The 55943-nt window shown below is 68.5% G+C and carries 58 protein-coding genes (2 of these 58 only partly in view); 21 read left to right on the top strand and 37 right to left on the bottom strand.

What is annotated here, in order from left to right; all coding sequences use genetic code 11:
* Positions 1-114, top strand: partial view of a GNAT family N-acetyltransferase gene (locus ACLJO0_RS03030; protein ID WP_410576449.1) — the end only. The gene continues 645 nt to the left of window position 1, outside the view; the window shows 114 of its 759 coding nt (coding positions 646-759); its start codon lies beyond the left edge, outside the window; its stop codon occupies positions 112-114.
* Here the strand turns inward: ACLJO0_RS03030 and arfB are convergent.
* The 6 genes from arfB to ACLJO0_RS03000 all read right to left on the bottom strand — a co-directional run bounded on the left by arfB (position 103) and on the right by ACLJO0_RS03000 (position 5261).
* The gene (gene arfB, locus ACLJO0_RS03025; protein ID WP_125791569.1) at positions 103-522 is read right to left on the bottom strand and encodes an alternative ribosome rescue aminoacyl-tRNA hydrolase ArfB; all 420 of its coding nucleotides are present in this window, start codon (positions 520-522) and stop codon (positions 103-105) included. The two genes, ACLJO0_RS03030 and arfB, sit on opposite strands and share 12 nt — an antisense overlap.
* A gap of 45 nt (positions 523-567) precedes the next feature.
* On the bottom strand, positions 568-1638 hold the full coding sequence (gene purM, locus ACLJO0_RS03020; RefSeq protein ID WP_410576448.1) for a phosphoribosylformylglycinamidine cyclo-ligase: 1071 nt from the start codon (positions 1636-1638) through the stop codon (positions 568-570).
* 37 nt (positions 1639-1675) lie between these two features.
* Entirely contained in the window at positions 1676-3214 is a 1539-nt protein-coding gene (purF, locus tag ACLJO0_RS03015) for an amidophosphoribosyltransferase (protein ID WP_396554094.1), read from the bottom strand.
* A gap of 258 nt (positions 3215-3472) precedes the next feature.
* Positions 3473-3874 (bottom strand): hypothetical protein, encoded by a 402-nt coding sequence (locus tag ACLJO0_RS03010; RefSeq protein ID WP_410576447.1) that lies wholly within the window; start codon positions 3872-3874, stop codon positions 3473-3475.
* Complete coding sequence (locus ACLJO0_RS03005) at positions 3858-4097, bottom strand: DUF397 domain-containing protein (RefSeq protein WP_005152616.1); 240 nt, start codon at positions 4095-4097, stop codon at positions 3858-3860. Before ACLJO0_RS03005 ends, ACLJO0_RS03010 begins: the two co-directional genes overlap by 17 nt.
* Before the next feature lie 285 nt (positions 4098-4382).
* Entirely contained in the window at positions 4383-5261 is an 879-nt protein-coding gene (locus ACLJO0_RS03000; protein WP_125790998.1) for a helix-turn-helix domain-containing protein, read from the bottom strand.
* A gap of 202 nt (positions 5262-5463) precedes the next feature.
* On the opposite strand from ACLJO0_RS03000, the gene ACLJO0_RS02995 reads away from it, so the two are divergent.
* Positions 5464-6261 carry an SAM-dependent methyltransferase gene (locus tag ACLJO0_RS02995; protein WP_410576957.1) on the top strand — a complete coding sequence of 266 codons (798 nt, stop codon included), beginning with the start codon at positions 5464-5466 and terminating at the stop codon, positions 6259-6261.
* A 78-nt stretch (positions 6262-6339) separates the two neighbouring features.
* Here the strand turns inward: ACLJO0_RS02995 and ACLJO0_RS02990 are convergent, their stop codons facing one another.
* Positions 6340-6720, bottom strand: a complete 381-nt coding sequence (locus ACLJO0_RS02990; RefSeq protein WP_410576446.1) for a sterol carrier family protein — start codon at positions 6718-6720, stop codon at positions 6340-6342.
* Positions 6721-6773: 53 nt separating this feature from the next.
* On the opposite strand from ACLJO0_RS02990, the gene ACLJO0_RS02985 reads away from it, so the two are divergent.
* The 6 genes from ACLJO0_RS02985 to ACLJO0_RS02960 all read left to right on the top strand — a co-directional run bounded on the left by ACLJO0_RS02985 (position 6774) and on the right by ACLJO0_RS02960 (position 12266).
* Positions 6774-7400, top strand: a complete 627-nt coding sequence (locus ACLJO0_RS02985; protein ID WP_125791568.1) for a type VII secretion system-associated protein — start codon at positions 6774-6776, stop codon at positions 7398-7400.
* Between the two features lie 104 nt (positions 7401-7504).
* Entirely contained in the window at positions 7505-8320 is an 816-nt protein-coding gene (locus ACLJO0_RS02980) for a lysozyme (RefSeq protein ID WP_410576956.1), read from the top strand.
* Between the two features lie 191 nt (positions 8321-8511).
* Positions 8512-9357, top strand: a complete 846-nt coding sequence (locus tag ACLJO0_RS02975) for a lysozyme (protein WP_125784874.1) — start codon at positions 8512-8514, stop codon at positions 9355-9357.
* Positions 9358-9535: 178 nt separating this feature from the next.
* The gene (locus ACLJO0_RS02970; RefSeq protein ID WP_410576445.1) at positions 9536-10324 is read left to right on the top strand and encodes a Twin-arginine translocation protein TatA; all 789 of its coding nucleotides are present in this window, start codon (positions 9536-9538) and stop codon (positions 10322-10324) included.
* The gene (locus ACLJO0_RS02965) at positions 10321-11433 is read left to right on the top strand and encodes a pentapeptide repeat-containing protein (protein ID WP_410576444.1); all 1113 of its coding nucleotides are present in this window, start codon (positions 10321-10323) and stop codon (positions 11431-11433) included. The genes ACLJO0_RS02970 and ACLJO0_RS02965 overlap by 4 nt, the downstream gene beginning before the upstream one ends.
* Positions 11430-12266, top strand: coding sequence for a hypothetical protein (locus ACLJO0_RS02960; protein WP_410576443.1), 837 nt, complete (start codon positions 11430-11432; stop codon positions 12264-12266). The genes ACLJO0_RS02965 and ACLJO0_RS02960 overlap by 4 nt, the downstream gene beginning before the upstream one ends.
* A gap of 430 nt (positions 12267-12696) precedes the next feature.
* Here the strand turns inward: ACLJO0_RS02960 and purL are convergent, their stop codons facing one another.
* The gene (gene purL, locus ACLJO0_RS02955) at positions 12697-14979 is read right to left on the bottom strand and encodes a phosphoribosylformylglycinamidine synthase subunit PurL (RefSeq protein WP_410576442.1); all 2283 of its coding nucleotides are present in this window, start codon (positions 14977-14979) and stop codon (positions 12697-12699) included.
* Positions 14980-15098: 119 nt separating this feature from the next.
* Between purL and ACLJO0_RS02950 the strand changes: the two genes are divergently transcribed.
* Together ACLJO0_RS02950 and ACLJO0_RS02945 are read left to right on the top strand one after the other, a co-directional pair.
* A complete protein-coding gene (locus ACLJO0_RS02950; protein WP_410576441.1) occupies positions 15099-16724 on the top strand; it encodes an ABC transporter ATP-binding protein in 1626 nt (541 codons plus the stop codon).
* Entirely contained in the window at positions 16721-18448 is a 1728-nt protein-coding gene (locus tag ACLJO0_RS02945) for an ABC transporter ATP-binding protein (RefSeq protein ID WP_410576440.1), read from the top strand. Before ACLJO0_RS02950 ends, ACLJO0_RS02945 begins: the two co-directional genes overlap by 4 nt.
* Positions 18449-18517: 69 nt before the next feature.
* Here the strand turns inward: ACLJO0_RS02945 and purQ are convergent, their stop codons facing one another.
* Both purQ and purS read right to left on the bottom strand, forming a co-directional pair.
* A complete protein-coding gene (purQ, locus tag ACLJO0_RS02940) occupies positions 18518-19195 on the bottom strand; it encodes a phosphoribosylformylglycinamidine synthase subunit PurQ (RefSeq protein ID WP_410576439.1) in 678 nt (225 codons plus the stop codon).
* Entirely contained in the window at positions 19192-19431 is a 240-nt protein-coding gene (gene purS / locus ACLJO0_RS02935; RefSeq protein WP_037320498.1) for a phosphoribosylformylglycinamidine synthase subunit PurS, read from the bottom strand. The genes purQ and purS overlap by 4 nt, the downstream gene beginning before the upstream one ends.
* Before the next feature lie 66 nt (positions 19432-19497).
* On the opposite strand from purS, the gene ACLJO0_RS02930 reads away from it, so the two are divergent.
* The gene (locus ACLJO0_RS02930) at positions 19498-20286 is read left to right on the top strand and encodes a hypothetical protein (protein ID WP_410576438.1); all 789 of its coding nucleotides are present in this window, start codon (positions 19498-19500) and stop codon (positions 20284-20286) included.
* Between the two features lie 105 nt (positions 20287-20391).
* Positions 20392-21972 (top strand): GMC family oxidoreductase, encoded by a 1581-nt coding sequence (locus ACLJO0_RS02925; protein ID WP_410576437.1) that lies wholly within the window; start codon positions 20392-20394, stop codon positions 21970-21972.
* A 103-nt stretch (positions 21973-22075) separates the two neighbouring features.
* Here ACLJO0_RS02925 and ACLJO0_RS02920 read toward each other — a convergent pair whose 3' ends face one another.
* Both ACLJO0_RS02920 and ACLJO0_RS02915 read right to left on the bottom strand, forming a co-directional pair.
* Positions 22076-23578: an aldehyde dehydrogenase family protein gene (locus ACLJO0_RS02920; protein WP_125790987.1), complete on the bottom strand. Its 1503-nt coding sequence runs from the start codon at positions 23576-23578 to the stop codon at positions 22076-22078.
* Between the two features lie 33 nt (positions 23579-23611).
* Positions 23612-24754, bottom strand: a complete 1143-nt coding sequence (locus ACLJO0_RS02915) for an MFS transporter (RefSeq protein WP_410576436.1) — start codon at positions 24752-24754, stop codon at positions 23612-23614.
* Positions 24755-24815: 61 nt separating this feature from the next.
* On the opposite strand from ACLJO0_RS02915, the gene ACLJO0_RS02910 reads away from it, so the two are divergent.
* A complete protein-coding gene (locus ACLJO0_RS02910; RefSeq protein ID WP_410576435.1) occupies positions 24816-25760 on the top strand; it encodes a DUF5937 family protein in 945 nt (314 codons plus the stop codon).
* A 33-nt stretch (positions 25761-25793) separates the two neighbouring features.
* The gene (locus tag ACLJO0_RS02905) at positions 25794-26438 is read left to right on the top strand and encodes an MBL fold metallo-hydrolase (RefSeq protein WP_410576434.1); all 645 of its coding nucleotides are present in this window, start codon (positions 25794-25796) and stop codon (positions 26436-26438) included.
* Here the strand turns inward: ACLJO0_RS02905 and ACLJO0_RS02900 are convergent.
* The 4 genes from ACLJO0_RS02900 to ACLJO0_RS02885 form a co-directional block, all read right to left on the bottom strand.
* Positions 26435-27574 (bottom strand): DUF418 domain-containing protein, encoded by a 1140-nt coding sequence (locus tag ACLJO0_RS02900; RefSeq protein WP_410576433.1) that lies wholly within the window; start codon positions 27572-27574, stop codon positions 26435-26437. The genes ACLJO0_RS02905 and ACLJO0_RS02900 overlap by 4 nt on opposite strands.
* A gap of 70 nt (positions 27575-27644) precedes the next feature.
* A complete protein-coding gene (locus ACLJO0_RS02895) occupies positions 27645-28376 on the bottom strand; it encodes a TetR/AcrR family transcriptional regulator C-terminal domain-containing protein (protein ID WP_410576432.1) in 732 nt (243 codons plus the stop codon).
* Positions 28373-29089, bottom strand: coding sequence for a DUF2334 domain-containing protein (locus ACLJO0_RS02890; RefSeq protein ID WP_410576431.1), 717 nt, complete (start codon positions 29087-29089; stop codon positions 28373-28375). The genes ACLJO0_RS02895 and ACLJO0_RS02890 overlap by 4 nt, the downstream gene beginning before the upstream one ends.
* 50 nt (positions 29090-29139) lie before the next feature.
* Entirely contained in the window at positions 29140-30021 is an 882-nt protein-coding gene (locus tag ACLJO0_RS02885) for a phosphoribosylaminoimidazolesuccinocarboxamide synthase (protein WP_410576430.1), read from the bottom strand.
* 35 nt (positions 30022-30056) lie between these two features.
* Here ACLJO0_RS02885 and ACLJO0_RS02880 point away from each other — a divergent pair, with 35 nt between their 5' ends.
* Positions 30057-30863 carry an S-adenosyl-l-methionine hydroxide adenosyltransferase family protein gene (locus ACLJO0_RS02880; protein WP_410576429.1) on the top strand — a complete coding sequence of 269 codons (807 nt, stop codon included), beginning with the start codon at positions 30057-30059 and terminating at the stop codon, positions 30861-30863.
* Here ACLJO0_RS02880 and ACLJO0_RS02875 read toward each other — a convergent pair.
* The 10 genes from ACLJO0_RS02875 to ACLJO0_RS02830 form a co-directional block, all read right to left on the bottom strand.
* The gene (locus ACLJO0_RS02875; protein WP_410576428.1) at positions 30746-31633 is read right to left on the bottom strand and encodes an MOSC domain-containing protein; all 888 of its coding nucleotides are present in this window, start codon (positions 31631-31633) and stop codon (positions 30746-30748) included. The two genes, ACLJO0_RS02880 and ACLJO0_RS02875, sit on opposite strands and share 118 nt — an antisense overlap.
* Positions 31634-31788: 155 nt before the next feature.
* Positions 31789-32529: an amino acid ABC transporter ATP-binding protein gene (locus ACLJO0_RS02870; protein ID WP_125784856.1), complete on the bottom strand. Its 741-nt coding sequence runs from the start codon at positions 32527-32529 to the stop codon at positions 31789-31791.
* Positions 32526-33284 (bottom strand): amino acid ABC transporter permease, encoded by a 759-nt coding sequence (locus tag ACLJO0_RS02865; RefSeq protein ID WP_125784855.1) that lies wholly within the window; start codon positions 33282-33284, stop codon positions 32526-32528. The genes ACLJO0_RS02870 and ACLJO0_RS02865 overlap by 4 nt, the downstream gene beginning before the upstream one ends.
* Complete coding sequence (locus ACLJO0_RS02860; protein WP_410576427.1) at positions 33285-34067, bottom strand: ABC transporter substrate-binding protein; 783 nt, start codon at positions 34065-34067, stop codon at positions 33285-33287.
* A gap of 8 nt (positions 34068-34075) precedes the next feature.
* Positions 34076-34849 carry an ABC transporter substrate-binding protein gene (locus tag ACLJO0_RS02855; protein WP_410576426.1) on the bottom strand — a complete coding sequence of 258 codons (774 nt, stop codon included), beginning with the start codon at positions 34847-34849 and terminating at the stop codon, positions 34076-34078.
* A gap of 5 nt (positions 34850-34854) precedes the next feature.
* Positions 34855-35682 (bottom strand): substrate-binding periplasmic protein, encoded by an 828-nt coding sequence (locus ACLJO0_RS02850; RefSeq protein WP_410576425.1) that lies wholly within the window; start codon positions 35680-35682, stop codon positions 34855-34857.
* A gap of 163 nt (positions 35683-35845) precedes the next feature.
* Positions 35846-37276 carry an adenylosuccinate lyase gene (gene purB / locus ACLJO0_RS02845; RefSeq protein WP_410576424.1) on the bottom strand — a complete coding sequence of 477 codons (1431 nt, stop codon included), beginning with the start codon at positions 37274-37276 and terminating at the stop codon, positions 35846-35848.
* 85 nt (positions 37277-37361) lie between these two features.
* Positions 37362-37964: a TetR/AcrR family transcriptional regulator gene (locus tag ACLJO0_RS02840; RefSeq protein WP_410576423.1), complete on the bottom strand. Its 603-nt coding sequence runs from the start codon at positions 37962-37964 to the stop codon at positions 37362-37364.
* Positions 37965-37987: 23 nt separating this feature from the next.
* The gene (locus ACLJO0_RS02835) at positions 37988-38692 is read right to left on the bottom strand and encodes a hypothetical protein (RefSeq protein WP_410576422.1); all 705 of its coding nucleotides are present in this window, start codon (positions 38690-38692) and stop codon (positions 37988-37990) included.
* Complete coding sequence (locus tag ACLJO0_RS02830) at positions 38679-39197, bottom strand: SigE family RNA polymerase sigma factor (RefSeq protein ID WP_005152531.1); 519 nt, start codon at positions 39195-39197, stop codon at positions 38679-38681. The genes ACLJO0_RS02835 and ACLJO0_RS02830 overlap by 14 nt, the downstream gene beginning before the upstream one ends.
* A 135-nt stretch (positions 39198-39332) precedes the next feature.
* Here ACLJO0_RS02830 and ACLJO0_RS02825 point away from each other — a divergent pair, with 135 nt between their 5' ends.
* The 3 genes from ACLJO0_RS02825 to ACLJO0_RS02815 all read left to right on the top strand — a co-directional run bounded on the left by ACLJO0_RS02825 (position 39333) and on the right by ACLJO0_RS02815 (position 41875).
* Complete coding sequence (locus ACLJO0_RS02825; RefSeq protein WP_410576421.1) at positions 39333-40361, top strand: threonine aldolase family protein; 1029 nt, start codon at positions 39333-39335, stop codon at positions 40359-40361.
* Positions 40362-40363: 2 nt separating this feature from the next.
* Positions 40364-40954: an HAD family hydrolase gene (locus tag ACLJO0_RS02820; RefSeq protein WP_410576420.1), complete on the top strand. Its 591-nt coding sequence runs from the start codon at positions 40364-40366 to the stop codon at positions 40952-40954.
* A gap of 93 nt (positions 40955-41047) precedes the next feature.
* Positions 41048-41875, top strand: coding sequence for an SAM-dependent methyltransferase (locus tag ACLJO0_RS02815; protein ID WP_125790969.1), 828 nt, complete (start codon positions 41048-41050; stop codon positions 41873-41875).
* Here the strand turns inward: ACLJO0_RS02815 and ACLJO0_RS02810 are convergent.
* The 9 genes from ACLJO0_RS02810 to purD form a co-directional block, all read right to left on the bottom strand.
* On the bottom strand, positions 41872-42057 hold the full coding sequence (locus ACLJO0_RS02810; protein WP_410576419.1) for a hypothetical protein: 186 nt from the start codon (positions 42055-42057) through the stop codon (positions 41872-41874). The two genes, ACLJO0_RS02815 and ACLJO0_RS02810, sit on opposite strands and share 4 nt — an antisense overlap.
* Before the next feature lie 85 nt (positions 42058-42142).
* On the bottom strand, positions 42143-43330 hold the full coding sequence (locus tag ACLJO0_RS02805; RefSeq protein WP_410576418.1) for a pyridoxal phosphate-dependent aminotransferase: 1188 nt from the start codon (positions 43328-43330) through the stop codon (positions 42143-42145).
* Between the two features lie 205 nt (positions 43331-43535).
* Entirely contained in the window at positions 43536-44657 is a 1122-nt protein-coding gene (locus ACLJO0_RS02800; protein ID WP_410576417.1) for a transglycosylase SLT domain-containing protein, read from the bottom strand.
* A 45-nt stretch (positions 44658-44702) separates the two neighbouring features.
* Positions 44703-45020: a hypothetical protein gene (locus ACLJO0_RS02795; protein WP_199746184.1), complete on the bottom strand. Its 318-nt coding sequence runs from the start codon at positions 45018-45020 to the stop codon at positions 44703-44705.
* A 167-nt stretch (positions 45021-45187) separates the two neighbouring features.
* Positions 45188-45958, bottom strand: a complete 771-nt coding sequence (locus tag ACLJO0_RS02790; protein ID WP_410576416.1) for an ESX secretion-associated protein EspG — start codon at positions 45956-45958, stop codon at positions 45188-45190.
* A gap of 4 nt (positions 45959-45962) precedes the next feature.
* Positions 45963-47609 carry a hypothetical protein gene (locus ACLJO0_RS02785; RefSeq protein ID WP_410576415.1) on the bottom strand — a complete coding sequence of 549 codons (1647 nt, stop codon included), beginning with the start codon at positions 47607-47609 and terminating at the stop codon, positions 45963-45965.
* A 10-nt stretch (positions 47610-47619) separates the two neighbouring features.
* Complete coding sequence (locus ACLJO0_RS02780; protein WP_410576414.1) at positions 47620-48261, bottom strand: DUF3558 domain-containing protein; 642 nt, start codon at positions 48259-48261, stop codon at positions 47620-47622.
* A complete protein-coding gene (locus tag ACLJO0_RS02775; protein ID WP_125784839.1) occupies positions 48212-48598 on the bottom strand; it encodes a PE domain-containing protein in 387 nt (128 codons plus the stop codon). The genes ACLJO0_RS02780 and ACLJO0_RS02775 overlap by 50 nt, the downstream gene beginning before the upstream one ends.
* Positions 48599-48734: 136 nt before the next feature.
* The gene (purD, locus tag ACLJO0_RS02770) at positions 48735-49997 is read right to left on the bottom strand and encodes a phosphoribosylamine--glycine ligase (RefSeq protein WP_125790961.1); all 1263 of its coding nucleotides are present in this window, start codon (positions 49995-49997) and stop codon (positions 48735-48737) included.
* 318 nt (positions 49998-50315) lie between these two features.
* Between purD and ACLJO0_RS02765 the strand changes: the two genes are divergently transcribed.
* A complete protein-coding gene (locus ACLJO0_RS02765; protein ID WP_410576413.1) occupies positions 50316-51434 on the top strand; it encodes a glycerophosphodiester phosphodiesterase in 1119 nt (372 codons plus the stop codon).
* Between the two features lie 315 nt (positions 51435-51749).
* Positions 51750-53288 carry an amino acid permease gene (locus tag ACLJO0_RS02760; protein ID WP_410576412.1) on the top strand — a complete coding sequence of 513 codons (1539 nt, stop codon included), beginning with the start codon at positions 51750-51752 and terminating at the stop codon, positions 53286-53288.
* Here the strand turns inward: ACLJO0_RS02760 and ACLJO0_RS02755 are convergent.
* A complete protein-coding gene (locus tag ACLJO0_RS02755; protein ID WP_410576411.1) occupies positions 53272-54495 on the bottom strand; it encodes an MFS transporter in 1224 nt (407 codons plus the stop codon). The genes ACLJO0_RS02760 and ACLJO0_RS02755 overlap by 17 nt on opposite strands.
* A gap of 88 nt (positions 54496-54583) precedes the next feature.
* The gene (locus tag ACLJO0_RS02750; protein WP_410576410.1) at positions 54584-55519 is read right to left on the bottom strand and encodes an LLM class F420-dependent oxidoreductase; all 936 of its coding nucleotides are present in this window, start codon (positions 55517-55519) and stop codon (positions 54584-54586) included.
* 122 nt (positions 55520-55641) lie between these two features.
* Here ACLJO0_RS02750 and ACLJO0_RS02745 point away from each other — a divergent pair, with 122 nt between their 5' ends.
* On the top strand, positions 55642-55943 hold the 5' portion of the coding sequence (locus ACLJO0_RS02745; protein ID WP_038521494.1) for an OsmC family protein. 193 nt of this gene lie beyond the right edge of the window; only the first 302 of its 495 coding nucleotides appear in the window; it begins with the start codon at positions 55642-55644; the stop codon falls past the right edge of the window.

The raw sequence follows: 55943 nt of genomic DNA, 5'->3' as shown, positions 1-55943 counted from the left end.
GCGCGCGGCGGCCGGTCGGTGTTCCTGACCCCGGGTGCCGGGCAGGCGGAACGCGTCTACGGCCGGGTCGGTTTCAAGACCGCGGCCGAGTGCGTGCACCTGTCAATCATCTGAGTAGCCGCCGCGGCGTGACTTCTTGACCTCGCCGCGGCGTTTCTTCGACGCCAGGCGACGTTCCTTCGAACCTCGTGAAGGTTTGGTGGGACGCCGCTTGGCGGCCGGGGGCGCCGACGCGTCCAGCAGCAGCATCATCAGCCGGGCGCGCGCGGCTTCCCGGTTCATCAGCTGGGAGCGGTGTTCGGACGCGGTGATCGTGACGACGCCGTCGACAAGGCGCGACGAAAGCCGGTCCAGCATCCGGGCCCGGAGATGGTCCGGGATCGAAGCCGAACCGGCCACGTCGAAGGACAGTTCGACCCGCGAGTCCGTGGTGTTCACGCCCTGCCCACCCGGACCCGACGACCGGGAGAACCGTTCGCTCAATTCGGCACCCGGGATCACGAACCGGGTGCCGACCACCATGTCATCAGCCACGGGTCCAGTGTTCCACCAGGACCAAGAGAATATTCAGAAGCGCGGGTGGTCACCGGAGAGCACGGCGCGGGGGCCGTCCGGGTCTTCGGCGGGCTGCACGTCGCCGAGGATCCACGCCGGCACGTGCCGCGCGGTCAGCATCGCCAGCGCCCGGTCGACGTCGTCGGCGCCGACGATCGCGACCATGCCGACGCCCATGTTGAACGTCTTCTCCAGTTCGGCGCGCTCGACCTTGCCGCGGTGGCCGATCAGCGCGAACACCGGCGCCGGGGTCCAGGTGCCGCGTTCGAGCCGCGCGACCAGGCCGCGCGGCATGACGCGGGCGAGGTTCTGCTCCAGGCCGCCGCCGGTGATGTGCGCGAACGTGCGGACATCGGCCTCGGCCGCCAGCGCGAGGCAGTCCTTCGCGTAGATCCTGGTCGGCTCCAGCATTTCCTCGCCCAGCGAGCGGCCGAACTCCTCGACGTGCCCGTCGAGCGGCATGCGCGCGATTTCCAGCAGCACGTGCCGGGCGAGCGAGTAGCCGTTGGAGTGCAGGCCGGACGAGCCGAGCGCGAGGACGACGTCACCGGGGCGGACCCGCTCCGGGCCGAGCACGTTCGACCTTTCGACGACGCCGATACCGGTGCCCGAGAGGTCGTAGTCGTGCTCGCCCATCAGGCCGGGGTGCTCCGCGGTCTCGCCGCCGAGCAGCGCGCAGCCCGCCTGGACACAGCCTTCGGCGATGCCGCCGACCAGTGCCGCGATCTTCTCCGGCACGACCTTGCCGACGGCGATGTAGTCCTGCATGAACAGCGGCTCGGCGCCGGTGACGACCAGATCGTCGACGACCATCGCGACCAGGTCGATGCCGACCGTGTCGTGCTTGTCGAGTGCCTGCGCGACGGCGATCTTGGTGCCGACCCCGTCGGTCGACGAAGCCAGCACCGGCTCTTTCCACTTGTCCAGCTTCAGGGAGAACAGCCCGGCGAAACCGCCGACCCCGCCCATCACCTCGGGCCGCGTGGCCCTCTCGGCGTGCGGTTTGAGCAACTCGACGGCTTTGTCACCGGCGTCGATGCTGACGCCGGCGGCGGCGTACGTGGCGCTCGTGGACTCGCTCACGGAAGCGGACTCCAACTCTGGAAGAAAGGAAATCGGGCTAGGGACGCCGGATGGCGTCTTCAGCACCGTACCCGGCGGGGCTGACGGGCTTCGCCGCGCCATTGACCGAGTCCAGGCTCTCCAGCAGGTGCTTCCCGATCAGCGCGTCTTCGGGGAGCGCGATCGGGTACTCGCCGGAGAAGCACGCGGTGCACAACCGCGACTTCGGCTGCTCCGAAGCCGCGACCAGCCCGTCCAGGGAGATGTAACCCAAGGTGTCCGCGCCGATGGAGCGGCGGATGCCGTCGAGATCGACCCCGTTGGCCACCAGTTCGGCGCGCGAGGCGAAGTCGATCCCGTAGAAACACGGCCAGCGGACGGGCGGCGACGCGATCCGGACGTGCACCTCGAGCGCGCCCGCCTCCCGCAGCATGCGGACCAGCGCGCGCTGGGTGTTGCCGCGGACGATGGAGTCGTCGACCACGACGAGCCGCTTGCCGCGGATGACGTCGCGCAGCGGGTTCAGCTTCAACCGGATGCCGAGCTGGCGGATGGTCTGCGACGGCTGGATGAAGGTGCGGCCGACGTAGGCGTTCTTCACCAGGCCGGTGCCGTAGGGGATGCCGGAGCCCTGCGCGTAGCCGATGGCGGCCGGGGTGCCGGATTCGGGCACCGGCATGACCAGGTCGGCGTCGGCCGGATGCTCGGCGGCGAGTTTGCGGCCGATCTCGACGCGGGTGGCGTGCACGCTGCGGCCGGCGATCGAGGTGTCGGGGCGCGCGAGGTAGACGTACTCGAAGACACAGCCCTTGGGCTCCGGGTTCGCGAACCGCGAGGAACGCAGGCCCTCCGCGTTGATCGCGATGAGCTCACCGGGCTCGACCTCGCGGACGAACGAAGCACCGCAGATGTCGAGTGCGGCCGTCTCGCTCGCGACCACCCAGCCGCGTTCGAGCCTGCCGAGCACCAGCGGGTGTACGCCGTGCGGGTCGCGCGCGGCATACAGGGTGGACTCGTCGGCGAAGACCAGGCAGAAGGCACCCTTGAGGGTGGGCAGCAGTTCCAGCGCGGCGGCTTCGATGCCCTTGTCCGCGGCGTTGGCCGCGAGCAGCCCGCACACCAGGTCGGAGTCGCTGGACGAACCGGTCAGGCCCGCGTGCGGTTTGAGCCCGGCTTCGACCGTGCGATCCCGCAGTTCGGCGGTGTTGACCAGGTTCCCGTTGTGCGCGAAGGACAGGCCGCTGCCGGTGGCGGTGGTGCGGAAGATCGGCTGCGCGTTCTCCCAGATGGTCGCGCCGGTGGTCGAGTAGCGGCAGTGGCCGACGGCGATATGTCCTTGCAGCGACTGCAGGACCTGCTCGTCGAACACCTGGCTGACCAGGCCGAGATCCTTGAAGACGACGATCTGCGAACCGTCGGAGACCGAGATGCCGGCCGCCTCCTGGCCGCGGTGCTGAAGTGCGTAGAGCCCGTAGTAGGTCAGCTTCGCGACCTCTTCTCCGGGCGCCCAGACACCGAAGACGCCGCATTCCTCGCGGGGTTCCGGATCGGGCTGGTCGGTCACGGGCTGTCCGGCGACGGACGGGTCGGAAACCACCGAGGTGCTCCCAGGGAGAAGAGGGCAGGCCACCACCAGTCTAAACGGTGAGCCGGAGATCAACGCGCCACGCGACGTGGCACTCGACACGCTTCGAGTGATGACCGTGAGTGACGAGCGGGTGTCAAGGCCCGGCACTCACGACCCCCGACCAGCCGACCGCTCCCCCTCGACAGAGGCGGTCGACTGTGCTTAGGAGCTGAAACGAACTCGACAACGCGACCGGGCTGGGGGTCCCGGGGTTGCACCCCGGAGAAATCAGCCCGCGGCGAGCCACTTGGACGTGCCGCCGCGGCCGGGGACCCAGCAGCCCTTGGCCGCGGTCTCCGGAAGGAACAGCGCGCCGGGAGTCCGCTCGTCCGGGAGCGCGAGCAGTGCCGTCAGCACCGTCGCCGCGTCGCCGGCGGACCGCCACAGCCAGACCTCGGGCTCGAGGATGTCCTCCTCGGTACCGGGCATGCGGGTCGCGACGACGTCGTCCTCGGCGTTGAGCCGGACCACGTCGACCACGTTGTCGTGGACTCGCACGCCGACCACGGCCATGACCTCGCCGTTCGCGTCGCACGGGTGCACGAACTGGTACCCGCGGTGGATCAGTTCCTGCAGGCCGCTTTCGATGTCGGTGATTTCCGCGGTGATGGTGTCACCCGAGAACGTCATCGAATTCGCCGTCCTTGGCGCCCGCGAGGAACGCGGCCATCTCGGCCTGGGTGTAGATCAGGGCCGGACCGGTCGGGAAGCGCGAATTGCGCATCGCGATCTCGCCGGACGCGAGTGGTGCCACCTCGACACAGTTGCCGATGGCGTTGCTGTAGCTGGCTTTGCGCCACTGGGCACCGGTAAGACGATCGGCCGGGATGCCGTTGTCGAACTGTTCAGCCATTGTCCCCACCTTCCCCGACAGAAGACTTCGGGCGATGCATCTGCATGTGCATTTGCCTGTGATCCCAAAGTTAGCACGTGTGACTGCAGCGGTAAATGCACGTGCAGAAGTTTTTGCAGAATTCGCATGCGGTGATGACTTAAGTCCTCAGCCGTCCCACTAAAGCGTGATGAGCACAGCCCCCGATGGGTGAACAACTACCGTTCGTGGTCGAACTTTCGGGTACAGGCAAGGAAACCCCGGTCGTCACCGCGACGGCGGGAGAACACCACAACGGTGAGTGGCTCAGATTTCGGCGCGGCGCTTCATCAACATCTGACGGCTGCGGTCCGGCGTCTCCGCGTCGACCGCGAGCATGTCCAGCGCCCGGCTGTACCGCTCGATCTCGTCGCGCTTGTCGATGTAGTGCGCGCCGGTCAGGTACTCGGTGTAGGCGATGTTCGGCAATTCCTCTTCGGCGAACCTGAGCAGCGAGAACGCGCTGTCGGCGGAGTAGCCGCTCCGGTCGTACGGGAGGACCTGCACCGAGATGTTCGGCTGCTGGATCATCTCCAGCAAGTGGTCGATCTGCGCCTTCAGCACCTCGCGGTCGCCGATCGGGCGGTAGAGCACCGACTCGTCGAGCACCAGCCACAACCGCGGCGCGTCCGGCCGGGACAGCATCTTCTGCCGCCGCATCCGCAACGCGACCCGGCGGTCGATCTGCTCGTTGACCATGTCCTTGCGGCCGTGGCTCATGATCGCCCGCGCGTAGTCCTCGGTCTGCAGCAGACCCGTGACGTACAGCGGCTCCCACACCTGGATGCGGGCCGCGGCCTCTTCGAGTCCGACGAGGTCGTTGAACCAGCTCGGCATCAGGTCGCCGTAGCGGCGCCACCAACCCGGCTCGTTCGACTCCTTGACCATGTCGAGGAACTGCTGCCGCTCACCGGGATCGGTCATCCCGTACATGGTCAGCAGATCGGCGACGTCGCGTTCCTTGAAGCCGACGCGGCCGAGCTCGAGACGGCTGATCTTCGATTCGGAACCCCGGATGCTGTAGCCGGCCTCCTGGCGCGTGATGCCCGCGTCCTCACGCATCCGCCGGAGCTGAGAGCCGAGGATCATCCGCCGCGCGGTGGGACCCAGAGACTGCTCACCGCCAGGCGGGGTGACCGCGTTCATCGACCGGGGACCTTTCGTAAGACGACACTCACAGGGGAACAAGCCGATTACTGAAAGTACACGTTTGGACCTCGACACGACAGGGACGGCTCGGTTTACCGGTCGCGTACGTGGTTCTACTCTACGTAGAGCCCGAGACTTCCGACACAGTTTTGTGAGGTTCAAGATGCCCGACGCCCCGACCCGGACGGAACGAGTGCCCGTGGGTGTCGACCCGACCCGGGCCAGCATCGCCCGGGTGTACGACGCCTTCCTGCTCGGCAAGGACAACTACGAGATCGACCGGGAGGTGCTGCGCAAGGTCCAGCAGGCGGCCCCCGAGGCGCAGGACCTGGCGACCGAGAACCGCGGCTTCCTGATCCGCGCGTGCCGGTTCCTCGCCAGCCAGACGGGCATCACCCAGTTCCTCGACCTCGGATCCGGTCTCCCGACCGCCGAGAACACGCACCAGGTCGTGCAGCGGATCAACCCGGAGATCAAGGTCGTCTACGTCGACAACGACCCGGTCGTCCTCGCCCACGGGCGCGCGCTGCTCGAAGAGAACGAGAACACGCACTTCGTGTCGGACGACATCTTCGAGCCGGAGCGGATCGTCGACAACCCGGACATCCGGCGGCACATCGACTTCACGCAGCCGATCGCGTTGCTGCAGCTCGGGACCCTGCACCACTACAACGGGCCGCACGACGAACCGGCCAAGATCATGAAGAAGTACATCGACGCGCTGCCGTCGGGTTCGTACGTGGCGATCTCGCACTTCTCCGACCCGCAGGACGAACTGTCCGAGATCGCCCGCAAGATGGAGGAGTTCTTCATCCACAGCCCGATGGGCTCCGGCACCTTCCGCACGAAGGCCGAGATCGAGGAGCTGTTCCACGACCTCGAGATGGTCGAGCCGGGCGTCCAGCTGTGCGCCGACTGGTGGCCGGACGGCCCGCGGATCAAGGAGCTGAACGTGGCTCAGCGGACGATCTCGGGCGGCATCGGCCGGAAGGCTTAAGCCCCCCGAGTGCAATGAAAGGTCCTTTCCTTGCAAATTTTGCAAGGAAAGGACCTTTCATTGCATGCCGGAGCGGGTTCAGAGGCGCACCAGCGGCAGCCAGCGAGCCAGATCGGCCCTGCTCCCGGAGGCGGTGACCCGCCCCGATTCGACGGCGTCGGCCCAGCCGAGCAGCCCGGTCGCCAGTTCCAGCCACGTGCGCGGATCCGTTTCGACGACGTTCGGCGGCGTCCCGCGCGTATGGCGCAATCCTTCGACACACTGCACAGCCGCGAACGGCGGCACCCGCACTTCGACACTCTTCCCCGGGGCGTCCCCGGCCAGCGTCCGCAGGCTCAGCCGCACCGCCGCAGCCAGCGCCGGACGGGCCGGTTCCGGACCGGATCCGCTCAACCAAGGGGAAATCGCCGCGATCGCGGCACGTAACTCAGCGGGGTCGACCGAACGCGAAGAGGCCATGGGAGAACAGTAGAGTGAGCGCGAACAAACCTTCAGGCACCCGGAACGTGGGGATGGCGATGGCGCAGCGGGACGAGGCGGATCGGTTGGCGTCGAGCCCGGCGGGCAAGCGGAAACAGGCCAAGCCGAAGATCACCGAAGAGATGCGCGCCAACGCCAGGGCCAACCCGAACAGCTGGCTTTATGTCATCGACGAGGCCTTCGATCCCGACGGCCCGGTGCCGTCCTGGGCGGTCGTCGGCGCGTACCCGGTGAACGGCGCGGGCGAGATCGTCGAGGACTTCCACCCCAACGACCGCTACCGCCCCTCACCGAAGGCGCTCGGCTTCCCGGAGCCGCGCAACGAACTCGAGCAGTTGCTCCAGCTGGTGCGCACGAACCACCGCCCGGCCGCCGATCTGCCCCGGGTCATCCTCGACTCGACGCTGTTCGTCTACGCGCTTTCCCCGGTGCAGCGCACGGTGATCGGCTTCCACAACACCGACGGCAAGGTGCTCGTGCCGGCGTACACGGCGAAGGCGCTGGTCCCGCGCGAATGGCCGCACGCCCGCGCGGTGCTGGGCCGGGACATGGTCCCGCTGCTCGCCGGGCACCCCGTGACGATCAATCCGCACGACCGGCTCACCGCGATCATCCCCTCGGAGCACCTCGACAAAGCCCTTCTGGACGAGCGTCGTTGAGGTCCGATTAACCCACTCGGCCCAATTTTTTCGGCCTGTAGGCCACTCTTTCGGGTGATGTTCGAGTCGCTGATTCTCTTTCCGAGGGGGATCGTGGCGACGTGATGAGTCGCAGAGTGTGTTCAAAAGGCTGGGGGGCCGTCCTCGCGGCGGGGGTTCTGCTGCTCGCGCAGACCCCCGCCGTCGCACATGAAAGCGGGCCCCGATACGACGGGGCGGAGGAGCACCACGCCGGTTCGCAGATCGCGCTGCACGAAGGCGTCAATGTGTCGGTGGGGCCGCTGTACGGCGGCGAAGCGCAGACGCTCGGGCACGACGTCAGCGGACATCAAGGCGAAGTCGACTGGCCCGGAGCCGCCAGGACCGGCGCGAAGTTCGTCTACGTGAAGGCGACCGAAGGCACCGGCTTCGTCAATCCGCGGTTTCCCCAGCAGTACAACGGTTCCTACGGTGTCGGCCTGATCCGCGGCGCGTACCACTTCGCCCGCCCCGACATCTCGGACGGCGCCGCGCAGGCGCACTACTTCGTCGACCACGGCGGCGGCTGGTCCGGCGACGGCAAGACGCTGCCGGGCGCGCTCGACGTCGAGTACAACCCTTACGGCGAAACGTGTTACGGCAAGACGCCGGCGCAGATGATCGCGTGGATGGCGTCGTTCGCGGAGGCCTATCTGTGGCGGACCGGGCGGCATCCGGCGATCTACACGTCGACGAGCTGGTGGAAACGCTGCACCGGCAACAGCAACGCGTTCTGGCAGAACCCGTTGTGGCTCGCGCGCTACAACACGGAGATCGGCGAGCTGCCCGCGAGCTGGAAGCACCAGACCATCTGGCAGTTCGCGGACAGGGGCAGCCTGCCCGGTGACCAGAACTGGTTCAACGGCACGGTCGACCGGGTGCGCGCGCTGGCCGTCGGCTGAGCGCTCACCCATCTGGCGTTACAAGATCACATAACCCGGCCTAGTTGGAAATGAAAATCACCCACGCGTAGTACCAATTTCACGGAAGTTAGTGACAAACCCGGCACTCATCGTCAACAATCGTGCCCGGACGGCTACCACCTGCAAGGTCGCCGTCCTCAGCGAGGGTTATCCGTGAAGGGATTGTCGTAATGCGCACTTCCCGAAGAATCACCATCGCCGTCGGCTCCGCGCTGCTCCTGCTCGGCAGCACGGTCCAGGCGTCGGCCGCCCCGTCCCCCGAGATCATGTCGATCGAACAGGATCTCCAGCAGAACGACCACACGATCGGATCGCAGATCCGGCGCGTGGAAGGCGACACCTCCACCCCGGAATCGAAGGCCAAGGCCGCGCAGCCGCAGCCAGAGGCCGGGGTGCTCGCGACCGTCGCGGGCATGGACGTGGCCAGCTATCAGAAGAACGTCGACTGGGCCTACTGGTGGGGTCAGGGCAAGCGCTTCGTGTGGACGAAGGCCACCGAAGGCACGAGCTACAAGAACCCGTACTTCGCCCAGCAGTACAACGGTTCCTACAACCAGGGCTTCATCCGCGGCGCGTACCACTTCGCCCTGCCGAACGTCTCGAGCGGTGCGGCGCAGGCGGACTTCTTCATCAACAACGGCGGCGGCTGGTCCAAGGACGGCAAGACCCTGCCGGGCGCGCTGGACATGGAGTACAACCCGTACGGCGCCACCTGCTACGGCTTGAGCCAGGCTTCCATGGGGGCATGGATCCGCGCGTTCCACGACCGGTACAAGGCACGCACCGGCCGCTGGCCCGTCATCTACACCTCGACGAGCTGGTGGAGCACCTGCGTCGGCACGTCGCAGAACTTCGGTGGCACCGTCCCGCTGTGGATCGCGCGGTACGCGTCCACCGTGGGCACGCTGCCGTACGGCTGGAGCTTCTACACCGTGTGGCAGTACACCTCCAGCCCGCTCGACCAGAACACCTTCAACGGCGCCTATGACCGTTTGCAGGCACTGGCCAACGGCTGAGCTGCGCATTCCGTGAAAAGGCGGCTCCCGGCCTCGGCCGGGGGCCGCTTTTGCGCGCGGCTTTCACCCGCACGGTACCTTCCGAGCAGAAATCCCTGGCATGGGCGGATCCGGAACCAGCGCTGACCGCCGGTCGTCTGATCTCCAGCCTCAGGCCCCAGTACGGAAGGCGAGACCGATGACCTACCCACCCCAGCCAGGCCAGCCCTACGGCCAGGACCCCCAGGGACAGCAACCGCAGCCGGGTGGCTGGGACCAGACCCAGCAGTACGGTCAGCCTCAGCAGTACGGGCAGCAGCAGGGCTGGGACCAGACCCAGCAGTACCAGCAGCAGCCCCAGCAGGGCTGGGACCCGAACCAGCAGTACCAGCAGCAGGGCTGGGACCCGAACAACCAGGGTTACCCGCAGGGCCAGGGCGGCCCGCCGCCGCAGAAGAGCAAGACCGGGCTGATCATCGGGATCGTGATCGGCGTGGTCGTGCTGATCGCCTTCGGTGTCACCGGTTTCGTCGCGCCGGGCTTCCTGCTCAGCAAGGACGACGGGAACAACACCGCCGCGCCGCCCGCCTCGTCGTCCGAGCCCGCGCCGACCTCCGCGCCGAAGAGCAGCCCGAAGTCGAGCACGACCAGGACCCCGAGGAGCACGGAGAACGGTGGCGGTGCCGGCGATCCTCAGGGCGTCCAGGTCATCACGGACTTCCTCGCCAAGATCTCCAGCGGCGACAAGACCGGCGCGGTCGCCCTGGCCTGTGAAAACCGGCGGGCGAACATGGGCAGCATGATCGACCTCTTCCTGCCGCCGGGCTCCACGGCCGAGGTCAAGAAGACCCAGGGCACCAGCAGCATCGTCATGGCCGAGATCACCGGCACGGTCGAGGGCGCCGACGCCAAGGGCACCGTGATCGCGCAGAGCCAATCGGGCAGCGCCTACTGCGTCTCTTCCCTGCTGGTCTCCAAGGTCCGATGAAGCGGTTCCTCCGCTCCCCGCTGCTCTGGACATTCGTCGTTTCGCTCGTCCTGCTGCTCGCGGTCGGCGGCTGGTTGCTGACGGATCCGGCGACCAGCCGCAGCGAGGCACTGAAGACCGGCGGCATCGCCGGAGGCGCCATCGTCGCGCTGTACGCGTTGTGGCTCAACGACAGGCGGCGCCGCGTCGAGGAGCGGCGGCAGGAAGTCGAGCGACAGCGGCAAGAACTCGAACAGCGGCGGGCCGACCAGGACCGCGACCGGATCTCGGACGAACGGTTCGCGAAGGCCGTCGAACTGCTCGGGCACGACGCCGACCAGGTGCGGGTCGGCGCCCTGCACGCACTGGCCGGGTTGGCCCGCGGCCGGGCGATCTACACGCAGACGGTGCTGGACATCCTGTGCTCGTACCTGCGGCGGCCGTTCGAACACCCGCGGTACAAGGACACGGCGAAACGGGACGGGAACACCGCACCGGAGGAGGGCTCCGCTGAGGAGGACCAAGAACTCCAGGTGCGGCAGACCGCGCAACGGCTGATCGGGGAACTGCTCCCGGCCGCGGATTCCGAGGGCACGCCGGGATACGACCTCGACCTGACCGGCGCGGTGCTGGAGTACTTCGATCTTTCGGAGCGGAAGATCGGCAAGCTGTTGCTCCGCTACGGCGGTCTGTACAGCAGCACCAACCTGTCCGGCTGTGTGTTCCTCGGGCCGGTGTACCTGACCGGCGCGGGAACGGTCCCGAAGAAGCTGATCGGCTTCTTCCGGTGCAATGACGCCAAATTCGAACAACGGGCGTGGTTCAGCGGGGTCCGCTTCTCCGAGGACACCGAGTTCCGCGGCACCGTGTTCGCGGGCGAGACATCCTTCAAGGACAGCGTCTTCGCCAAGGACGCGGTCTTCGCCGGCTCCCGGTTCAAGGGGACGCTGGATCTCCACCGCGCCCGGTTCCAAGGCCTCGCGGATCTGAGTTTCCGCGAGCCGCCCGGCACGGTCGAGCTGCGCAACACGACGGTGGAACCCGCCAGGGACCACGAACTCCCGGACGGCTGGACCGTCGAGACCCTGCCGGACGGCCGTGCCCGGCTCACCACGGTGAAGGATCGATGAAGCGCCTGCTCAAGTCGCCGCTGCTGTGGACGTTGCTGTCCTCGGTCGTGGTGCTCGTCGGGGTCACCGCCTGGCTGCTCACGGATCGCGCGACCAGCCGCGGTGACGCGCTCAAGACCGGCGCCCTCGCCGGCGGGGCGATCGCCGCGCTCTACGGGCTCTGGCTCAACGACCGGCGAAGGCGGACCGAAGAGGACAGGCACGAGATCGAGCGCAGCCGGATCTCCGACGAGCGCTTCGCCAAGTCGATCGAGCTGCTGGGCAACGAAGCCGATCAGGTCCGGGTCGGCGCGATGCATTCGCTCGCGGGACTGGCCAGGACGCGTCCGGAGTACCGGCAGACGGTGCTCGACGTGTTGTGCGCCTATTTGCGGCGGCCGTTCGAACATCCGAGTTTCGACCAGGACCGCGAGTGGGAACCGGCGGACAAGGCGGCCGCGGAACGGGAACGGCTGGTCCGGCGCGCGGCCGAACGACTGATCCGCGACATCCTTCCCCACGCCGGGACCACGGGGCCGACGCTTTCGCTCAACCTCAGCGACGCGCGGCTCGACAAGCTGGGACTGCTCGGCAGGCGGGTCGGCTGGTTCGGCGCGGATCGTTGCGAGGTGCTGACCTACCTGGACCTCACCGATACCCAGCTGTCCGGGAAGTTCCTGCTCGAGAACGCGACGATCCACGGCGGGTTCGTACTCACGCGGGCGAGCTTCGAACGCAGGGTGTCGCTGGACAATCTCGTCGTCGAGACCCCGGTCGACTTCAGCGTGGCGACCTTCGTGGAGCCGCCGTCGCTGGAGGGCGCGAAGTTCGGGGCGGGTTCAAAGACGTCGTGAGTGGCGATTCGGGTTAGAGCCAAGGGTGTCTTAGGTACCTACGTGGTTGAGGCTGCGGTTGACGCCAGGTCGCGGTCGTGGGGATGTCGTGAAGGGCCCCTTTGAGACGTTGATCGTCTCAAAGGGGCCCTTCACGACATAGGAGTTCGACGCCGGGCCGTTGGAAGCGCTGAAGGAGCCGCCCGCTCATCCTCACGTCTCGTGAGTGGCGATTCGGGTTAGGGGCGGCCGTGTTCTAGGTGCCTACGGCGGGTGGATCGGGATCGCAGGTCCGTGAAGGACCCCAGTACATGAAGGACCCCATCCTTGCGCCTAGGTACAGGAAGGGGTCCTTCATGTACTTCAACCCGGCATCACGCAAGAAGCGCCACAAGTCACGCAGTAGGTACCCAAGGGGAAGCTCGTTGGAACCCGAACGGCCGCTTCAGCTTCAGTCGAAGAGTGCCGGGAGGGTCCGCTCCCAGGTCTCCCGAAGCTCGTCCAGCGTGAACTCCGTGATGTCCTGGAGTTCGAGCGAGCCCGATTCCGGGTCCACCACGCCGGTCTTGCGCCACGGCAGGCCGCGCGCGGTGAGCATCTCGGTGAACCGCAGTTCCTCGGTGCGCGGCACGGCGACCAGCACCCGGCCCGCGGATTCGGAGAACAACTGCACGAACGGGTCCTGCTCCGAGTCGAGGAAGACCCGGGCACCACACTGTCCGATGAGGACGGTCTCGACGAGCGTCTGGATCAGGCCGCCGTCGGAGATGTCGTGCGCGGCGGAGATCATGCCGTCGCGGGAACCGGCGATGAGGATGTCGGCGAGCAGCTTCTCGCGGGCAAGATCCACGCGAGGCGGGCGGCCGCCGAGGTGGCCGTGCAGTTCGCGCGCCCAGGCGGAACCGTCCAGCTCGTCGTGCGTTTCACCGAGCAGCAGCAGGGTTTCCCCGGCCTCGGCGCCGATTCCGGTGGGGATGCGGCGGGTGACGTCGTCGATCACGCCGAGCACGCCGACCACCGGGGTCGGCAGGATGGCCACGTCACCGGTCTGGTTGAAGAAGCTGACGTTGCCGCCGGTGACCGGGATGCCGAGTTCGACGCAGCCGTCGGCGAGACCGTGCACGGCCTGCTCGAACTGCCACATCACGCCAGGGTCGGTCGGCGCGCCGAAGTTCAGGCAGTCCGACACCGCGACCGGCTTCGCGCCACTGGTGGCGACGTTGCGGTACGCCTCGGCCAGCGCGAGCTTCGCACCCTCGTACGGGTCGAGGTAGACGAACTTGCTGTTGCAGTCGGTCGAGACGGCGACCCCGCGGCCGGTCGACTCGTCGATCCGGATGACGCCGGAGTCCGACGGCTGCGCGGACACGGTGTTGCCGCGCACGTAGCGGTCGTACTGGGAGGTCACCCATTCCTTCGACGCCTGGTTCGGCGACGAGATCAGCTTGAGGATGTCGGCGCGCAGTTCGTCCGAAGTGGACGGACGCGGCAGCTTCGCCGAGGTGTCGGCCTGCAGTGCGTCCTGTGTGGACGGACGCTGGATCGGGCGGTCGTACACCGGGCCCTGGTGCGCCACGGTGTGCGCCGGGACATCGACGACGACCTCGTCGTTCCAGGTGATGACCAGGTGCTCGCCGTCGGTGACCTCGCCGATGTCGGTGGCGATGACGTCCCACTTCTCGCAGACCTTCATGAACGCCTCGACGTTCTCCGGCGAGACGACCGCGCACATACGCTCCTGCGACTCGCTGGAGAGCACCTCCGCCGGGGTCATCCCGGTGGCGCGCAACGGAACCCGGTCGAGGTAGATGTGCATGCCGCCGTCACCGGCGGCCGCCAGCTCCGACGTCGCGCAGGAGAGCCCGGCGCCGCCGAGGTCCTGGATGCCGACGACGAGCTTCTGCGCGAACAGTTCGAGACAGCACTCGATGAGCACCTTCTCGGTGAACGGGTCGCCGACCTGGACGCTCGGGAGCTTCTTGCGGCCGCCCGAAGATTCGTCGCCGGAGAAGGTGTCGCTGGCGAGGACGGACACGCCACCGATGCCGTCGAGGCCGGTGCGCGCGCCGAACAGGATGATCTTGTTGCCCTTGCCCGAGGCGAACGCCAGGTGCAGGTCCTCGACCCGCATCGCACCGACACACAGGGCGTTGACCAGCGGGTTTCCCGCGTAGCTCTGGTCGAACACCAGCTCGCCGCCGATGTTCGGCAGGCCGAGGCAGTTGCCGTAGCCGCCGACGCCGGCGACCACGCCGGGCAGCACCCGGCGGGTGTCGGGGGCGTCCGCCGGGCCGAAGCGCAGCGCGTCCGCCACCGCGAGCGGGCGAGCGCCCATCGCCATGATGTCGCGCACGATGCCGCCGACGCCGGTCGCGGCACCCTGGTACGGCTCGACGTAGGACGGGTGGTTGTGGCTCTCGACCTTGAAGGTGACCGCCCAGCCCTCGCCGATGTCGACGACGCCCGCGTTCTCGCCGATGCCGGCGAGCATCTTCTCCTTCATTTCGGGAGTGGCGGTCTCACCGAAGTAGCGCAGGTGCTTCTTCGAGGACTTGTACGAGCAGTGCTCGCTCCACATCACCGAATACATCGCCAGTTCGGCGTCGGTCGGACGGCGGCCGAGGATCTCCCGGATCCGGGCGTACTCGTCGTCGGCGAGGCCGAGCTCGACGTACGGCTGGGTCGTTTCGGGGGTCGCCTCGGCGCGTTGAGTGGTGTCAACGGTGCTGGTCACGGTGTCAACCTCAGGGTTCGCCACGGCCTTGAGAATAGGCGAGGGGTCTGTTCACCTCGCGGTCGCCCACGCATAAATCGGTCGCGCTCGCGGCGGTGATCCGCTTACCGTCGATAATCGTGCTTTCCGCCACATATCCCCTTCCGCGACTACGCCTGCCCGCCAAGCCGACCGCTTGGCGGTACCTCGTCAGGATGATGCTCGCGCGCCCGGGACTGCTCGCCGTCTCGGCGATCAGCGGTGCGCTGTGGTCGCTGCCGATCGCCCTGCTGCCGGTCGCGATCGGGCGGGGCATCGACGCGATCGGGCGCGGCGACGGCGATTCCGTCTGGCTGTGGGGCCTCGCGGCCGCCGGGCTTGGGATCGCGCAGACGCTCGCGGGCACGGTGCAGCACTTCGCGTCCTACGGCTGCTGGATCCACGGCGCCGGGGTGACGCAGCGGCTCGCCACCGAACACGCGGCGAAGCTGGGCGCGAATCTGCGCGACACGACCACCACGGGTGACGTGGTCGCGATCACCACCAGCGACATCAATCCGATCGGTGATTCCTTCGAGGTGCTCGGACGGGCCTTCGGCTCGCTGATCGCGTTCATCGTCTGCGCGACGGCACTGCTGTCGACATCGCCGCTGCTCGGCGTGGTCGCGCTGGTCGGCGTCCCGCTGGCGGTGGTCGGCATCGGCCCGCTGCTGAAGCCGCTGGAGAAGCGCCAGACGAAGCAGCGCGAGGAGAAGACCGACGTCAACGCGCTGGCCGCGGACATCGTCTCCGGCCTGCGGATCCTTCGCGGTGTCGGCGGCGAGAAGCAGTTCCTCGACCGCTTCCGCCGGTCCAGCCAGCGGGTCCGGGCGGCCGGTGTCCAGGTGGGACGCAGCGAAGCGTGGCTCGCGGGTGCCGAGGTCGCGCTGCCGGGACTGGTCACGGTGGTCATCACCTGGCTGGGCGCGCAACTGGCGATCAACGGCACCATCGGCGTCGGCGAACTGATCACGTTCTACGGCGTCTCGGTGTTCCTGGTGATCCCGGTGACGACGGCGACCGAGTTCGCGGGCGTGCTGAGCGCCGCGCTGGTTTCGGCGCGGAAGGTGTGCAAACTGCTGTCCACCGAACGCACGCTCGCCGAGCCGGAGCACCCGATCCCGCTGCCGGAAGGCCCGCTGGACCTGTACGACGAGACGACCGGGATCAAGGCCGAGGCCGGGAAACTGACCGTCATCGACGTCGGAGCCGATGCCGAAGCGGTGGCTTCGCGGATGGCGCGGTTCACCGATCCGAGCGAACCTGCCCTCGTCGGCGGGGTTCCGGTGGATCGGGTCGCCCTCGGCGAGCTGCGGCGGCGGGTCGTGTTCGCGCACAACCAGGACATCTGGTTCTCCGGGGTGCTGCGCGAACAGGTCGCCCCCACCGAGCCCGGCGACGTCGAGATCACCGAAGCGCTGTACGCGGCGGACGCCGACGACATCGTGGACGCGCTGCCCAACGGCGTCGACGAGGTGATCGGCGAACGCGGACGTGAGGTTTCCGGTGGTCAGCGGCAGCGGCTGAACCTGGCCCGCGCGCTGGCGACCGACGCCGACGTCCTGCTGCTCGACGAGCCGACCTCGGCCGTCGACGCGCATACCGAAGCCCGCATAACCGAACGCGTCGCGAAGCTGCGGCGCGGCAAGACCACCGTCGTGTTCAGTCAGAGTCCACTGTGGACACATGTGGCCGACGAGGTCGTGAGTACGAAAGTGCCCGCATGAAGAAGCTGCCTTTGGCAGACAAGAAAGACGTTCGACGATGGATCAAGGAGACCGCGCGGGACAACAAGCGCGAGTTCTCCGTGATGCTCGGCCTGTTCTGCGTCGCGACCGCGATCGGGCTGGCCGGGCCGCGGCTGCTGGGCGTGCTGGTGGACGAGGTCGTCGGAGGCACGACGACCACCACGATCACCTGGCTCGCGGTCGCGTTCGTGGTGGTGCTGGGCGCACAGGCCTGGTTCAAGGGGCTGGCCCGGCTCCGCGCGCGGGTGTTCGGCGAGCGGATCCTGGCGAAGAACCGCGAGGAGTTCGTCGGGAACGCGCTGAACCTGCCGCTCGGGACGGTCGAGGCGGCCGGCACCGGTGACCTGCTCAGCCGGGCGACGACCGACGTCAGCCGCATCGACCACGCGGTGCGGTTCGGCGCGCCGGAGATCCTGATCGCCGCCGTCACGGTGGTGTTCACCGTGGTGGCGATGGTGCTCACGTCGCCGTTCCTGGCGCTGGGCCTGCTGGTCGCGTTGCCGCTGCTGGTGCCGGTGAACATCTGGTACCAGCGGCGGATCCCGGACGTGATGCGGCGGATGCTGGACAAGTGGTCCGAACTCCAGTCCACCACGCACGAGACCGCGGAGGGCGCGCGGACGGCCGAGGCGCTGAACCTGACCGGCCGCCGGATCCGCACCGGGCACGACGGGCTCGACGCGTCGATGCTGGGCGAGCGCAAGATCCGGGCGTTGCAGATGCGGTGGATCCCGTCGCTGGAGATCAGCTACGTGCTGCCGGTGCCGGTGATGCTCGGGCTGGGCCTGCTCGCCTATTCGAACGGCTGGGAAGGGCTCGGCACGATCACCGCGATGCTGCTGTACTCGCAGGTCATGACCGGTCCGCTGAACGAGGCGCTGTTCTGGCTCGCGGACATGCAGGTCGCCGGGGCCTCGCTGCGGCGGCTGCTGGGCGTGCGACCCGCTCCGTCTTCGGAGACGGCTTCGGAGACGCCGCGCGGTCAGGACATCGAGGTGCGCGACGTGCGCTTCGGCTACAACGCGGACCGCGAGGTGCTGCACGGCATCGACCTGCGGGTGCCCGCCGGTGAACGGCTGGCGATCGTCGGGCCGTCCGGTGCGGGCAAATCGACCCTGGGACGGCTGCTGGCCGGGATGTCGGCGCCGACCTCGGGTTCCGTGCGGGTCGGCGGCGCCGAGGTGTCGACGCTGCCGGACGACGTCCTGCGCGGTGAAGTCCTGCTGCTGACCCAGGAGCAGCACGTGTTCGCGGGGACACTGCGGGACAATCTCACGCTGCCCGCCGGGGACTGGTCCGACGACCGGCTGCTGGCCGCGCTGGCCTCGGTCGGGGCTTCGGAGTGGGTGGCGGGCCTGCCGGACGGGCTGGACACGAAGGTCGGGGCCGGGGCGGTCGCCGTCCCGGCGGCGCTGGCGCAGCAGCTGGCGCTGGCGCGAGTGGTGCTGGCCGACCCGCACACGCTGGTACTGGACGAGGCGACGTCGCTGCTGGACACGGGTTCGGCGCGGGAGCTGGAGCGGTCGCTGAGCGCGGTGCTCGAAGGGCGCACGGTGATCGCGATCGCCCACCGGCTGCACACGGCGGCCGCGGCGGACCGGGTCGCGGTCATCGAGGGCGGCCGGGTGACCGAGCTGGGCTCGCACGCTGAGCTGCTTGCCGCCGGTGGGCCTTACGCCGCTCTGGTGGCCGCCGCCTCCTGACGCAATTCGGCACCTGGTTGCGGTGGTTGCGCGCGCAACTACCGCAAGCAGGTGCCGAATTGCGAGGGATCAGGTGGAGACGAGGGCGTCCACGGCGCTGTAGAACATGCCGAGCCCGTCGTCGGAAGGCCCGGTGAGGGCGTCGATGGCGTGCTCCGGATGCGGCATGAGTCCGACGACGCGGCCGTTCTCGCTGCGGATCCCGGCGATGTCGTTGCGCGAGCCGTTCGGGTTGCCGCCGACGTAGCGGAACACCACGCGGCCCTCACCCTCCAGCTCGTCGAGGGTGGCCTGCTCGGCGACGAAGCAGCCGTCGATGTTCTTCATCGGGATGAGGATCTCGGCGTCCTTGTCGTACCGGGTGGTCCACGCGGTGTCGTTGTTCTCGACGCGCAGCCACTGGTCACGGCAGATGAAGTGCAGGCCCGCGTTGCGGATCATCGCGCCGGGCAGCAGCCCGGCCTCGCACAGGATCTGGAAGCCGTTGCAGATGCCCAGCACCGGCATGCCCTTGTGGGCGGCCTCGATCACCGAAGACATCACCGGCGCGAAGCGCGCGATGACGCCGGCGCGCAGGTAGTCGCCGTAGGAGAAGCCACCGGGGACGACGACGGCGTCGACGCCCTTCAGGTCCTCGTCCGCGTGCCACAGGGGCACGGCTTCGGCGTCGGCGTAGCGGACGGCGCGGGCGGCGTCACCGTCGTCGAGCGTGCCGGGGAAGGTGATGACCCCGATGCGGGCGGTCACGCTTCCACCCGCTTGATGGTCCACTGCTCGATGACCGGGTTCGCGAGGAATCCTTCGGCGATCTTTTCGAGCGTCGCGTCGTCGACGGAGTCGTCGACCTCGATCTCGAAGTGCTTGCCCTGACGGATCTCGGTGATCCCGGTGAAGCCGAGACGACCGGCGGCGCCGAGCGCGGCCTGCCCCTGCGGGTCGAGGATTTCGGGCTTGGGCATGACGTCGACAACGACTCGGGCCACGGCAGGCTGCTCCTTATTCACGCAGGTCGTGGGTACCGCCCGAGCCTACTTCACTACGGTTGCCGCATGACCTACGGGCAACCGCAGTACGGGTACAACCCGCCGCCGAAGAAGTCGAAGGCCTGGCTCTGGATCACTCTTGTGCTGGTCTTCGTCCTGATCGCGGGCGGTGTCGCGTTCACCGGTTTCGTCTCGCCGGGGTTCTTCAAGGCCAAGGCGGACACCACCTCGCGCGCGACGCCGGAGCAGCTGAGCCAGTCGTTCGTGAACGGCGTCGCCGAAGACCGTGTCAGTCAGCTCTGGTGCTCGATCCGCTCGAAGCGGTCCTACACCTTCGAGCAGACCATGGCCGTCTCCGACGGCGCACAGTTGAGCACGCCCGCGCACCAGCGTGCGGCGCAGGAGTACTCGGCCGCGTTCACCGCAGGGGGTCAGACCGTCGGGATCGCGATGATCCCCGGCGAGGGCGGCTGGTGCGTGCGTGACGCCAAGGTCGGCGGCGAGCCCGAGCCGTTGCCGGGCATCGAGACGAAGCCGTCGCCGCGGCCTGACGTCAAGACCGGGGAAGAGGCGGGGAACAAGTTCGTCGACGCGATCAACACGCGTGACATCCCGGCGGCGTTGTCCGTGCTGTGCGAGAAGGTGCCCGACACGACCCGCGACGGCGTGCAGCAGATCATCCACGGCGAGGCCAGGTACACCGTCGAGAAGGCCGACCTGCTGACCACGGCCGAGCAGACGATCCTGCATCTCGCGGGCGAGGTCGACGGCGTCCGGCAGCCCGGGCGGATCGAGACCGACGACAGTGCCGAAGGCGGGCCCTGCGTGGCTTCTTTTTCACCCGACTCCGACTGAGCTCGCATCAGTCCTTCGACTGGGGGATGCTCGGAGCGCGTCGCTGGGCCAAGATGAGCCCATTGGCAGCACGCCAACACCGGGTGAGCAGCAGCAGGAGGCACCGTGGCCGATCAGGACTCCTTCGACTACGTCATCGTCGGCGCGGGCAGCGCGGGATGCGTGCTGGCGAACCGGCTGAGTGAGGATCCGTCAGCGCGGGTGCTCCTCCTCGAAGCGGGCGGCGAGGACGACGCGGACGAAATCCACATTCCCGCGGCGTTCCCCGGTCTGTTCAAGACGAAGTGGGACTGGAACTACGAGACGGTCGAGCAGAAGCACACCGGCAAGACGCTGTACTGGCCGCGTGGGAAGACGCTCGGCGGCTGTTCCTCGATCAACGCGATGATCTACATCCGCGGCAACCGCGCGGACTACGACGGCTGGCGTGACGGGCATGGCGCCGAGGGCTGGGGTTTCGACGACGTCCTGCCGTACTTCAAACGCGCGGAAGGCAACCAGCGGCTCGGCGGACCGCTGCACGGCACCGACGGGCCGCTGAACGTCGAGGACCGCCGCTTCACCCACGAGCTGTCGCACGCCTGGGTGGATTCCGCGGTCGCCTGGGGCCTCAAGCGCACCGACGACTTCAACGGCGAGTCACAGGAAGGCGCCGGCGTCTACCAGGTGACCTGTAAGAAGGGCCGCCGCTGGTCGACGGCCGACGCGTACCTGCGGCCCGCGTTGTCACGTCCGAACCTCACCGTGCGGACCAACGCCCAAGCCACCCGCGTGGTGTTCGAAGGGACCCGCGCCGTCGGTGTGTCCTATTTGGACGAAGGTGCCGAAACGACGGTGCGCGCGTCGGCCGAAGTCCTGCTGAGCGGCGGCGCGGTGAACTCGCCGCAGCTGCTGATGCTCTCCGGGGTCGGCCCGGCGGAACACCTGCGGGAACACGGGATCGACGTGGTGGCGGCGCTTCCCGGTGTCGGCGAAAACCTGCACGACCACCCCGCCTGCGGGATCATCTGGTCGACCCGCGGCACCACCGACCTGGTGGACGCGGCGACGCCGGGCGGACTGGTGCGCTACCAGCTCACCAAACGCGGCCCGCTGGCCTCGAACATCGGCGAGGCGGGCGCCTTCTTCCCCGCCGCGGACGGCGTCTCGCCGCCGGACATGCAGATCCACGTCGCGCCGACGTTGTTCTACGACAACGGAATGCGCGAGCCGACGGTGCCCGGCTTCACGTCTGCGGCGACCCTGGTGGACGTCGCGAGCCGGGGACGGCTGCGGTTGAAGTCGTCGAACCCCCTGTGGAAGCCCGAAATCGACCCGGCTTACTACGCCGAGTCCGTCGACATGGAGAAGATGCTGGCCGGGATGCGGGCACTGGTGGAGATCGGGAAGTCCGGTCCGCTCGCGCGATACCTGGACAAGCCGTTCCTGCCGGAGCGCCACGACCTGACCGACAGCGAACTGGCCGACTACGTGCGCGAGAAGACGCAGACGCTGTACCACCCCGTCGGGACCTGCTCGATGGGGACAGGCGAGAACGCCGTCGTCGACCCGTCGCTGAAGGTGCGCGGGGTGGACGGGTTGCGGGTGGTGGACGCGTCGGTGATGCCCGTGGTGCCGCGCGGGAACACGAACGCGCCGACGATCATGGTCGCGGAGAAGGCCGCGGACCTCATCCGGGGCTCGTGATCGTCCCTTTCACGCCTCCGTAAACGCTAGGAACGGTCCTTTCCTTGCAAATTTCGCAAGGAAAGGACCGTTCCTAGCACGCGGGGGTTGACAAGGCGGCAGGTCAGCGCTTCCCGTGCAGCACCGTGATCAGCTTCGCCACCAGGGCGTCGGTCTTTTCCTTGCGGGAGAACGAGGTCAGCACGATCGGCGCGGTGAAGCGCTGCCGTGCGACAGCCTTCGGCCGGGCGAATTCGCGCAGGCCTTCCGGGCCGTGGATCCGGCCGAAGCCCGAGTCGCCGACGCCACCGAAGGGCAGCGAGGCGATACCGGCGAAGGAAAGCGGAGCGTTGATCGACGTCATGCCGGTGCGCAGGCGGGCGGCGAGTTCGAGGCCGCGCGACTTCGAGAACACCGTCGAGCCGAGGCCGTACTTCGTGTCGTTGGCCTTCTCGACGGCCTCGTCCATGTCGCGGACCTTGGCGATGGTGACGGTCGGGCCGAACGTCTCCTCCTTGACCGCCGAGGAGTCCTCCGGCACGTCGACGAGCACCGTCGGCTGCACGTAGCGGTCGCCGACCGCGTCGATGCCGCCGACCAGCGCCTTGCCGCCGCGTTCGATGGCGTCCGCGATGTGGCGTTTGATCACCGCGAGCTGCGAAGGCATCGTCACCGGGCCGTACTGCGCGGCCGCGTCCGAACCGGCCCGCACGTCCTTCGACTTCTCGACGACCTTCGCGACGAACTCGTCGTGCACACGCTCGTGGACGTACACGCGCTCGACGCCGATGCAGGTCTGACCCGAGTTGGAGAACGCGCCCCACACGGTGGCGTCGGCGGCGGCCTCGAGGTCGGCGTCCGCGTCGACCAGGACCGCGTCCTTGCCGCCCGCCTCGATGATCACCGGGGTCAGCGTGTCGGCGGCCGCGGCCATGATCTTCTTGCCCGTGCCGGTCGAACCGGTGAAGGCGATCTTGTCGACGCCGCCGCTGACGAGCGAAGCGCCGGTCTCGCCGAAGCCGGTGATCAGCTGCAGCACCGGCCATTCCGGGACGACCTCGGTGAAGGCGTCGACCAGCCATTTCCCGACGCCGGGCGTGTACTCGCTCGGCTTGAAGACGACGGCGTTGCCGGCGGCGAGGGCGTAGGCGATGGAGCCGAGCGGCGTGAACACCGGGTAGTTCCAGGGGCCGATCACGCCCACGACGCCGAGCGGCTGGTATTCGACCGTCGCCGCCTGGTTCGACATCATCAGCCCGGCCGCGCGACGCTGCTTGCCGAGGATCTTGCGCGCGTGCTTGCCCGCCCACGCGATGTGCTCGATGGCGAGGACGCTCTCCAGCTGCGCGTCGGCGATCGGCTTGCCGGTCTCGTCGCGCACGACCTGGCACAGCTGCGGCAGACGGCGGGTGATGACGCCCTTCCAGCGGCGCAGCCGCTCGGCGCGACCGTCGAAGCCGAGCCCGGCCCACCATTCGGCGGCGTCCCTCGCGCGGGCGATGGCGGCGCGGACGTCCTCCTTGCTGTGCACCGGGTAGGTGCCGACGACCTCGTCGGTCGCCGGGCTGAGGGAATCGAAGGTCTCCCCCACGCTGTGCGCGGTCGGCTTCGGCTGGACTGCGGTCATCGACTTCTCCCGTGTCTCGGCTCAAAGCCCAGGCTACGACGTTACTGACGGCGTGCCAATAGCTCGCCTGGGGTGTGCCACCAGCATCGCACAGGAGACGAGGGCCGCAAGGACACCGAGAAGCGGGGCCAGCCACACCGGCAGCACCCCGATCGCCAGCGAGCCCAGCCCGAACCCCGACGCCTGCACGGTGAAGGCCAGCGAGAAGCCCTCTGACCGGCGGCGTTCGGGCAGCAGTTTCTGCAGGTTGACCGACGAGACGGCCATCAGCGGACCGGTGCAGAGCCCGATCAGCGCGACCCCGCCGAGCAGCCCGGCCCAGCCGAAGCCCGCCGAAACCACGATCCCGCCGAGCACGAAACCGGCAAGGAACAGCCGCGGATCGCCGGCCTTCCCTCGCGCCGCGTACAGCGCGCTGCCGCAGATACTGGCGGCGCACAGCACCACGATGACGATCGCCGTCGCCGAATCGGGTGCGCCGAGGCGCTGGACGAGCGGCAGCAGGCCGACCTCGATGGTCGACAGCAGGAGCCCGACGGTGAACAACCCCGCCAGCCATGGCACGCAAGCGGCGACCGGGATCGCCTGACGCTCGACTGTCCTTTGTGGATCCCGGGCGACCGTGCGCCGGGGCACGAGCAGGGCCGCGAGCAGGGCGACGACGGCCATCGCGAGCACCGGGACGGCCGGGCCGGACGTCGCCAGGAGCGCCACCAGCAGCGGCCCGCCGACGATGACGCCTTCGAGGATCATCGCGTCGACCGAAACGGCCCTCGGCAGTTCTTCTTCGGTCACCGTCCCGGCGAGCAGCGTCCGGAAACCGCCGTTCAACCCGCCCGCCACCAGCCCCGGCGGGATCGCCAGGGCGAGCAGCACCCAGTCCGGGGCTCCGGCGGAAGCGACCGCGGCCAGCAGGAACAGTCCGGCGGCGACCAGCGGGAGCAGCACGACGAGCCCGTGCGCGGGGCCGACACGGTCGAGCAGCCGCCCCGTCGGCACGGCGCCGACCATCTCGGCGGCGACGAAAACGGCCATCATGATCCCGCCGAGCCGGTACGAACCGGTCGTCGCGGTGGTCAGCACGGTGAAGGCCAGCGGCGCCATCGTTGCGGGCAGCCGGTTCAGCTGGACCCCCGCCGACCAGCGCCAATACCCGGAATTACGAAGCAGCGTCATGCCACGAACACTGCCGAACCAGGCCTGGCGAGAACCATTGATTAGGCCATAACCTAATCCGATGATCGAGCTGGTCCTGACCGCCGAGAGCGCCAACCGCGTCCGCTTCGGCATCTCGCCGCTCGACGAGACCATGGGCGCGATGCAGACCCTGCTCGGACGGCGCGGGCATCCCAGTCATCTGCCGTGGCTGCGCGAGGCGGCCGCGAAACTGCCGGACCTCCCCATCGACGGCTTCGCCAAGGTGATGAGCGCGCGGCACTACATCACCGACTTCCTCAGCCCACCGCCGAGCGGGCCGGAGACCACCGCGTCCGCCCAGTTCGCCGAAATCCGCCGCACGTCACCGGAGCAGGTCGCGCATGAACTGTCCAAAGTGGACGCGGATTTGAGCGGACTGCCGGAAGATCCCGCCGAGGCAAGGGATCTGCTGGCGAGCCAGATGGAGATCGCCTGGACCGAACTGGTCGAACCGCATTGGCCGCGGATGCGCCGGTTCCTCGTCGCCGACATCGAGGAGCGCTCGCGACGACTGGCCGCCGGCGGGATCGCGCTGGTATTCGAGGACATCCACCCGCGCGTGCGGCTCGTCGACGACGTCCTGGTGATCGAGATGAAGGAACGCGGCCGCGTCCACCTCGACCGACGCGGCCTGTTGCTGATCCCGGGCGTTTTCGCGTGGCCTTCGGTCGGGGTGATCACGATGGAGCCGTGGCAGCCTTCGCTGCTGTACCCGGCGCGCGGGGTGGGGGAACTCTGGTCGGATCCCGAACGCCCGCCCGACGCGCTCGCGGGAGTGCTCGGCCGGACGAAGGCCGCCTTGCTGACGACACTCAACGAACCCGCGAGCACCACCGAACTCGCGCGCAGGCTGGGCTTCTCCGCGCCGACGGTCTCGCGGCATCTGACCGCGATGCGCGCGGCGGGCCTGCTCGACACGCGGCGCCGCGGCCGCGAAATGCGCTACCAGCGCACCGAACTTGGCGACGCCCTGATCCGGGCATAGGCTGGAAATGACCGACCGCGAAGGAGAACCCTGATGCGTATTGTCCATTTTGGACACGCTTGCACCCTTCTGGAGACCGAGGGCGCGCGGATCCTGATCGACCCCGGCACCTTCTCGGCGGGCTTCGAAGGCGAACGTGAGCTCGACGCCATCCTGATCACCCACCAGCATTTCGACCACCTCGACGTGGACAGGCTCCCCGCGCTGCTGGCGGCCAATCCCGGCGTGCGACTCGTCGTCGACCCCGGTTCCGCCGAGGCCGTGGGGAAGCTCGGCGCCGAGTTCCAGATCGCGAACCCCGGCGACGCCTTCGAAATCGGGTCCAGCGGCAGCAGTGCCGTCAACGTCGTCGGCGGCGAACACGCGGTGATCCACGAGGAGATCCCGGTGATCCCGAACGTCGGCTACATCGTCGACCACGGCGCGTTCTACCACCCCGGCGACTCGTTCTTCGTTCCGGAACAGAAGATCGACGTCCTCGGCCTGCCCACCGGCGCCCCCTGGCTCAAGGCAGGCGAGGCGGTCGACTACCTGCGTGCGGTGTCGCCGCGCCTCGCCGTCCCGATCCACGAAGCCGTCCTCGCGCGGCCGCAGATGCACTACGGCCTGTTCACCAACCTCGCCCCGGAAGGCACCGAGGTGAAGGTGCTCGACGTCGGGGAGCCGGTGAAGCTTTAGCGGTAGGCCAGTTTCCGCACCAGGATCTCCGCCGGTCCCCGATACGCCCGGCGGTGCATCAGGTACGCGCCGACGACCGTCAGCAGCCACACGCCGACCCCGCACGCGGCCGCCACGAACGTGTCACCGCCGAGACCCAGCATGAACGGCGGCGCCAGGATCAGCCACGCCACCGACTGGAACAGGTACGCGCTCAGCGTGCGCTGGCCGAGTGCGGAGATCGCGGTGACCACGACGCCTCGGCGCTTCTTGCCGACCGCCATGCCGATGAGGCCGAACAGGCTGATGTACCCGATCGCGCCGAACAGACCGGCTCCTTCGTACATCAGCTTGGCGAGCCCGGCGGTTTCCTCGTCCATGCCGAGGTAGTCGCCGGCGAAGAGCCCCATCGGCGACGCGCCCGCGATCGCGACACCGAAGCCGCCGAACAGGCCGAAGAGGAGAAGCTTGCGATTCGGCTCCTCCAGGACGCGCTTCTTCGCGGCCCAAGCACCCACCCAGACGAAGAGGGTCGACGACAGCAGGATCGCCGTGGTCATCGGCCATTCCGTGAGCCGCTCGCGCACGGCGTCACCGTAGGTCGGCGCCAGTGAGGACGGGTCGTCGACGGACGGGACAGGCGCCCCGCCGCCGGAGTTCCCGCTGATCACCAGGTACATGAGTACGGCGAGGTAGCAGACGCCGAAACCGAGGTACAGCACCGGAAGCCGATAGAAACCCTTGCCACGCCTCAAAAGCAGCAGGGTGAACACCATGCCGATCACGCCGTACGCGCCGAGCACGTCGCCGGAGAAGAACAGCACCCCGTCGACGGCGCCGAAGACCAGCAGCCACGCGTGACGGCGGAGCAGTACGCCTCGCGTCCGCGGCCACGGCTGCCCCAGCGCCTCCTGGCGGTCGGCGAACTGCACGATCCCGTATCCGAGCATCATGCCGAACAACGGCAGTGCGCACGCGTGGACGAGCACGAACAGCACCACGAAGTACGGCCGTTCCAGGCCCTGCGGCGTCTGGTCGACGCCCGGCGTGTTGCCGAGGAAGATGCTCGCGGTATGCGCCAGCGCGACGAGCAGGAGCGCGAAACCCCTGGCCAGGTCCGGTGCGAGCACGCGCTCACTGGTCGGTATCGATGTCACGGATCCCCCTTTAGTATCCAACGTACACTAATTAATGTCCGTCGGATACTAAAGGGGGAAGGGATGCTTGTCAGCCGGCGTCGACGAGAGCGGCGATGCCGTCGAGGACGACGTCGAGCCCGAAGTCGAAGTCGGAGTTCTGTTCGGAGTCACCGAGTCCCGAGGTCAAGAAGCCCACGGCGTCCGGGAAACGCTCGGGGTCGATCAGCTCGGCGAGACCCTTGCCGTAGGCCTGCTCGGCCTGATCCTGGCTCAACCCGCTGCCCTTCCTGCCCTCGGCGAGCTGGATGGCCTGCGCGCACGCGAGGCGGACGTAGCCGCCGACCAGCACCAGGATCCCGCCCTTGGTGCCCCAGTCGAGACCGGTGTCGCGCAGGGTGCGCAGGATCGCGTCCATCCAGGCGACCGCGTGCGGGCCCGCCGGAGGGCCGGAGAGCGGCAGCTCGACCAGCCACGGGTGCTTCATCAGGACATCGCGGTTGGCCTCGGCCAACGTGGTCAGCTCGGCCCGCCAATCGCCGGTGGACTCCACCGGCGGCGGATCCCCGATGGCGAAGTCGGCCATCAGCTCCAGCAGTTCCGCCTTCGAACCGATGTGGCGGTACAGCGACATCTTCGTGACGCCCAGGTCCTTCGCCACGCTCGCCAGCGTCACGTTCACGACGCCTTCGCGATCGGCGAGTGCCACCGCGGCCGCCACGACACCGTCGATGTCGAGCACCGACGGCCTGCCGCGCGTCGGGCGCTCCGCTCGCCGCCAGAGCCGCAACAGCGTCGCCGGTGCGTCACCCTGGTCGGTCATCCCGACAATTTAACCCGCGTTCGCGAGAGCGAGCCGTAGGTGGTTCCGAAAGCGCGGTTCTCCAGCGAGACGTCGACAGCGTCGAGGAACGCCTGCCGCAGCCCCGGCCTGGCGAGGTCCGCGGCGTCGATGCCGAGCCGCACCAGCCCGCCGCGGCGCGCGGCCCTCGCGGCGGCCAGCACCAGCGCGAAACACCGGACGGTCTCCGTCCGGTGCGACGGTCCGCCGAACTCCTGCACCCTGGCGCGCCGGACCTCGCCGGACACCAGATCCCGCACCGAGACCAGATCCGCGCACAGCCGGAACCCGTGCTCGCGGAGGGCCTGCAGGGTGCCCTCCGACGCGATCCAGCGCGGCGGCGCGAATCCGTCGACGGCCATGCCGTTGGCGTCGAGCGCCGCCTTCGCCGCGATCAGCCGCAGCCGCGCCTCATGCGCGGGAAGAGCCGCGAACTCGGCGCGTTTGCCCAGGTGGACGGCGCGATGGGTGGGTGGGATCCGGTGGTCGTAACCGTGCAGGAGGACGGAGTCGCCGTTCTTGCGGCGCGTCCGGATCCACTCGGTCACGGGGCCCTCGCCGGTCCTGGCGGCGTAGAGCACGGACATCGGGACCTTGCGCCTGTCGAGCTCGGCCGCGAGGTCGGCACAGCGGTGCAACGTCCGGGTGGTCACGCCGGACAGGGAAACCAGCAAACGTGCGTCCACGGTCCCCATTGCGCCAGCCCGGGCTTGCGGCGGACTGACAACGGGGTGAACGCGGCCGGTCAGGCGGGCCAATCCTGCAGCGACCGGCCGGTGATGCGTTCGTACGACTCGATGTACCTCGCCCGCGTGGCGGCGACGATGTCCTCGGGCAAGGGTGGTGCCCCCGGTCTGTCCCGGCGGTGCCAGCCGGACGCGGGACTGGTGAGCCAGTCCCGCAACGGCTGCTTGTCGAACGAAGGCTGCGGGCTGTCCGGCGCGTAACCGCCGGCGGGCCAGTAACGCGAGGAATCCGGGGTCAGGACCTCGTCGGCGAGGACGAGGTTGCCGTCGGAGTCGACGCCGAATTCGAGCTTCGTGTCCGCGAGCAGGATGCCGCGTTCGGCGGCGAACTCCGCGCCCCGGCGATACACCGCCAACGTCGCCTCGCGGACTTCTTCGGCCCGCTGGCGGCCGAGTTGCCCGACCACGTCCGAGAAGGCGATGTTCTCGTCGTGCGAACCGCGGTCGGCCTTGGTCGCGGGGGTGAAGATCGGTTCGGGGAGCCGGGAGGAGTCGGTCAGGCCAGGAGGAAGTTCGACGCCGCAAACCGTGCCGCGCGCGCGATAATCGGCGAGACCGGTACCGGTGAGATAGCCGCGGGCGACGGCTTCGAACGGCAGCATCGCCAGCCGCCGCACCAGCAGCGCGCGGCCGCGGACCTCGGCGGGGATGCGTTCGTCTTCGTAGGAGATCAGGTGGTTGGGGAGGACGTCGGAGAGCAGGGAGAACCAGAACACGCTCATCGCGGTGAGCACTCGCCCTTTGTCCGGGATGGGCGTGTCGAAGACGACGTCGTAGGCGGAGATCCGGTCCGAAGTGACGAGCAGCAGATGCTCGTCATCGACGGCGTAGAGCTCACGGATCTTGCCGGCGGCGATCTTCGGGTATTCGAGCGTCGTCACGGCTGCACCCTAGCGATCAAGGATGATGGCTGATCATGCCGATCCACTGCGTTTCGTTCACGACCGACTACGGACTGTGCGACGGTTTCGTGGCCGCGTGCCACGGGGTGATCGCGCGGATCGCGCCGTCCGTCCGGGTGATCGACGTGAGCCACGAGATCCCTCCGCAGCAGGTCAGGACCGGCGCCGAGGTACTCGCCCAGACGGCGCCGTACCTGCCGGAGTCCGTCCATCTCGCCGTCGTGGACCCCGGCGTCGGCACCGCGCGGCGCGGCGTCGTGGTGGTCACCGAACGCGGAATGCTCGTCGGCCCGGACAACGGGCTCCTGATTCCCGCCGCCGAAACACTCAGCGGGGTGATAGCCGCGTACGAACTCGCGGCACCGGACTACCGCCTTCCGGTGACTTCGTCGACGTTCCACGGTCGCGACGTCTTCGCTCCCGCGGCGGCGCATCTCGCGCTCGGGGTCGCTCCGGAGGAGTTCGGGCCACGCGTCGACGACCTCGTGCGGCTGCCGGACCCGTTCGTCGCGGTGTTCCCCGGCAAACTGGTGACCGAGGTGCTCACGGTCGACCACTTCGGCAACGTCCAGCTGGCCGCGAGCCCCGCCGACCTCGAACTGGCCGGGCTGTCCGGCACGGTCTCGGTCAGCAGCGAACACGTCCTGGTGAAGGCACTGATCGGCGACACCTTCGGCACGGTGCCGCCGGGCCGGAACGTGCTCTACACCGATTCCGCGGGGCGGCTCGCGGTCGCCGTGAACGGCGGCTCGGCGTCGGCCGTACTGGGGCTGGGACCGGCCCAGGAGTGCACGATCACCTCGTCGCCGACGGACACCTGACCCGGACCGGTCACCGCCATCTTGATCCCGAACGAGACGCCGCCCTCCGGTTCGCGGCGGTAGTCGGCGAGCGAACGGATCGGCTCGGGGCCGGCCTTCTTGCCGGTGTCCTGGTCGACCATCGGCACCGTGCAGCGGATGCAGACCTTGGCGTACCCCAGTTCGAGGCCGCCGGCGGTGAGCGAGCGGACGTCGTCCTCGCGGTGCGCCTCCGGCCAGCCCGAGACGACGATGTTGGGCCGGAACCGGTCCATCGGCACGGCTTCGGCGCCGCGGGACGCGATCCGCTCGTTCAGACCGTCCAAAGAGGACTCGGAGGTGAGCAGGATCGCGTGCGCGTCGGCGAAGGCCGCGGTGCCGGGGATCTCGCCGTTGGTGACGCGCTCGTGCTCCGGCGTGAGCCCGACGAACACCGACGGCAGGCCGAGGACGTCGGAGAACCACTCGGCGGCCTCGTCACCTTGGTGGACGCCCTTGCCCTGCCAGGTGAACGTCGCCGCGGGATGCCGCGGACCGTCGGTGACCGTCTCGACCAGGAGATCTTCGACGCCGGGAGCGGCGAGCCGCAGACGGGCGCCGTCGTCCAGCACCTCGGCCCGGATCGAGGCCATCACCGGCTGCTTCCGCTGGCTACGGAACTCGCCCTCCGGGGAGACGACCATCCAGGCACGGTCGAACCTGAGGCCCGCCGGGGTGACGTCGGCCGTTTCCACCGACGTCCCCGCGCAGCCCTTGACGGGGTAATAGACCAGCTTCGCCACTCTCGCCATAACCGCAGGCTAGCGACCAAGGCTTCGTGAGTGGTACGTGACTGGATGGACGACACACGTGCCGTCCCTTCAGTCACGCGAAACCGCCACTTCGGCGGGCGAAGACCTTCCCCAAGTACATGAAGGACCCCTTCACGTACTTCAAGCGGCCAGGTTCAGAGCACCTGGGACAGGAACCTCTGAAGCCGCTCGCTCCGCGGAGCGTCGAAGATCGCCTCTGGAGCTCCCTGTTCGACGATCTTCCCGTCGTCCATGAACGCGACCTCGTCGGCGACGCCGCGCGCGAAACCCATCTCGTGGGTGACCACGAGCAGGGTCAGGCCGCGCTCGGCCAGCCCCGCCATCAGGGTGAGGACGCCCTTGACCAGCTCCGGGTCCAGCGCGCTGGTCGCCTCGTCGAACAGCATGACCTCGGGCTCCATGGCGAGCGCACGCGCGATCGCGACCCGCTGCTGCTGCCCGCCCGAGAGCGCGCTCGGCCGGTACGGCGCCTTGTCGGCGAGGCCGACCTCGGCGAGCCGGGCGTGCGCGATCTCCGCCGCCTCCGCCTTGCCGAGCTTCCGGACGCTGCGCAGCGGCAGGGTGATGTTGTCCAGCACACTGCGGTGCCCGAACAGGTTGAAGTGCTGGAACACCATCCCGACCCGCTGACGCAGCGCGTCCGGGTCGGACGAGATGACGCTCTCGCCGCCCAGCAGCAGGTCGCCCGAGTCCGGCTCCTGAAGGCGGTTCACGCAGCGCAGCAGCGTCGACTTGCCGGAACCGGACGGCCCGATGACACAGGTCGTGCGGCCCTTCTCGACCTTGAGGTTCACCCCCTTGAGTACTTCGAGGGTGCCGAAGGAGACGTGGATGTCGCGGAGTTCGACGCTCGAAGAACGTACGGCGGTCGTCATGACATCGGCACCTTTCCGCTGTTCAGGAGGCCCAGTTCGCCGCCGTCGTCATCGACGCGGATCTTCCTGCCGGTGCGCAGCTTCTTGTCGATGTAGTTGACCAGATGCGTCAGCGGCACGGTGATCACCAGGTAGAAGAACCCGGCCGCGACCAGCGGCGACAGGTTCCCCGTGTTGGCCGCGAGGTCCTGCCCGATCCGGAACAGGTCACGCTGCTCGGCGAGGAAGCCGAGGAAGTACACCAGACTGGAGTCCTTGATCAGCGCGATGAACTGGTTCACCAGCGCGGGCAGCACCCGCCGCACCCCCTGCGGGATGACGACGAGCGTCATCGCCTTGGTGTAGCTCATGCCCAGCGCGCGGCTGGCCTCCATCTGTCCTTTTTCGACACTCTGGATACCGGCGCGGAAGATCTCACCGATGTAGGCGGCCGCGATCAGGCTGAGCGCCAGAATGCCGAGCGGGTAGGTGTTCCTCGCCATCGACGGGATGAGGATCCCGCCGCCCTGCCCGATCACCAGGATGGTCAGGATCGCGGGCAGGCCGCGGAAGATGTCGGTGTACACCCGGGCTGGCCAGCGCAGCCACACCTTGCTGGACAGGCCCATCGTGGCCAGCACCATGCCGAGCACGGTGCCGATCAGCGCCGAGAACACCGACATGATCAGCGTGTTCAGCAGGCCGGTCCCGAGGAGGTCCGGGAAGACCTCCCAGATGTACTCCCAGTTCAGGAACGTGTTGAGGAAGTCGTCCACTTACTTCTGCCCGGCCTTGAATTCCACGGGCACCGGCGCGTTCGGTTCGAACCGCCGGTGCACCCTTTCCCATGTCCCGTCGGCGATGACCGCCTTGAGACCCGCGTTGATCTTGCCCGCGAGTTCGGTGTTGCCCTTCTTCACGGCGAACCCGTGCGGGATGGTCGTGGTGATCGCCTTGACCACCTTGAGTTTCGTGTCCGGGTTCTTCGCCGCGTAGTCCTCGGCGGTCGCCCGGTCGAAGATCGCGCCGTCGATCGCGCCCGACTTGAGCGCGGCCAGCGTCGCGGCGTCCTGCGGGAACCGTACGGCCTGCGCGGCGGGCGCGTTTGCCGCCAGCCAGCTGTCCGACACCGTGCCCTGGACGACACCGATCCGCTTGCCCGTCAACGAGTTCTCGTCGGTGATGCCGACACCCTCGCGGGTCTCGATGCCGAGTGACTGGTAGTTGTACGGCGCCGAGAAGTCGACCGTCCTACGGCGTTCGTCGGTCTGTGAGATACCAGAACTGCCGATGTCGAACTTGCCGTTCGCGACCTGGCTCAGCAGCGCCGAGAACTCCGTGGAGACGAACTCGAGCTTCAGGTTCTGGTGCGCGGCGATGGCCTTCAGCAGCTCGTTGTCGAACCCGGTGAACACGCCGTTTTCCTGATAGGCGTTGGGTTTCGAGTCGCTGAGGGTGCCGACGCGAAGCGTGTCACCGCTCGCGTTCTCGCCGCCGCCGCACGCCGCCAGCACCGCCACGAGGGCAGCACCGACGACGGCGGCGAGTGACTTCTTCATGGTGATCCTCACGCCTTGAACTGGTCAGGGACCGGCGCCGTCGGCAGGAACTTCTCGTGCAGTTTGACCCAGGTGCCGTCGGCGATGACCTGCTTGAGGCCCTCGTTGATCTTCGTTTGCAGTTCGGTGTTGCCCTTCTTCACCGCGAAGCCGTGTGGCACGTCGGTGGTGAAGGACTTGACGACCTTGAGCTTCACGTCGGCGCTGTCCTTGACGTTCGTCTCGGCGATCGCCTGGTCGAGGACGTAGGCGTCGACGGCACCGCTCTTGAGCGCGGCCAGCGCCGGGGCGTACCCGGGGAAGCGCACGGCCTGCGCGTCCGGCACGGTCGAGGTCAGCCACTTGTCGCCGACGGTCGCCTGGATGACCGCGACCCGCTTTCCGGACAAGGCCTTCTCGTCGGTGATCGGCGAGCCGTCCTTCGTCTGGATGCTCATGACCTCGAAGTTGTACGGGCTGGAGAAGTCGACGTTCTTCTTGCGCTCGTCGGTCTGCGCGATGGCCGAGCTGCCGATGTCGAACTGGTTGTTCGCGACCTGGCCCAGCAGCGACGAGAAGTCCGTCGAAACGAACTCCAGCTTCAGGTTCTGCTTGGCTGCGATGGCCTTGAGCAGCTCGTTGTCGAAGCCGGTGAAGTTGCCGTTCTCGACGTAGATGTTCGGCGGGGCGTCGCTCAGTGTCCCGACGCGCAGGGTCTTTTCGGTGACGGCTTCGCCACCACCGCAGGCGGCGAGCACGGCGACGAGCCCAGCGGCCAGCGTGGCGAGCAAGGTTTTCTTCATGAGTTTCAGACCCCCGCGTTCTGGACGGGCAGGCCGGGGCCGCCCTTTTCGAGTTCCTTGGGCAGCGGCTCGGTCTTGAAGAACTGAGCGTGCAGGCGGGCGACGGTGCCGTCCGCCACGGCCTTCGCGAGGCCGTCGTTGATCTTCTTCAGCAGTTCCTTGTTGTCCTTGCGGACGGCGAACGCGGACGGCGTGTCCTTGGTCTCGACGGTGTAGCCGAACTCCAGCGGCACGCTCGGATTCTGATCGATGTACTTCTGCCCGATGTCCTTCGGCACCACCCACCCGTCGAGGCTGCCCGCTTTCAGCTGCGCGAAACCCGCGTTGTAGTCGGGGAAGCGCACGACGTTGGCGCCGGGTACCTTGCCGGTGGCGAAGTCGTCCTGGACCGACGCCTGCACGACGCCGAGCCGCTTGCCGTTGAAGGCGCCGACGTCCTTGAGGGCCGCACCCTTCTTGGTGAGGATCGTGGTGAACCCGGTGCTGTAGCCGTTGCTGAACGCGACGGTCTTCTTGCGGGCCTCGGTGGTGGAGATCGTGGAGCTGCCGATGTCGAACTTGTTGGTGGCGACGGCGGCCAGCAGGCCGGCGAACTCGGTGCCGACGAACTCGACCTCGAAGCCCTCGCGCTTCGCGATGTCGCGCAGCAGTTCGTTGTCGTAGCCGGTGAAGGTGCCGTTCTCCAGGTAGATGGACGGCGGCGCGTCGGTCAGGGTGCCGACCCGCAGCTTCTGGGCGGTCGCGCCCGCGTCACCGGAGCCGCAGGCGGCGAGGGCGAGGGTGGCCGCTCCGGCCGTGACGACGGCGACGAACTTCTCCCATGTGGATCTCATCGCTTCTTCCGTGGGTTCTTGCGCGCAAGGCGCGATACAAACACGCCAGGCCGCCTCATGGGCGGCCTGGCGCTCCGGGTTCAGCGATCGAGATTAGGCATTTCGCCCGATCGAGTAACTTCGTCTCACTCTGTGAACGCCCCGTGGTGGGGCTGCTCACAGGTCAGAGGATCGGGGCCGGCGAGTAGTTCGCCGCCTCCGGGAAACGCTCCAAGACGCCCTCGACACGCGACGCGATCGCGGCCACCTGGCGGGGCGCGACACCGGTGAACGAGATCCGGTCGGCGAGGAGTTTGTCCAGCTCACCACGGTCGAGCGGGATGCGTTCGTCGGCGGCGAGCCGGTCGAGAAGGTCGTTCTCCGCCAGCCCCTGCTCCCGCATTGCGAGCGCGACGCCGACGGCGTTCTCCTTGATCGCCTCGTGAGCGGTTTCACGCCCGACCCCCGCGCGGACCGAGGCCATGAGCACCTTGGTGGTCGCGAGGAACGGCAGATAGCGATCGAGCTCACGCGAAATGACCGCCGGGAAGGCACCGAACTCGGCCAGCACCGTGAGGAAGGTCTCCAGCAGACCGTCGAGCGCGAAGAACGCGTCGGGCAGCGCGACCCGGCGGACGACGGAGTCGGACACGTCGCCTTCGTTCCACTGGTCGCCGGCGAGCTCGCCGATCATCGACAGGTAGCCGCGCAGCACCACGGCGAGCCCGTTGACCCGCTCGCACGAACGCGTGTTCATCTTGTGCGGCATGGCCGACGAGCCGACCTGGCCCGGTTTGAAGCCCTCGGTGACCAGTTCGTGGCCAGCCATCAGGCGGATCGTCTTCGCCAGGCTCGACGGCGCCGCGGCCAGCTGGACCACGGTCGACAGCACGTCGAAGTCGAGCGAGCGCGGGTACACCTGGCCGACGCTGGTGAACACGTTCTCGAAGCCGAGGTGGGCCGCGACCCGCGACTCCAGTTCGTCCAAAGTGGACTCGTCACCGAGCAGGTCGAGCATGTCCTGCGCGGTGCCGACCGGGCCCTTGATGCCGCGCAGCGGGTATCGCTCGATCAGGTTCTCGAGCCGGTCGAACGCGACGAGCAGTTCGTCGGCGGCGGTGGCGAACCGCTTGCCCAGGGTCGTCGCCTGCGCGGCGACGTTGTGCGAACGGCCCGCCATCACCGTGTCGGCGTGTTCGACCGCGATCGCGGCGAGCCGGCCGAGGACCGCGCCCACGCGGCCGCGCACCAGCTCCAGCGAACGCAGCACCTGCAGCTGCTCGACGTTCTCGGTGAGGTCACGCGACGTCATGCCCTTGTGGACGTGCTCGTGCCCGGCGAGCGCGTTGAACTCCTCGATGCGGGCCTTCACGTCGTGCCGGGTGACCCGCTCGCGCGCGGCGATCGAGTCGAGGTCGACCTGCTCCAGCACGCGTTCGTAGTCGGCGACGACACCGTCCGGCACCTCGACGCCGAGGTCGGCCTGCGCGCGGAGCACGGCGAGCCAGAGCTCACGCTCCAGCACGACCTTGCGTTCCGGGGACCACAGTTCGACCAGCTCAGGCGAGGCGTAGCGGCCGGCGAGCACGTTGGGGATGCGGGGCTTGTCCGTCACGCGGCCAGACTAACCTCCCGCAATTCGTCACCTACTTGCGCCACGAGCGCGTCGTGACACCTCGCCCCCGACCGCAAGTAGGTGACTAATTGCGGGGGGCGAGAGCGCTTTGGAGCATGCGCGAGGCGGCGGCACGCGGCTCCGGGTCGACCTCGATCAGCGCGTTGACCACGGCGCCGTCGACGAGGGCGACCAGCCGCTCCAGTTCGACGGCGTCCACAGGGGTGCCGGAGCGCGCGAAGATCTCGTGAAGCAGCTCGTACAGCTGCGCGGACAGCGTCCGCATCAGGGGCCGAAGGTACGGGCGACGGCCAGTCCCGACGAGGCGTTCGTAGCGCAGGAGGACCGCTTCGGCGTCGGCCTCGCGATCCGGGCGAAGCGGCCCGAGGAGCATGTCCAGCACCAGGTCGACGGTGGCCTCGACGCCGCGGTTGCGGGTCGCCAGCTCGTCGAGGCGCTGCCGTCCGGTCTCCAATTCCACCTTCGCGTGATGTTCCACGGCGGCGGTGACGAGCTCGTCGAGCGAATCGAAGTAGTACGTCGTCGAGGCCAGCGGCAGCCCGGCGCGTTCGGCGACCGCACGATGCCGCACGGCGTCGAATCCGCCCTCGGCCAGCAACGACGCGGCGGCCTCGATGAGCTCGGCACGGCGTCGCTCACCCTTCGGCGTTGTCGCTGCGGCGGTCATGGCGGGCTATTTTGCCACCTGGTTCAGTAGCGGGCGGCGAGCACGCCGACAAGCCTGTCGACCTCGGACTCGGAGAAGGCGGGCCCGCCCGAGCCGTCACCGAGGCTCACCACGACCACCAGGGAACCCTTGCCGGTGATCCGCTGCGCGCTGGACGCGCCGGTCGGCAGCGAGGGGATGGCCGCGCCCGCGGGGAAGACCGTGGCGGAGACGGTGCCGCCGAGTACCTGGAACCCCGCGGACCTGGCTCCCGTCGTACAGATGTCGCCGGGCGTCGACTTGGCGACATCCACGGGGACCGGGAGCTCGCCAGCGAGGGCGGTGGCGAGCTCCCGGTCCACCTGGTCGCACCCGTAGGTGCCTTCGGCCGTCATCCGGCCGGTCCTCTCTGGCCCGTCGCCCCCCTGCTGAGGCGGCGGGTTCGAGAAGTTCGAGGGGTCCCCGCTGTCAAGAGGACGTGCGGACGCGGTCCCGGGTTGCCCGGCGGTCGCCGCTTCTTGATCGGATTTGGCCCCGCTCCCCAGCTGGAGGTCGGTTCCGCCGAGCACGCCGAACATGCCCGCTCCGGCCAAGACCAAAACCACCGCACTACAGGCCACCGCGATACCGTTTCGGCGTCGAGCGGTGGCGCGTTTGGAGGCGCGGACGACGTCGGAAGTGTCGAAGGTCGGCGACGGCGCGTCGCCGGGGGCGTCACGGAACAACGCCTTCAGATCATTCTCGTCCATCCCGTGCCACCTCCTCCTTCTCCATGACCTGCCTGAGGTTCGCCAGCCCTCGCGCGGTCTGGCTCTTCACGTTTCCTTCGCTGCACCCGAGGGCCTTCGCCGCCGCACCGACGTCGAGCCCCTCGAAGAACCGCAGCACCAGCACGGCCCGCTGTTTCGGGGGCACTTCGCGCAACGCGGCCAGCAGGTCTTCCCTGGTGACGACCTGTTCGCCGAGGTCGAAGCCGTCCTGCGGCGGTTCGGGCAGCTCTTCGGTCTGCCACTCCCGCCGCCACGGCCGCCTCGACTCGTCGATGGCCGCCCTGACCAGCGTCTTTCGCACGTAGGCGTCGGTCGCCGCCCGTTCTCTGATCTTCTTCCACCTCCGGTGCAGCGCGACGAACGCCGTCTGCGCGAGATCGTCCGCGCGATGCCAGTCACCGCAGAGCATGTACGCGGTCCTGCGCACGGAGTCCCGCTTCGCGGCGAAGTACTCCGCGAACTCTTGTTCGTCGCGCTGGTTCACGCGGGTTTTGTCTCCGCTCTTGCCTCGTCGGTGGGTAGGACGGAACCGGGGGCGTCCACGGTTGCATGAGCGGGCGCGGGGGACCAGCCGGGGAGGAGATTCATGGCGGGCCCGACGATGTGATGTGATCGTACCGTGACCTCGCGCTCCCTCCCGTTGATCGATTTCCGCTCCGACACCGTGACCCGGCCGGACGACGTCATGCGCCAGGCGATGGCGGATGCCGAGGTCGGCGACAACGTCCTCGACGGCGATCCGACCGTCGGCGCACTGGAACAGCGCGCCGCGAAACTGCTCGGCATGCCCGCGGCACTCTGGACGCCGAGCGGGACCATGGCGAACCTGATCGCGTTGAGCATCCATCTCCAGCGTGGCGACCGGTTCCTCGCGCCACGCGGCGCACACGTGATCACCGACGAACTCGGTTCCGCCGCCTGGCTCGCGGGTGGCATGCCGGAGCCGCTGGAGCACGACGGCGGGCCGGGACGGCCGACGCCCGAATCGCTTTCGGCCGCGATCGGCAACCCTCGCAGGCCGTACTACGCGCTGCACACCCCGCTGCTGTGCCTGGAGAACACGCACAACTCCGCGGGCGGCGCCGTCACCCCGCCGGACGAGCACGCGCGACTCGTCGCGGTGGCGAAGGAGGCCGGGCTGACCGTGCACCTCGACGGCGCCCGCCTCTGGCACGCGGCCGTCGCGCTGGAGGTCCCGCCCGCGGCGCTCACGGTCGGCGTCGACACCGTTTCCGCCTGCTTCTCCAAGGGGCTCGGCGCACCCGTCGGCTCGGTGGTGGCGGGCAGCCCGGAGTTCGTCGAGAAGGCGCGGCGGATGCGTCAGATGCTCGGCGGCGGCATCCGCCAAGGCGGCGTGCTGGCCGCGGCCTGCATGGTCGCGCTGGACCGCGTCGGCGACCTCGCCGAGACCCACGAGAACGCCACACGGCTCGCGACCGGGCTCGCCGAGCACGGCTGGGAGGTCAACACTCCCGACACCAACATCGTGCAGGTCACCGCGCCCGACCTCGAAGGACGGCTGGCGTGGCTGGCCGGGCTCGGCATCCGGACGCTGCCCAGTTCGGGCAGGATCCGCTTCGTGGCGCACCGGGACCTCTCGGCGGCCGACATCGAAGAAACCCTTCAACGCATCAAGACCGGGGGCTGAACGTGAACTGGATCGTCTTCGACTACGGCGACGTCATCAGCGCGCACACCGACGCGCTGCCCACGCTGGCCAAGGCCTTCGACCGCGAGGTCGCCGACTTCGAGCCGCACTACTGGGCCGAACGGGTCCGGTACGACTCCGGCGGCTCGGATCTCGAGTACTGGCAGAGCGTCGGCCGCGCGCTGGATCACCCGGTCGACAAGGCCTTCGCCGACGAGCTGACCAGCATCGACGTCACCGGCTGGACACACGTCGAACCGGACGTTCTCGATCTGCTGGAAGGACTACACGAAGCGGGCGCGGCGCTCGCGCTGCTCTCGAACGCTTCGTCGACCTTCGGACGCTGGGTACGCGAGCAGGAATGGGCGAACCTGTTCCGTGTGAAGCTCTTCTCCGGTGACCTGGGCTGCATGAAGCCCGACGCGAAGATCTACCGGATCCTGCTCGCCGAACTCGGCGCCGAACCGGCCGACTGCCTGTTCTTCGACGATCGACAGTCCAATGTGGACGGTGCGCGGGCGGTGGGGATGAAGGCGGAACGCTGGGTCGGCGTGACAACAGCGCAATCTGCTTTCGGCTCTTCGGAGGAATAATTCACCCTCGCCGCTCATCCGCTTACGCGCGGTGAAGCGGATGACCTAAGCTGATTCGCGTCCCGAACCGAGATTTTCCCACGGTAGGTGCCCATGCCTGGTCCAGACGGCCGGCGGCCGCTCGTGCCCGTCGATTTCGATCGGCCGAGCATCGCGCGGGTCTTCGACGCGCTCATGGGCGGCCAGGACAACTACGAGGCCGACCGGGTGGTCCTGCGCCAGATCCTGGAACTCTCGCCGGACGCCAGGACCATGGCCAAGGAGGTCCGGCACTGGCTGGTCCGGACGGTGCGCTACCTGACCGACCGGGAGGGCATCGACCAGTTCCTCGACCTCGGCTCCGGCTTCCCGACCTCGGACAACACGCATCAGGTCGCGCAGCGGTACAACCCCGAGGCGCGGGTCGTCTATGTCGACCACGATCCGGTGGTCCAGGCGCACGGCCGCGCGATGCTCGCGGCGAACGACTTCGCGCATATGGCGGCCGCCGACCTCACCAAACCGGACGAGGTCATCGAGGAGCTCGCGCGCACCCACCGGCTGGAGTTCGACCGGCCGGTCGGGCTGATCCTGTGCGCGATCGTCCACCACATCCAGGATCTCGACGAGGCGCGGAAGATCGTCCGCGCCTACGTCGACGCGCTGGCCCCAGGCTCGTTCGTCGCGCTGCTGCACCAGCACAATCCCGCCGACGGCACCGAAGCCGCAGACATCGCGACGTCACTCGAAAAACGCTTCACCGGCACCGGGCTGGACACGCTGTACCGGACGCGCGAGGAGATCGAGTCCTTCTTCGAGGGAGTCGACCTCATGGAGCCCGGGCTGACGTACCCGCACCTGTGGTGGCCGGACGGCCCGCGCTTCACCCCGCCTTCGCCCGTGAACTTCACGTCGCTCGGCGGGGTGGCGCGTAAGCCTTAGCGGCGAAGCTCCTTCGGGGTGCCCTTGCCCTTGATGGCGCCGTACGCGGCCGTGCCGAGGAAGACCGCGCCGCCGATGACGGCGATCCAAAAGACGGCCTTCACGAGGAAACCGAGCACGGAACCGAGCACCATGAAGGCCACCCAAGCCAGAATCAGGCCGCCGACGATCTTCCAGAACATGGCATCCTCCGATTGCCTCACCTTGCCCAAGCGGGCCCGGTGAGTCCAGGTTGTCAGGCGGGAGTCGTGAGCGCCTTCTTTCCGGCTAACGTTCAGGGAGAACTCCGGGTTCCCCCTGAGCTGTGAGCCAGTCGCCCAGCCTGCGGACGCCCTCGTCGATGTCCTCGCGCGAGCCCGCGAAGGAAAACCGCACGAACCGGCCGCCGTCGACTGGGTCGAAGTCGATACCCGGGGCGATCGCGACACCGGTCTCGGCGAGGAGACGCTGGCACCAACTGAGACTGTCGTTCGTGTACGCCGAGACGTCGGCGTAGGCGTAGAAGGCGCCTTCAGCCGGCGCGAGCTTGTCGATGCCGATGCCCTTGAGACCGCTGAAGAGCACGTCGCGATTGGCCCGGTAGCGCTCGACATGGCCATCGGCCTCCGCGTACCCCTCCGGAGTGAACGCGGCGATCGCGGCGTGCTGGGAGACCGCGGGCGGGCAGATGGTGAAGTTGCCGGTCAGGACGTCGATCGCGCGATGCAGCCGCTGAGGCGCGAGCATCCAGCCGAGCCGCCAGCCCGTCATGGCGAAATACTTGGAGAACGAACCCAGGACGAGCGCTTCGTCGCCGTACTGCCAGGCGCAATCAAGCCCGGCGCCGTAGGAGATCCCGTGGTAGATCTCGTCGCTGATCAACTGCACACCGCGTGACGCGCACCAGCCGCTGATCGCGGCGAGTTCACCCGGCGGCAGGACGGTGCCGGTGGGGTTGCTCGGACTGGCCACGATCAGTCCCTTGATCGGCCCCAGTTCGTCGAGCAACGCGACGGTCGGCTGGAAGTTCGTCCCCGCCCCGGTCGCGAACTCGACGACCTCGCAACCGAGCACTTTCAGCAGGTTGCGGTAGGCCGGGTAGCCGGGGCGCGCCATCGCGACCCTGTCACCGGCCTCGAAGGCGCTGAGGAACGAGAGCAGGAAACCGCCGGAGGAGCCGGTCGTGATGATGACGTCCTGCGGGCTCACGTCGACCGGATACGTGCGGTTGTAGTGCGCCGCGACGGCCTCACGCAGATCCGGGACGCCGAGTTGCTCGGTGTAGCCGAGCGTGTGGTCCTTCAGCGCCCGCTGCGCGGCCTCGAGCACCGGGCGTGGCGCGGGCGCCGACGGTTGCCCCGCGAGCAGCGGGACGAGGTCGCCGTGGCTGCGCTGCCGGGCCTGCGCTGCCGAAAGGACGTCCATGACGTGGAACGGCGGGACGTCGGAACGTGTTGCGGGACCAGGGAAGGACATGGGGTGAGGCTAGCTCGTGGCGGTCGGTACAGGTGGTCGTGAGTGGCGATTCGGGTTCCGGCGAGCTTCCACCGCGTGACCTGCGGGGCTTCTGGCGTGACGCCAGGTCCGAAGTACATGAAGGACCCCTTCCTGTACCTAGGCGCAAGGAAGGGGTCCTTCATGTACTGGGTTTCGCGCGTGTCGTTGTAGTGCCGCGACGTCGCTAGTAGCCCTGGTAACCGCCGCCGCCGGCCATGGACTTCAGCCCCGGGTGCCCCTCGAAGCCGCCGTACCGCGAGAACGTGTACCGGACGCCCGCGATGATGTTGTCCACCGGGTTGTAGATGTCGTCGTGCCCGGGAAGCTTGTGCGCGTTGAAGGTCGGGTCGATGCACTGCATCAAACCCTTCGACGGCGTACCCTTCGCCGCGTTGGAGTCCCAGTTGTTGATGGCGTTGGGGTTACCGCCGGACTCCTTCTCGATGATCGTCCAGATCTTCTGGATGTCCGCCTCGGTCACCGGGATCCCGGCGGCCTGCAGGATCTTGATGGCCTCCTGGATCCACTGCTGGACGTTGCCCGGCGGCGTCGTCGACGGCGGACCGCCGCTGGGGCCGAGGCCGCCGCCCCCACCGCCACCGCCGCCTCCTCCACCGCCGCCACCGCCACCTCCGGTGTGGAGACCGCCGGTGCGCTTGGGGACGCTGCCGTCCTTGCCGGGCATCGGGACCGCGGCGTAACCACCGCCCTCGATGTCCTTCTTCATCAGCTGCTGCGACTTGCTGATCAACCCGTCCGCCTGAGTCAACAGCCCGGTGATGCTTTCGGCGGCCGAACTGGCGGTCTTCTGGTTGGCGGCATTGGCCGCGGTGATGATCTGTTCCGCGGTCGGGTTCGGCGGCTGGATCTTTTTGTCCGGATCCGCCGCGTCGGCCGCTTGCTTACGAGCCGCCGCGACCTTCGGCGTCTCCGTGTCGATGCACGTCTGGATGGTCTTCTGCGCCGTCTTGGCGGCGTCGTCGATCTTGCCTTTGATGTCGCTCAGCTGGACCTGGAGTTCGCCGAGGTCCTTGCTGATCTCCTCCAGGTGCCCCTTGACCCGGTCACCCGCGGAGGTGATCTGTTTGACGTAATCGAAGAAGGCGTCGGCGGCGGGACCTTTCCAGACGCCGCCGTTCAACGCGTCGGTCGACGACTTCAGCGAGGCACTGTGGTCGCCTGCCTGCGACGCGGCGGCGTGGAACTGATCCGCGGCCTTCTGAATGGCTTCCGGCTTGATGCCCTCGACTTGTTTGGCCTTGTCCGTGACCTGCGACCAGTTCGGTGGGAAGTCAATATCGCCCACAACGCCCCCTAGGAATCAGGCCCGCCGGGGCCGGCTTTCGTGTGCTCACTGCTTGCCGTGCTCGTGCAGCTTCAGATTGTCCACGTGCACGGCTTCGGTCTCCTGGATCAAGCCGGCGGCCTTCCGCAGCACGAAGGCGGTGGCCTCCATCAGCTTTCCGGCGGAATCGAACTCGTTGTGCACGCCGTCCTTGAAGGAGCCCACGGCGCCGTGGACGTCACCCGAACCGCCCATCGCCCCGAACGGGCTTTCCTTTTCGTCGTCGACGCCGGTGACCTGCTTCTTGGACTTTTCGAACTCGTCCTTGAGCCTTTCCACCTGACCGGCGGCGATCCCCATCGACTCCGGGTCGTACACAGGCACGGTTCGTCATCCCCTTCACGGAAAACTCGTATCGCCTCCGATCAGACGCGCTGCCGATCAGGACGGTTCCCGCGCATACTTTAAGACCTCGGCAGTGGCCCGTGTGCGTATCCACGCCAACTTCCACCCCGCCGATATCGACTTCACGAAACAGTCGAATCGGGCAGTCAGAAATCGGCGACTTCCCGGATTCGCGTCGCCAGCAGCTGGTTGTCCGCCGGGGTGATGGTCGCCCAATCCCGCCCGTCCCGGTTCCGCGCGATCTGGAACAGGTACCGCCCCGCGTCCGTGTCGTAGAAGGCGACCACGTTTTCCGCGCGGCGGGGGCGGCCGTCGCGGCCCGCGCGTTCGACGCCGAACTGGCCACGCGCCTCCTGGCCGAGCAGCATGCCCGCCACCTCCTGGGCCTGCCACAGTGGCACGTCCAGGTCTTCCAGGGCGGTGACCATTGCTTTCGCGTCACCGCGGGCGGCGGCGTCGGCGTCACGGAGGACGTCGTGCGGGATGCTGATCGACTGGCCGACGCCGGGACCGAGATCGCCCGCGACCGAGACGGCGGCCTCGGCGAGGGAGCTCTCCCTGGCGGGGATCAGCCACACCTGGCCGGAGTCGATCACGCCGAGCAACGCCTGGTTGCCGACGCTGACCGCCTGGCCCTTGATCTCGCGGTCGGTCCACACCCAGACGTCGATCGCGACCCTGGGGTGCGCGAACAGGTTCAGCATGTCGACCAGTTCGCCCGACGCCTGGTGTCCCCGCGCGAGACCTCGCGCGCGCAGGGATTCCCAGGCCTCTTCGATCAGTGCCGCCCGCTCCGTGTGGGTCGTACCGGGGCTCGGCACGTCGAGTGCGACATGGCGGCGGGGCAGCCGTTCGGCTTCCCAGAGCATTTCGAACTCGAGTGCGGACAGCACCAGGCTGCCGTTGTCGTTCGGCACAGGTTCAGCGCGCTTCGCGGTTGCTGTGGTCACCGATCACGTCGGGCGACACCATGCGCTCGTCCGTGAACAGGTCCTTGTCGTCGACGCCGTAACGCCTGATGTGCTCCGCATCGTCTTCGACGTCCTGAGTGGCCGCACGCTCCATGAACTTCGACTCCGGCTTCGGCTGTTTCGCGCCGATCTTCTCCGAGCGCTTCATGGCCTCTTCTTCGGGAAGCTCGCCGATCGGCAGCTGACGGGTCGGTTTCCCGCCGCCTTCCTGCCGGGGACGGCGGTCGCGTTCCTTGTCGCCGCTCAGCGCGCCACCCGCGACACCGGCGCCGAGCGCGGCGGCGCCCGCACCTAGGTCGCCGGCCGCCGGGCCGGTGATCTTCGGGACGGCGGGGAAGCCGCGGCCGGATTCGTTGCCGGGGGCCAACGGCGTCTGCGGCCCGGCGCCGACCGAGCGGCCCTTGCCGAGTGCCTGGTCACCACCGGCGCCACCACCGACGTTGCCGAACACACCGGGGCCGGAGCTGGAGCCGGGGCCCTTGCCGAGAGCGCTGTCGATACCGGGCCCGGTGCCGAACGACTTGCCGGCGGGCTGCGCCGACGTGGTGCTGTTCGGCGGCGCGCTGCCGGTGGACGGGCCCGGCGGGACGTTCGGCGCACCCGGCGGGACGAACGGCGGCGTGACGGGCGAGCCGGTGACCGGGTACGACGGCCTGCCCTGTTCCGGCTGCGGGGCTGGCCGGTTCGGCGTCACCCAGCCGCTGCCCGGCGCGGGTACCGGCCTCGATGTGCCGGACGGCGTGGTCGGAGCCGCGGCCGCCGGAGCGGTGACACTGGAGTGGGGCGCCGACGCACCGGTCTTGCGGGCCACACCGCCGCCCATCGCGACGCCGTAGGCCGGGGTCGGGGCGTCGTAGGACGGCGCCTTCGGATTGCTGACGGGCTGCACGACCGGCGGCACGTACTTCGACTCGACGGCGGCCGACGCGGGTCGCACACTGCCGTCCGGAGTGAGCTCGGTGGCCGTGCCCGCGAGGTCGAGCGCGCCGGAACCGCCGCCCACTCCGGCGGCGGTGGTGGTCTGGGTGAGGTTCATCGCCTGCGGGTCGGCCAAGGTGTCGGTCGACAGCAGGTTCTCGCCGCTCGTTTTGGCGTAATCGTTCAACGCCTCCTGCGCCTGCGCCCGCGCGTTGTTCGCGGCGCTGACGCTCTTGGCGTGGTCGGTCTCGAACCCGATGAGGCTCAGCACGACGTCGCCGATGGTCAACCCACCGGCGCCCTTCCGGACCACTTCCGGATCCGGGAGCTTGTGCAGCGTCCGGTTGAAGGCCTCACCCTGGGCGAAGATCATCTCCGCGGAGTGCGTGACCTTCGAGTTCGCGTCCTGGGAAAAGCCGGCCTGCTCGGTGAACACCTGACCGGCGGCGCCACCCGCCTCGCTCTGCCATTCCACGCCGAGCTTGCCCAGCTCGTCGCGCAGCGTCTTGTCGGTGTCGGCGAGCGCGCCCGCCACGGCCTTCAGCGCGTCGACGGCGATGCCGATGCTGCCGGTGCCGTCACCGCTGCGGAAGCGTTCGATCTCGGTCGCGATCCCGGTGTCGGTGTAGCCGTCGAACCGAAGATCGCGGAGCCTGCCCGCGAGGTCGGAAACGTTCACGCCGCCCTCCCTAGTTGCGTGCTTTCAAGGTCTGCAAAGCCGAATCGGCCGCCCGTGCGGACATTTCGCACAGCTGCGGCATGGTGAACCCGCCGGCGGTGACGGCGACTGCCCGCACCGCCAGCGTCTGCCCTCGAGCGACACCGACGAGCGTTTCGCAGTCACCCGGCGTCCCGCCGTCACGGTGGTTCTTGATGGCGGGGAACCCGCCGACCGCCGTCGGTTCCGTGGTCATGCTGTTCTTGCGGCGCTTGCCGGTGAACCACTCTTCGACGTCCGCGGTGATCGTGCGGACGTAGTAGCTGTGGAAGGGCTGCGCGGCGTCCGCGTCGAGGACACAAGTCGGCCCGTCGATCGGTTCCGCGGCCGCGCGCGGTTTGCTGTTGATCTTGAGCTGATCGAGCTGGGGGTCGGTGAGCAGGGCACACGGATCGACGCCCTGCAGGCTCAATTCGGCGGGCCTGGCAGGCAACGCGGACGCCTTGGCGCCCTGCGTGACCGAAGCGAGCGCGGGCTCGTCGGGGAACGCCTGGCCGCCCGTGTCCGTGGTGCATCCGGCCAGCGCGAGGGTGAGCACTCCGCCGGAGACCAGCACACGGGGCCTACGCCCGGTGAACACCACGGTCCCCGAACGCGGCGGCCTTGTCCGCATCGCTGGTCTTGTACTCCTTGGCCGCCGTGCGGAGCTGGTTGACCAGGCTCCGCAGACCGGCCACGTAGGCCCGGACCTGCGCGGCGTACGACTGGTCGCCGTCGGCGACGAGTTCGTTCCAGACACCGGTCGCCTGCGTGCTCACGGTGTCGTTGGCCGGGGTGTCGATGCGCAGCTGGTCGAGCCGCGTCATGAGCTTGTCCTGCAACGCGTCGATCTGCTCTTCGACGATCTTCGCCACTTCGAGCAGCTTCGACGGGTCGACTCTGATGTCGGCCACCGACGGTGGCGTCGGGACCGCCGACGTGAGGTCCTGGACCTTGTCCGATACTGCCATTCCCCACCCCTTGGACACTGCGCACGGTGACCGTTCGTCCCGCCTGAGGCTACCAACGTGGATGTATCGGCTGCCTAAGCTTTGCAGGAAATACCGGGTTAGACGCACCCGGAACCGCGACGGTTCCGCCGGGAATTCACGAGACCGGGGTGGCGATCTCTCCCTTGGCCGCGAGCAGGGCGATGTCGGTACGGTGATGCGAGCCTGCCAAGTGGACCTTCTCGACCGTCGCGTAGGCGTCCTTGCGGGCGGCCTTCAGGTTCTTGCCGGTGCCGACGACCGACAGCACACGGCCGCCGGAGGAGACCACGGCGCCGTCGTCGCGGCGGCGGGTGCCTGCGTGGAGCACGCCTTCGAGCTCACCACCGGTGATGACATCGCCGGTCCTCGGCTTGCCGGGGTAGCCGTCCGCGGCCAGCACGACGGTGACCGCCGCACCGGAATCCCAGTCCAGCGGCGGCAGTTTCGCGAGCTTGCCGGTCGCCGTCGCGTGCAGGACCTTGCCGAGCGGGCTGCGCAGCAGCGCCAGGACGACCTGAGTCTCCGGGTCGCCGAACCGGCAGTTGAATTCGATGACCTGCGGGCCCTCGGAAGTCAGCGCGAGACCGGCGTAGAGCAGGCCGGAGAAGGTGGCGCCGCGGTTGTCGAGTTCGTCGACCACGGGCTGGACGATCCGCTCGACGACGTCGTCGACCAGGTCCTTCGGCGCCCACGGCAACGGCGCGTACGCCCCCATGCCGCCGGTGTTCGGACCCGCGTCGCCGTCGCCGACGCGCTTGAAGTCCTGCGCGGGCAGCATCGGGACGACCGTGCGGCCGTCGACGAAGCAGAAGAGAGAGGCCTCCGGGCCGTCGAGGAACGACTCGAGGAGCACGGGGTGTCCGCCGTCGAGCAACATCAGGGCGTGCTTGCGCGCGACATCGACGTCCGTGGTGACCACGACGCCCTTGCCCGCGGCGAGGCCGTCGTCCTTGACCACCCAAGTGGGGCCGAAACGACCGAGCGCGGCGTCGAGGCGGGCCGGGTTGTCGACGACCTCACAGTGCGCCGTCGGCACCTTCGCGGCCGCCATGACGTCCTTCGCGAACGCCTTCGAGCCCTCGATCCTGGCCGCGGACGCGGACGGGCCGAAGCAGGCGATACCCGCCTTCCGGACCGCGTCGGCGACACCCGCCACCAGCGGGACCTCGGGGCCGACCACCACCAGGTCCGCCTGCCATTGCTTGGCGAGGGCGGCGACCGATTCGGGATCGGCCGCGTCCACGCCGAGCTGCTCGGCCACCGAAGAGGTGCCGGCGTTGCCCGGGGCACAAGCCAGTGCGGTGACGGAAGGGTCTTCCGCGACCGCGAGGACGAGTGCATGCTCACGGGCGCCGGACCCGATTACCAGTACGCGCACGACGCACAGGGTAACCGTGCCGGAGACGACCTGTTGGCGGAGCCACGTGAAACCCGCCCCGGCCGGAGGCCCCGCTATCGTGGCGGCGGGGCGCCATAACGTCTGACCTGCGAAAACACGACCTGGCCTGGCGACACGATCGCGGTCGCGGGTTCACTGATCGACACAGCCCCGAACACGTCGCCGTCCTCGAGCGGGTGGTTCCATCCGGCGTTCACCCGGCGGTCAGCGCTCCGCCGGTCCGTCTTCGCCGACCGGACGCCTCCTGCGTCAAGGGTTGCGCGGTACCCCGAGTTCAAGCGAAAGAGGTCAACCACCATGCGAAAGCGCCTGGGCGTGCTCGCCCTGTCCGGACTCGCCGTACTCAGCGTCACAGGGCTGGCGGGCGCCGCCGAGCCGAGCGCCCAAGATGTGTCGGCGCTGGCGAAGGGCCACGATGGGCCGGTGATCGTCGGACACCGCGGCGCCCCCGGCTACCGCCCGGAGCACACGCTCGCCTCGTATGAGCTCGCCTACCGCCAGGGCGTCGACTGGGTCGACGTCGACCTCGTGCCCACCAAGGACGGCCAGCTGGTCGCCCGGCACGAGAACGAGATCGGCGGGACCACCGACGTCGCGAAGCGCCCCGAGTTCGCGAACCGGAAGACGACGAAGGTCATCGACGGCGCGTCGTTCACCGGCTGGTTCACCGAGGACTTCACCCTCGCCGAGCTGAAGACCCTGCGCGCCACCGAGCGGATCCCGCAGCTGCGGCCGAACAACAAGATCTACGACGGCCGCTACCAGATCGCCACCTACCAGGAGGTGCTCGACCTGACGCGCCGGCTTGGCCGCGAACTGCGCCGTGAGCTGGGGACGTACCCGGAGATCAAGCACTCGACCTACTTCTCCTCGATCAAGAACCCGACCGAGCCGAAGCTCGTCGAGCTGATCAAGCGCAACGGGCTCAACCACCCGAAGGCGCCGGTGATCATCCAGTCGTTCGAGGTGTCGAACCTGGTCGCGCTTTCGCGCCAGGTGCGGGTGCCGCTGCTGCAGCTGACCTCCGCGACCGGCGCTCCGGCCGACTTCGTCGCGAAGGGCGACCCGCGGACGTACGCCGACCTCGTCACGCCTGCGGGCCTGAAGGAGATCTCGAAGTACGCGGACTACCTGGGCCCGGAGAAGGCGCAGGTCATCCCGGTGGTGAACGGCGCGCTGGGACAGCCGACCAAGCTGGTCGCCGACGCGCACCAGGCCGGGCTGAAGGTCGGGCCGTACACGTTCCGCAACGAGAACAACTTCCTCCCGCAGAACCTGCGCTCGTCGGCGAACCCCGCCGAGTACGGCAACGCGTTCGCCGAGCAGGAAGCGTTCCTCAAGGCGGGCGTCGACGGCTACTTCGCCGACCACCCGGACACGGCACTGGAGGCCGTGAAGGCGTTCCGGGGGCGCTGAGCTCCTCGAGGTCGCTGATCCCCGGGCACCTGTAGCGGGTGGGGCGGCCGGGACGCCGACTGTGTGGATTTTGGGGCGTTGGATGACCAGAAATCCACACAGTGCCCGCGTCACCGGGCCGGTCGCGTCACCGTCCTCGCGCTGCGGCGGAGAGCGCCATGAACGGTCCTTTCCTTGCAAATTTTGCAAGGAAAGGACCGTTCATGGCGTCCGGAGGGGGTGTGGTCTTGACGGGACCTTGACATGCGCAGGTCGGCGGGCCTAATTTCGGCGGATCTCAATGGTCTGTCCGCATACCTTTGAAGTGGGTGCCCGATGGATGTCTCTGACAAGCAGGCCGCAGAACCCGCCGACGAAGACAGTGCCCGGCTCCACCAGCTCGGCTACGCGCAGGAACTCCGGCGCACGATGTCGACCTTCTCGAACTTCGCCGTCTCCTTCACGATCATCTCGATCCTGTCCGGCTGCCTGACCCTCTACGGGTTCGGCATGAAGACCGGCGGGCCCGCCGCGATGATCTGGGGCTGGCCGCTGGTCGGCCTGTTCGTCATCCTGGTCGGGCTGGGCATGGCGGAGGTCTGCTCCAGCTATCCGACCGCGGGCGGCCTCTACTACTGGGCCGCGAAGCTCGCGCCGAGCAACGGCGCGGCGTGGTCGTGGTTCACCGGCTGGTTCAACCTCATCGGGCAGATCGCCGTCACCGCGGGGATCGACTTCGGCGCCGCGCTGTTCCTCAACGCCTTCCTCGACCTGCAGTTCGGCTTCGAGGCGACGCCGGGCCACACGATCCTGCTGCTGGGGATCATCCTCGTGATCCACGGGTTGCTGAACACCTTCGGCGTCAAGATCGTGGCACTGCTGAACAGCATCAGCGTGTGGTGGCATCTGGTGGGCGTGCTGGTGATCGTCGGGGTGCTGATCGTCGTTCCCGAGAAGCACCAGGACGCGTCCTTCGTCTTCGGCGAGTTCGTGAACAAGACCGGCTGGGCTTCACCGGTCTACGTCTTCTTACTGGGGCTCCTCGTCGCGCAGTACACGTTGACCGGCTACGACGCCTCGGCGCATATGACCGAGGAGACCAAGAACGCGGCGAAGGCCGGGCCGCGCGGCATCATCAACTCGATCCTCGTCTCACTGGTCGCAGGCTGGGTCCTGCTGATCGGCCTGACGTTCGCCATCCAGGACTACGACGGCGCCGTCGGCTCCGCGACCGGGGTGCCGCCCGCGCAGATCTTCATCGACGCGACCGGTGCGACGACCGGCAAATTCCTCCTGCTGATCTGTATCGGCGCACAGCTGTTCTGCGGGATGGCGTCGGTGACCGCGAACTCGCGGATGATCTACGCCTTCGCCCGTGACGGCGCGATCCCGGGTTCGAAGTTCTGGCACCGCATCAACAAGCGCACCCAGACACCGACCAACGCGGTGTGGCTGGCCGCGGGCGGCGCACTCCTGCTCGCCCTGCCGTATCTGTGGAGCCAAACCGCCTACGCGGCGGTGACCTCGATCGCCGTCGTCGGCCTTTACGTGGCCTACGTGATCCCGGTGTTCCTGCGGGTGCGCAAGGGCGACGACTTCGAACCCGGACCGTGGAACCTCGGCCGCTGGGGCAAGCTCATCGGGACCATCGCGACCGTCTGGGTGTGCTTCATCTTCGTGCTGTTCATGCTCCCGCAGGGATCACCGATCACCATCGACAGTTTCAACTACACGCCTATCGCCTTCCTCGTCGTACTCGGTGGTGCGGCGGTGTGGTGGTTCGTCTCGGCCCGCAAGTGGTTCACGGGCCCGAAGGTGCAAGGCTCCGAGGCAGAACTCGCCGCCGTGGAAAGGGAACTCAAGGAGCTGGGGTAGCGGCGGTGGCCTCCCGGGAGCGGCCGGCGCGGACTCCGGTCACCGCGGCCGCTCCCAACGCCCCCACTGCGGCGAAGGCGTAGAAACCCCACGGGTACGCGATTCCGGCGGTCAGCAGCGCGCCGCCGAGGATCGGGCCGCTGATCGCGCCGACGCGGCCGACACCCGCCGCCCAGCCGATTCCGGTGGCGCGCATGGCATCCGGGTACGTCTTGCCGATGTAGGCGTACACCAGCACCTGCGCGCTGAACACGAAACCGCCGGTGAGGAACACGGCCACGTACAGACCGGCCGCGGGCAGCTTCACGCTCAGCAGGGCCAGGAACAGCGCCGCGCCGAGGAACCAGAAGATCACCGCCGGCCGCACGCCGACCTTGTCCGCCACCCGGCCCGCGACGAGCAGGCCGACGACGCCGCCCAGGTTCAGCGTGAGCAGCAGGCCGAGCGCCGCGCCCAGCGGATAGCCTGCCTGGCGCATGATCTCCGGCAGCCAGGTGTTGAGCCCGTAGACCAGCAGCAGCCCCATGAACGACGTCACCCAGAACGCGATGGTGGCGCGCAGGAGCCCGCCGCGGAACAGCCCGCCGACGACTTGTGTCGCCGACTTCTCCTGCGTGTCCCGTGCCCGCTCGAAGGACTCGGATTCGGGCAGATACTTGATCATCAGCGGTACCAGCACGAGCGCGGGCAGCGCGCCCGCGACGAACATCGCGCGCCAGCCGAGCGGCTGGATCAGCCAGATGCCGAGCAGGGCGGTGAGCACCGCGCCGACGTGGTAGCCGGTCATCACCGTGGTGGTCGCGCTGCTGCCCTTGCCCTTGCGGGCGTACTCGGTGACCAGCGCGATCGCCGTCGGGAGACAACCGCCGAGACCGAGCCCGGCGAGGAACCGGAACAGCCCGAAGAAGAACGCGGAAGGCGCGATCGCACAGAGCGCGGTGCACACCGAGAAGGCGACGACCGCGATGATCAGCGCCTTGCGGCGGCCGATGACGTCGGTGATCGTGCCGATCGCCATCGCGCCGATCATCATGCCGATCAGGCCGAACGTCGAGATCACCGACGCCGTGCCCGGTGTCAGCCCCCAGACGTGGTCACGGAGCAACGCGGGCAGCACCGTGCCCAGGACGACCAGGTCGAATCCGTCGAGCAGTACCGCCGTCCAGGCGAGTGGAACCACCCACGAACGGGCCGCGGCAGGGGACATGGAGACCTCCAGCTGTGTTCGCAATGCGCACGAGTATGCACAATACGAACGCTGTGAGCAAGGCCACTGGCCCCCTGGATGTCAGGAGTCAGCGCTTGACGAGGTCTCCGAGGACGCTCCAGGTGCGAAGCCGCTCTTCGCCGTTCCGGATGCCGCTCTGCGTCGCGACCACCTCGGTCGCCCCGGCGTCGAAGTACCGCCGGATCTCGGCCGCGACGGTCTCCTCGTCCCCGGCGATCACCAGCTCACCGGCGGAATCCACGCCCTGGGCGTCGAAGACCGCGCGGTAGGACGGGATGTCGCGGAAGAACGCGTACTGCCGGTCGACCTGGGCGCGGACCGCGTCGGGATCGTCGGTCACGACGACCGGGGCCATCGCGATGATCCGCGGCGCCGGACGGCCGGCGGCGGCCTTGGTGATCTCCGGGACGATCACCTCGGAAAGGGCCTTGGGCCCGGCGAGGAACGGGATCGTGCCGTCGGCGAGTTCGCCGGTGACGCGCAGCGCCCGCCGTCCCATCGCGGCGATGATCACCGGGATGTCCGAAGACCCGGCGACAGAAAGCGAAGCCGCGAAGCCCTTGGCGTGCGCCCGAACAGTTTCGCCTCGGAAGTCGACTTCGCCGCCGTCGAGCACCTGACGGAGGATCGTCAGGTACTCGCGAAGATGCTTGATCGGCGACGGGTACTCGATGCCGTACGCCGGTTCGAGCCAGTTCTTCGCGCCGGTTCCGAGGCCGAGGACGAACCGGCCCCCGGTGGCGGCCTGCGCCGTCTGCGCGAGACCGGTGATCAGCAACGGATGTCGCGGGTAGATCGGGACGACGCCGGTCCCGACGGTGATTCCCGGGACCGCGCGGCCGGCGAGGGCGGCGACGGTGATCGCGTCGTGCTCCATCCGCTGGGAGAACCAGACGGACGTCAGGCCCGCGTCGGCGGCCTGCCGGGTCTGCGTGACGAGTTCATCGACGATGTTGACGGCGTCCGCGGTGTCCCCGGACGGGAGTGCCACTCCGATGGTCATGTCCAACGCCAACGACGCTGCCGGAAGGATATTTCACCGTTCACCAGATGAGATCACGCGCGCGGTCGCGCGGGTTGCCGCACCCTGGGCGGCGTCCGGCACCTCGATCCTGGAGAGACCCGATGTCGCTGACCGATGTCATCGAAGGAACCAAGACCGCCGTCGACGCCGACCCGCGCAACGCCGCCGTCTCGTTCAGCGTCGCCAACGCGCTGAACCCCGGAACCGCGACGCGGGTGGACGTGCGAGTGCGGGACCACTCGTTCGCCGTCGACGAACCGGCCGCGCTCGGCGGCACCGACACCGCGGCGAACCCGGTCGAATACGCGCTCGCCGCGCTGGGCTCGTGCCAGGTGATCACGTACCAGTTCTGGGCGGCGAAGCTCGGTGTGCCGCTCGAAGGCGTGCAGGTCACCGTGGACGG

Source organism: Amycolatopsis sp. lyj-108 (assembly GCF_046549005.1).
Lineage (GTDB): Bacteria > Actinomycetota > Actinomycetes > Mycobacteriales > Pseudonocardiaceae > Amycolatopsis.
Note: the sequence above shows the minus strand (reverse complement) of the source record. Positions and strands in the feature narration are given on the sequence as shown.

Bases quoted from the DNA above. Each gene is read 5' to 3' on its own strand.
- arfB (WP_125791569.1), bottom strand. From the start codon at position 522: ATGGTGGTCGGCACCCGGTTCGTGATCCCGGGTGCCGAATTGAGCGAA.
- ACLJO0_RS03010 (WP_410576447.1), bottom strand. From the start codon at position 3,874: ATGACGTTCTCGGGTGACACCATCACCGCGGAAATCACCGACATCGAA.
- ACLJO0_RS02915 (WP_410576436.1), bottom strand. From the start codon at position 24,754: ATGACGCTGCTTCGTAATTCCGGGTATTGGCGCTGGTCGGCGGGGGTC.
- ACLJO0_RS02765 (WP_410576413.1), top strand. From the start codon at position 50,316: ATGCGAAAGCGCCTGGGCGTGCTCGCCCTGTCCGGACTCGCCGTACTC.
- ACLJO0_RS02910 (WP_410576435.1), top strand. From the start codon at position 24,816: ATGATCGAGCTGGTCCTGACCGCCGAGAGCGCCAACCGCGTCCGCTTC.
- ACLJO0_RS02760 (WP_410576412.1), top strand. From the start codon at position 51,750: ATGGATGTCTCTGACAAGCAGGCCGCAGAACCCGCCGACGAAGACAGT.
- ACLJO0_RS02780 (WP_410576414.1), bottom strand. From the start codon at position 48,261: ATGCGGACAAGGCCGCCGCGTTCGGGGACCGTGGTGTTCACCGGGCGT.
- ACLJO0_RS02775 (WP_125784839.1), bottom strand. From the start codon at position 48,598: ATGGCAGTATCGGACAAGGTCCAGGACCTCACGTCGGCGGTCCCGACG.
- ACLJO0_RS02960 (WP_410576443.1), top strand. From the start codon at position 11,430: ATGAAGCGCCTGCTCAAGTCGCCGCTGCTGTGGACGTTGCTGTCCTCG.
- ACLJO0_RS02855 (WP_410576426.1), bottom strand. From the start codon at position 34,849: ATGAAGAAAACCTTGCTCGCCACGCTGGCCGCTGGGCTCGTCGCCGTG.
- ACLJO0_RS02965 (WP_410576444.1), top strand. From the start codon at position 10,321: ATGAAGCGGTTCCTCCGCTCCCCGCTGCTCTGGACATTCGTCGTTTCG.
- ACLJO0_RS03000 (WP_125790998.1), bottom strand. From the start codon at position 5,261: ATGAACGCGGTCACCCCGCCTGGCGGTGAGCAGTCTCTGGGTCCCACC.
- ACLJO0_RS02880 (WP_410576429.1), top strand. From the start codon at position 30,057: ATGCCGATCCACTGCGTTTCGTTCACGACCGACTACGGACTGTGCGAC.
- ACLJO0_RS02895 (WP_410576432.1), bottom strand. From the start codon at position 28,376: ATGACCGACCAGGGTGACGCACCGGCGACGCTGTTGCGGCTCTGGCGG.
- ACLJO0_RS02920 (WP_125790987.1), bottom strand. From the start codon at position 23,578: ATGACCGCAGTCCAGCCGAAGCCGACCGCGCACAGCGTGGGGGAGACC.
- ACLJO0_RS02980 (WP_410576956.1), top strand. From the start codon at position 7,505: ATGAGTCGCAGAGTGTGTTCAAAAGGCTGGGGGGCCGTCCTCGCGGCG.
- ACLJO0_RS02810 (WP_410576419.1), bottom strand. From the start codon at position 42,057: ATGTTCTGGAAGATCGTCGGCGGCCTGATTCTGGCTTGGGTGGCCTTC.
- ACLJO0_RS02750 (WP_410576410.1), bottom strand. From the start codon at position 55,519: ATGACCATCGGAGTGGCACTCCCGTCCGGGGACACCGCGGACGCCGTC.
- ACLJO0_RS02890 (WP_410576431.1), bottom strand. From the start codon at position 29,089: ATGGGGACCGTGGACGCACGTTTGCTGGTTTCCCTGTCCGGCGTGACC.
- ACLJO0_RS02815 (WP_125790969.1), top strand. From the start codon at position 41,048: ATGCCTGGTCCAGACGGCCGGCGGCCGCTCGTGCCCGTCGATTTCGAT.
- ACLJO0_RS02875 (WP_410576428.1), bottom strand. From the start codon at position 31,633: ATGGCGAGAGTGGCGAAGCTGGTCTATTACCCCGTCAAGGGCTGCGCG.
- ACLJO0_RS02985 (WP_125791568.1), top strand. From the start codon at position 6,774: ATGGCGATGGCGCAGCGGGACGAGGCGGATCGGTTGGCGTCGAGCCCG.
- ACLJO0_RS02755 (WP_410576411.1), bottom strand. From the start codon at position 54,495: ATGTCCCCTGCCGCGGCCCGTTCGTGGGTGGTTCCACTCGCCTGGACG.
- ACLJO0_RS02835 (WP_410576422.1), bottom strand. From the start codon at position 38,692: ATGGACGAGAATGATCTGAAGGCGTTGTTCCGTGACGCCCCCGGCGAC.
- ACLJO0_RS02975 (WP_125784874.1), top strand. From the start codon at position 8,512: ATGCGCACTTCCCGAAGAATCACCATCGCCGTCGGCTCCGCGCTGCTC.
- ACLJO0_RS02870 (WP_125784856.1), bottom strand. From the start codon at position 32,529: ATGACGACCGCCGTACGTTCTTCGAGCGTCGAACTCCGCGACATCCAC.
- ACLJO0_RS03005 (WP_005152616.1), bottom strand. From the start codon at position 4,097: ATGGCTGAACAGTTCGACAACGGCATCCCGGCCGATCGTCTTACCGGT.
- ACLJO0_RS02930 (WP_410576438.1), top strand. From the start codon at position 19,498: ATGACCTACGGGCAACCGCAGTACGGGTACAACCCGCCGCCGAAGAAG.
- ACLJO0_RS02990 (WP_410576446.1), bottom strand. From the start codon at position 6,720: ATGGCCTCTTCGCGTTCGGTCGACCCCGCTGAGTTACGTGCCGCGATC.
- ACLJO0_RS02970 (WP_410576445.1), top strand. From the start codon at position 9,536: ATGACCTACCCACCCCAGCCAGGCCAGCCCTACGGCCAGGACCCCCAG.
- ACLJO0_RS02945 (WP_410576440.1), top strand. From the start codon at position 16,721: ATGAAGAAGCTGCCTTTGGCAGACAAGAAAGACGTTCGACGATGGATC.
- ACLJO0_RS02860 (WP_410576427.1), bottom strand. From the start codon at position 34,067: ATGAAGAAGTCACTCGCCGCCGTCGTCGGTGCTGCCCTCGTGGCGGTG.
- ACLJO0_RS02850 (WP_410576425.1), bottom strand. From the start codon at position 35,682: ATGAGATCCACATGGGAGAAGTTCGTCGCCGTCGTCACGGCCGGAGCG.
- ACLJO0_RS02905 (WP_410576434.1), top strand. From the start codon at position 25,794: ATGCGTATTGTCCATTTTGGACACGCTTGCACCCTTCTGGAGACCGAG.
- ACLJO0_RS02805 (WP_410576418.1), bottom strand. From the start codon at position 43,330: ATGTCCTTCCCTGGTCCCGCAACACGTTCCGACGTCCCGCCGTTCCAC.
- ACLJO0_RS02840 (WP_410576423.1), bottom strand. From the start codon at position 37,964: ATGACCGCCGCAGCGACAACGCCGAAGGGTGAGCGACGCCGTGCCGAG.